The sequence below is a fragment of the Maritalea myrionectae DSM 19524 genome, from assembly GCF_000423365.1.
GTDB classification, from domain to species: domain Bacteria; phylum Pseudomonadota; class Alphaproteobacteria; order Rhizobiales; family Devosiaceae; genus Maritalea; species Maritalea myrionectae.
On record NZ_AUHV01000002.1, the window covers coordinates 1 to 57671 of the forward strand.

Sequence of the window (57671 nt, forward strand, 5' to 3'; positions counted from 1 at the left end):
CAAACACATCTTGAGCATCAGAACTGATGTCATCAGCATCCGAGACATAGGTGTAAGAACCGTCAGCATTAAGCGTCAGCTTGCCATACTCACCATCAATCTCAACGCCCACACCACCAGAGACATCGCTCGTGGTATCCCCACCTGAAGCGCGCACCCCTGCAATCGTAGCCCCATCGGCGCCTTCTGTGTCATTGGACAAAACGCCAGCACCCGCCGCAACATTCAGCGTACCGCCTTCAGTAACAGGACCACCCGTATCCGCAACCGCTGTGGGTACATCATCAACCACACACACGTTTAATGTCGCAGTGTCAGCCGATCCATCCTGATCGATAACTTCCACATCAAAAAGTTCAGTGATTGTATCGTTGCCGCTGAAATTATGGGTCTCTGTGTTGTCGTCCAGCGTATAACTATAGCTAATTGTCCCACCAATCACCTCTCCATTGCCGTTGGTCACAGGCGCGAATGATGTGATGGTGAGCGAGCCGATGCTTGTGGTGATTGTAGGTGTGCCGCCGACGAAAGCGCCATTTTCGAAAATGACAACGCCTTCAATGGTGATCGTTTCTGCGCCGTCCACTGAACTGAATTGGAAGTCACCGGCCTGGGTCAGCGCTGAGTTGTCTGGCGCGCTACCATTTGAGAGGTTGGCTTCATAAACCGTTTCGTCCGGCCCCTCTACAGACAATCCCGTGATGTAAACACCATCGTCGCTGCCAAAGACCGTAATCGTCAGCGTTGCGCTGCCGCTGCCGCCATTGCCATCGGAAATTGTGTATGGGAAACGTTCAGTGATCGTTTCACCATCGGAAAGCCCTTGGACATTGGGATCATTATTGTTCAGCGTGTAGGTGTAGCTGCCATCATCATTGAGCACCAATGTGCCATATTCGCCGATATATGTACCTGGATTAGTGACAGTCAGGGTGTCAGTGGGGTTCTCGTCCGTGTCAGCCTGATCACCAAATTGTCCTGAAGGTGCGCCAGGGTGGTCAATGTTTTCCAAAACATTACCAGTTGCCTCTGGAGACTGCAGCTGAATGCGAGAGGCAGTTCCTGCTGTTGCCGTGCTGCCACCGTCTTCTTGAACCCAGTTGGTGTCGTCCAACCCAATCGGGTCGACATTGACTTCAGGTCCTTCATAGATTTCTTCTTGTTCGGGTGTTGCGAACGCCAAGGCGGTTGGCGGCAATAGCGGGGAAATACCGAGGCCGTCACCAATCGACCCCTGCGAACTGTCTTGATAAGCGCCGTGAGAATCTTGAACGGGCTGTGGCGTGTCCGCCTCACCAGTTACCGATGGCCCTGCCGCGGGCTGAATACTGTTCGCATCGAAAAGAGCTTGCAGAGCCTCTGATGGAAATTCGACGTCCCCAACAAAAATGCTCATCCCTTGGACTGCGCCATCGGGCACAAAGAAAATGGTGCCATCAGGTTGCAAGAATTCCAACTCGCCATCAACTATTCTTGGCTGGGTGAGGTCAGCGTCGGCTGGCAATCGCGCGACATTATCTTCACCAAGCGGTGCCGCAATACGGACAACTTCACTTTGAGACGGGGCGTTACCGCCCTCTTCAGCGCTTTCTTCAGCGTTCTCTTGGGGCGCTTCATTGTTGTCAGCGTCATCCGCCTCCAGATTTGGCTCCACCTCATCGGCCTGCGCGACCAGGATAGTGTCTTCCAATACGTTCTGATTGCTATTTTGATCTTGTGCTAGATCTTTATTGACATCATTGGCCATTAGACCGCTCCACCCAACTTCATAAATTAACAATTTGTTAATAAATAAAGCGAAGCGTGGTTTTCGGCGCAATAGAATGTATTCCCAATTGCATAACAGGTTATGCAATTGGCTTTAATTGTTGATTAACCTTAATGGATTTGCATAACATAGTATGCAACTAGGACTATTTGCCGTCTACTGTCTTTTTACTACTATCCATTTACGAATACTTCGCCCCTCATCATCGAAGCGAAACCAACCCATTTGCCCCTTAAAGCCTTTATCGTTGGTCAATATCCGCGGGGTATATGCTTCTGCACCTGCGATCTGCGGCAATGCGCCAGTCAGAACCACGAGGTCGTAGATTGTTGCACTGCGGATAGATGCGTTTTGCCCAAAACTTGTTTTGAACAATTGGGCGAAACTTGAAAGCTTGTTTTCTGTTGGTGTTGGGATGTAGGCGCCGACCAAACTTGCATATGCATTGGTGTCCAGCGCCCAGTCGCCATTGCCGAAAATGGTGCGCACTTGAGGCTGGCCGGCACGGCCATCCAAAAATGAAGCTGCAAACTTTGGCGATGTGGCAAATATGATTGCTGATTGTGCCTCGATTGCGCGTTGCTGCAGGCTCGTCACATCAACAGAGCCAACATATATCGTCTCGGTTTGGATGCGTTTTTGAGCCAATTGTCCCTCTAGTTGACCAACAAGTTGACCGGACCGCGCAGACTCTGTGCGAATAATATATGCCTTTTTGACCTTCAAGGCCCGCGCTTGCTCTGCAATCGCGCCCGCCTCACCTGGCACATCAGTCGGCGCGGAATAAAGCATGCGATCAATATTGGCCGCTTGTGCCAGCGTGATCACAGGAATTAAACTGCCGGAAAGTTCGGCTGCGAGTTGTGCACTTTGCGCTGCATCGACGTCTGTGACGATAATATCGACATTTGCACTCCTCAAAGAAGCTGCATTGTTGCGCAAAGATGCGCCATCATTTCCAGCGCGACGCACCACCAGCGTAATCGGTGTTTTAGTCAGTTTTTGCGCCGCCAGTTTACCTGCAAGATAAGGCGCATTGACCGCGCCATCACTTAAGCCGTCATAGTCGTCATTTACCAAAAGCCCCACAGTAACCGTTCCAGCACCGATCCGTTCCGCTTCCGGCGTTTGATTTGCGCTTGAGGTTTTGCGGTCATTCACGCCGCCAACAGTACAGGCCGCCAAACTTAGAATGCAGAAAAAAACCACAACCAGGCGGCCAATATGGGCAAACTGGATGGAAACTGAATTAATCATGGCCGCAACCCCAATTTATGACTTAATAAAACCGATCAAACATGGTTCGGGAAAAACTGGCAAGCAAATAACTCGCGCTTGGCCGCGGCGTTGTTGCTGCCCAATACGCAACAAATAGCCACAATCTACTGAGCTTTCATCTGCCTCAAGCATGGCAAACAACTCTTCGATTGGCTTGTCGAGAACCAACTGGATGTGGTTTGCATCCACTTTCATGGTCATCTGCCCAGACAGAACCCGCACAACATGCAAAAATTCGTGATTGACTTGCTTAAGGCGCTTTTGACGGTCAATGGCAAATGAAGGTACGGGCACTTTTTGAATGCGCTTGATGGTTTCATTGCCGACGGCGCGCAATGTATCCAACTCGTTTCGCAACATACCGGCAACAACTGTGCGCACGACGCTTGCGGTGTTGCCATTAATACGCTGACTTTCAACCACGAGCTGACGCACAAACTCGTTCGGTTTTAGCCCTTTTTCTGCGGCCAACATATCGATCGCGCGCCAAAACACTTTCTCAAGCCGAATGCCCTTGCGGGTTTCGCCATTCGAAATCGCGTGGAATTCGTGCTCCAAATCCGCATGCAAGTGTTCAAGGTCACTGGGGGAAAGCGCTGAATCAATGTTTTCGTTTTCCATCAACGCTCCCTCAATGCTTCATCACGTGCTTTTGTGATGGGTTTTGAAAGATATTGAAGAATTGTCTTCTGGCCCGTCAGAATTTCGACATTCGTGACCATGCCCGGAAAAATCGGCAGTGACTGGTTGCCGAATTCAAGAACCGATGATGGCGTTGATAGCAAGACCACATAATATGTTTCGCGCGTATTTGGATCGACGATTGAATCTGCGGATACGTTTTGTACTGTCCCTTTAAGCCCGCCATAAATGGAAAAATCATATGCGGTCAGCTTAATATTAGCCTCCTGCCCTGGCAGGACAAAGGCCACATCTGAGGGTTTGAGCTTTGCTTCAACCAGCAACTGCTCGGTCAGCGGGACAATATCAAGAATACGGTCACCGGCGCGCACAACCGCCCCAATGGTGTTGATATCCAAATTGTTGACGATGCCATCGACAGGGGACCGAATTTCTGTGCGCGAAAGCTGATCCGTCGCTCCGCGCAATGCCTGGCTCGTTGATGCATACTCCGCCAACCGCGTGGTGAGTTCCCCAAGCGCCTCTTCCTTGAATTGCGCTTCGGTCAATCCCGCCTGCAATTCAGATTCCCGCAATGCTGCGGTTAAACGCGCTCTGGTTTCATTCAAGGCGTCAATTTGCCCGGTCAGTTCCGAAACATCACGTTGAGTTGCCAGCAGCTCTGTTTGGGACACGAGGTTCTTGGCCGCCAAAGGCTCAATCAAAGCGAGTTGTTTTTGGGCCAGGTTGAGACTGTTGGAAAGCCGTGTCAGGTTTTGCGTTGCCTCGTTCAGCTCTCGCTGTCTCTGCTCAACGCGCGAAATAAAAACACCCTTCGAATTTGCCAGATTCTCCGCACGCGCGTTCATGAGACGGTGTTCATTTTCGCAAATCTCAGGTTCAACCGCCAAAACCGTTTCTGGACAATTAAATGTTTGGTTTGGTTGCAAGCCGGCTTCGTGGCGCAAGCGCTCAATTTGCACTTCCAACGCACGAACCTTGGCTTCCACTTCGCCCGCGGAAGAAGCTGTGGTCGTATCATCCAGGCGTACAAGAATTTGCCCTTTTTTGACGTGCTGCCCGGTGCGCACAAATATCTCATCGACCACACCAGACACGCCACTTTGAACAATTTGCGTTTTGCCGGTTGGGATGATCCGCCCGTCCGCACGGGAGATTTCATCCACTTTGGCAAAAGATGCCCAGACGAGCGCGCAGGTGCTGAATATTGCCACCAACAAAATGACAAACGCGCCTCTATTCGGGGCGGTAAATGACATGCCCGTAAAGCCTCGACGAATTTGTGCTTCATCTAAACTCATGCCGAAGCTCCGTTCGATTTGAGTTGCGCTAACACTTCGTCTCGCGGCCCATCTGCAATAAGGCGACCATTGTCGATCACCAGCAACCGATCAACAAGGCTTAGGAGGCTTTGTCGATGGGTGGCTATAATGACTGTGTGATCTTCTTTCAGGCTCTCTCTCAAATGCTGAACAAGTTCACGTTCTGTCGCCATGTCCATTGAGCTTGACGGTTCATCAAGAAAAAGCACCTTGGGGTCCGCCAACAATGTGCGCGCCAATGCAATCGCTTGCCGTTGACCGCCCGAAACAAGGGCGCCGCGCTCACCCACGGGCATATCGAAGCCCATAGGATGCAACGCCACAAAGCGTTCAACACCCGCTTTACGCGCAGCTTCCAGTATTTCTTCATCACTCGCCTGCGGCGCGCCAAGAATAATATTTTCGCGTACAGTCCCCTCGAATAGCTCAGGATCTTGCAACACAAGGCCAATGCTTTTGCGCAGATGGGCAGGATGATATTGGCTGATCGATACACCATCGACCAGAACGCTGCCTTCGGTTGGCTCGTAAAATTTCAGCAGCAAACGACCCATCGTGGACTTTCCAGACCCAATCCGGCCGATAATGCCCACCTTCTCTCCTTCTTCGATCTTAAAGCTGACCTGATCGAGTACGAAGCGATTAGACTGGGGGTAAGCAAAGCGTACTTTGTCAAACTCAATTCGACCCTGCCCGATTGTTCGATGGATGAAACGATGATCCTGAAAGCGTTCATCTTTCAGCTTCATCAATTCGCTCAATGTTTTGAACGCCTCTCCGGCCCCGCGCGTTTTTAAAATCGCACTGGATATTTGCGAGACTGGCGCGATGATGCGGTTTGACAACATCATCGACGCAATGATGGCCCCCATGCTGATTTCAGCTGCTGCAAATCGATAGGTGCCAGCGATGATGATGCTTACCAACGCGACCTGCCCCATCAATGCGGTGAAATGGATCGCAGTCGATTGCAGGGCTCGCACCTTGTTTTGAGTTTGCGATGAAACCAAAACTGTGTTTTCCCATTTGCGCAGGAAGTGCCCTTCAGCGCGCGCCGCTTTCACCGTTTGCACGGCACCGAGCGTTTCGAACAACACAGAATTTTTGGTCGAGATTTCGGCCATTGCCGCCCTGACATGACGCCCCGCACGCAATCCAATAATGATGGTGACAATTACAGCCAGCGCCGATGCGATTAGCGGAAAGATGACGACCCACCCCACAAGGAGCGAAACAACAAAAGCAAAAAAGCCCAAAAACAGCACATCGATAAACATGACGATGGTGCTCGAGGCAAAGAATTCCCGCAACACTTCATACTGGCTAATTCTTGCCGCAAATGCGCCTGTGGATGTTGGTCGATCTGCAATCTGAGAATTCATGACCCGATCAAATAGGGCTGAAGACAGTCGAAAATCAATTGTGCGACTGGCATCATCAATCAAAGCGCCGCGGGCGATCTTCAGCAAAAGATCAAAAAGAAACACAATCCCGAGGCCGATGGCCAACACCCAAAGAGTTGAAATTGCTTTGTTGGGCAATACACGATCATAAACATTCAGGGTGAACAGTGACATGGCCACCGCGAATATGTTGATAAACACTGTGCCCACAATAATGTGAAATATGGCGCGCTTTTGGTTTGCAAGTGCGTGCGCCAGCCAATGCTTTCGCGGCTTCTTCTGGTCAGAAATGCTTTCGGGTCGCACGCTGAACCCGGTCTTTGTGTCCGTCCCTATCTCTTCGGGGGTGAGCAATTGTTTCGCGCCCACATTGGGATCAAAGGTCAAATATTTCCCATCTTCGCGTCGCTCAATCAGAATAAACAGCGTCTGGTCGGCGCGCTGCAGAATTGCAGGCATATCATAGTCTGCAATTTTACCGATTGGCGCGGATATCGGCGTGCAAATGAGATCAAGGCGCTGAAGTGCGCGTGGCAATATTGAAAGTTCAAGTGTGTTGTTTTTAAGCGGCAGGCCGGCAGTTAATTGATCAATAGTAGACGCACGATCAAAGTACCGCGAAATGAACAAAGCGACTTGTTCGACCTCGCGCGCATGGCGGTCAACGCGTATCTCCTGGATACTATCAGCGCTTACATCACCCAAGAATTTACCCTCGTACACTAACATCTTGTTTTTGCAAACACACCCATTTGTGCAAACAAACCCGCATGCGGCAGAGGCGAAAATTGCCTCTGTCGGTGCGCTAAAATAAACGCCAGCGGGCACACGTAATTACGTGCCCTGATTACAAATGGGAAATATTAACAAAAAAATTAATTAACAAATGAAGTTAGGTCGATAGGTTCCTCGAAGTTAACTGGCTCAAGCACACGTGGTTGGTAGCTATCAGCCGAAGGGGTATTCAATTTCTTGCGCGCATACGCATTCGATTGACTTGGTGCATCAAGGCCCAAATATTCGAGCAGCCGCCCTGTTGCCGCCAACAAACGATATTCGGCGAAGCGCTGGCTATATTGGGCAGTTTCGTAAAGAACTTGCACATTAAAACGCGTATTTTGGGCGTCAAGCACATCGAGCAATGAACGCTGGTTGACGCTAAATTGGCTGCGGTAGGATTCAACAAGATCACTTGACGCTTTCAACTGCGAACCATATTGCGCAGACAATGAGCCTTGCCGCCCCATCCGCGTCCATGAAATCCGCACAGCTTCTTCTACTTCACGCAAAACTTGTTGTTGGCCTAAAGCGACTTCTGTCTCGCGTCGCGCATTCTCTTGAATTTCAGCGCGCTTGATCCCACCGTCATATAGATTCCATTTGAGGCTTAACTTGACCTGCAGGTCATTAGTTGCTCCGTCGACGCCGTTTACATCATACCCTGCCGATGCCCGCCCCTGTAGATTAATCTTTGGGTTCAAGCCACTGCGAGATTGTTCAACGACCGCCGCCGCGGCATCAATGTCAGCACTGGCCATCAAAAGCCTTGGGTTATTTGCCCGTGCCTGGCTAATCGCCTGTGACAATGAGTTGGGCATAAAGCTACGCGAAATACGGGATGGCATTTGGCCTGCCTCGAAAGGCACATAAACCAGCTTATAAAACCCAATCTGCGCCAAATCCAACGCTTCGCGAGCTTCGGTCAGCCTTGCGCGTGCTTGGCTCAAACGTTCCTCAACTTGCTGAGATTCCGCGGCAGTCAGTTGGCCATTTTCTACGGCTGCGCGAACGTCGTTTCGCGTCTGCTCATGAAAGGCAACATTTTGACGCGCGATGTTCACAACGCGCTGCTGCAACAGAACTTGGAAATATTCGCGGGACACTTCCAAGCCGATGAATTCGCTACGCTCCAGAACGCGGAATGATGCGCCATCCACCCGAGCGGCTTGCCGATTGGCTTCAGCACGACGAAAACCGCCGTCCCAAATGTCATGGGACACAACCACATCTACTTGTGTCGGGTAAAGCGGATCATCTTGGATGCCAGAGAAACGACGGCTCGGATTATCCAGGCGCTGAATACCTGTGGATACTTCAAGATCAACACGCGGCATATACAAACCGAGCGCTTGTCTCAGTTCAAATTCCACAGCTTCTCTGTTGGCCATGGACTGCCCAATCTCCGGGTTTGAATCTACCGCAATTACGACAGCGTCTCGGAGTGACAAAGCATATGCTGAGGCGCTGAGGTTCAATGCAATAAAAGCGCTTGCCGCCAAACCCTTGATGATTTTAATGCCCTTGATCGGTTTCATCTGCCACTATCCAATGTCAAATTTGAGTACTAACGCGCGTTCACCATGCGGCGGTAAAAGCAGTCGCATTTTTGGGTCGACTGCGCATCAAGATGTCCGGATTTCATGTAGCCAATGGAGGTCTGGCAAGCGATTTTGGTCTCACCAGCCCACTCATATGCCGCACTTTTTGAATTTTTAATGATTGGGTCCTCAAGGGCAGTTTTTGCGGAAGCATAGTATTCTTCCACCAGAGACTGAATCTCCGAATCTGCTAAATCCATGATGGAAGATTGGCCTGAATAAAGGCAATTGCCTGCTCTTGCCTGACCCGCCAGCGGATCAGCTGCGTAAGCGCTTGTAAAAGAAAGCGAAATTAGCAATGCAGCACAAAGTGCAATTAGTTTTGGCACGCCCTTATCTCCCCCATAAGTAGCCCAAAGCACCCCAAAGGCTTAACAAAACCTTAAAAGGACACACTTTGTTTTATATAACGACCTACGAATTTGCAAGTCCTGTTAATTAAAATATTGCCCGTTGGTTAATGAAACTCATTGCTACATAAGAGAATTGTGTCGGTTACATGCCCGTACAAGCAAGATTTCAGACACATCATGCCAAACCCCTGCTTCTCTGTTGTAATCAGAAATTATAGTCTTCAATCAATTCGCGACTATATGAACCTTAGTATTCATTTTATCATTATCGTAACATTATCAGTAGGTTTCCGCATACGCCACGAACCTCATCTATAGAAACTATTTCATCTAAAACAAAACGTTCTACTCTACTGCCTTCAGCGCATTTTTGCCGAGTCCAGACTTCTTTCGGCACGATTAAATGAAATTCGAGAAGCAGCGCGATAAGAACCGGCCATTTTTTGGCATTCTTTCTCTAATGTCTTTTTCAGAGATAGCGCGCACTAATGTCTAGCGCCAAAACTTTCGACACATTGATTCTAGGAAGCCAATTTCACGATAAATTTTGCTTCGTAAGTGCCTGCGTTTTTCTCATCAAACTCGCACAGCGGCATCCGTTTTGCTTCTCGCCGGGCCAATTCTAATACCTGCATGGGCGCATTGTCGTCATAAACAACCATGTCCGCCGCTTGCAGCGCCCTAATCGCTTTTATGGTCAGCATTTCAGGATCCCGCTCATGATATTCGATGTGCGTGATCGTTGTTGAGCCATGATCCTTAGCTTGCTTATCAATTGCCAAATCTAGACATCGCTTTTTCAATTGTGTCTCGGTGTCCGCTTTGGGCGCTCCCGCAAATGCTTGATCGACAAAGTGCTCCCAGAAAGTGCGGCGTTTTTCGCCCATGGGCAAATAGGTCATGACCGTATGGCGCAAACGTTGCGCCATGGCTGCCCATTGTTCCAGTGCATTGGGCAAGATGGCCTCGATGCGGCGGCGCACCGCCTGCCCTAAAATGGGTGCGGCGCCGTGGGTGGAAATGCCAATCACCAGCGGTGAACGATTAACGATGGAGCCAAATTGAAAGTCACAATATTCCGGTTGATCGATGATATTCACCGGCAATCCATAGAGCGACGCGATTGAGCGGACGCGTTTGGCTTCCGTTGCATCTGCCGCGTCACATATGATCAGTTTGACATCGGCGAAATCGCTATCCCACTGGTTCGACGTCCTATGGCTGAAATGCTGAGGAGACTGTGCGATCAGCTTTTTAAACTCGACGCTCAGTTTTGGCGCGTGGATTAACACATGAGCGCCTGCCGCGGCCAGCAATTCGGCCTTCCAGGCGGCGGCGTCCGTGCCGCCAATCACCAGCACATTTTCGCCGTTCAAATCGAAAAAAACGGGTAGCACCGCCAATTTGCCTATGCGGGCGGTGGTGTGTTTGGCTCGGGATTTGGCCGCAATTCTATTGTGCGGCAGAAAGGGTAAATTCATCAATAAACTCGCTTAGTTCGGGTTTACAAGAGCCACAATTGGTGCCCGCGCCCAGCTTCTCCCCTATCGCGGCCACGCTGGTGCATCCCCCCTTCACCGCGTCGGCAATCTGGTTCGCGCCCACGGAAAAACAACTGCACACGATGGGGCCCGGATCGGGCATATCCTTGCCGGGTCGACCGGCCAAAAGACGATAGCGTTCTGCTGGCGTTTCAAAAATCTGTGCCAGTTGATCCACGGCCCAGGCGCGGGAGACTGCAACTGGCTCCGTCGCCAGAAACAGTGCGCACCGCAATTGCGATCCGGCAAACCAGGCCAACCGATGCTGGCCGGTTTTTGGATCGTGATAGTGCGCGTCCGCCGCCGCCATGTCCAAACCCGACATGGCACGTACGGTCTTTTCAATGGGGCGGGCGGCGTCTTTTTCCGCCAACTCAACACGCCAACCCTTTTTGGTGATCGCTTTGGCCCAATAAGTGTTGTTCAGTTCTGCGGGCGCGGACTGGGTCACCATAAAGCCATATAGGCCCATATTGGTTGCCCGCACGTCCACTTGCGCCGCTTTGAGCGCGGGCTGGCCCGAAAACGGATCAGTCTTACCCGACACCAGCGCATTGATGCGGCCGTTGGATGAAAAATTGCCATTCCAGTGCATGGGCACAAAAATCTGATCGTGCCCCAGCCTTGGATTAATGATGGCACGCGCCAGCACTTTTTGCCCTGCCGCTGAAATCTCTACCAATTCGGCGGTTCGCGCCCCAATTTTTGCCGCCTGGGCGGGTGATATTTCGCAATAAGGTTCAGCAATGTGGGCACTCAGCGCTGCACTTTTGCCGGTCCGCGTCATGGTATGCCAATGATCGCGCACCCGACCTGTGTTCAAGCGCAGCGTGGTGGGTTGCGCCTGCGCCGTTGCGGTGTCTGTCGGTGTCGCGACAAAATTGGCACGCCCGTCTGGTGTAAAAAAGTGGCCGCCGGCAAAGAAGCGTTGGGAGACGCCTTTCTGGCCTTTACGCCGGGGCCACAGAGTGGGTTGAAACTGATCATAATCTTTAGGTGAAAGGCTGGCATATTCACCCATATCAAAATCGCGGGTGCCGTTATTTTCAAAAGCCGACAGCGCCGCATGTTCGGCAAAAATGTCGCTTGCTGACCTATAGTCAAACGCGGAAGGGTGGCCCATCCGTTTACCCACTTCCGCCATCTGCCACCAGTCAGCGCGTGCCTCACCGGGTGCTGGCAAAAAGGCGCGTTGGCGCGAAATGCGGCGCTCAGAATTGGTGACGGTGCCGTCCTTTTCGCCCCAGCCCAAGGCCGGCAGTTTCACATGGGCAAAGCGCGCGGTTTCGGTGTCTGCCATTATGTCGGACACCACCACAAAGGGGCAATTCTCAAGGGCGTTGGCCACCTTATTTGCATCAGGCATGCTCACCACCGGATTGGTGCCCATCACCCAGATGGCTTTGATTTTCCCATCGGCCACGGCGTCAAACATATCAACCGCCTTCAGCCCCTGCTCACTGGCCATAGAGGGGGATTGCCAGAAGCGCTGCACCAGTTCGCGGTGGGCTTCGTTGCCAATTTCCATGTGCGCGGCCAGCATGGTGGCCAGCCCGCCCACTTCACGGCCACCCATGGCATTAGGCTGGCCCGTCAACGAAAATGGCCCAGCCCCCGGTTTGCCAATGCGCCCGGTGGCCAAATGGCAATTGATAATCGCGTTGACCTTGTTGGTGCCTTCGCTCGACTGGTTCACCCCCTGGCTGAAACAAGTCACCACCTTGTCGTTCTGCGCGAACAATTGATAAAAACTGCCCAGCTGTTCGGCGCTAAGGCCGGTTTTGGCGTGCAGCGCTTCAGGCGCCATTTCCGCTGCAGTCAGAGCTTCGTCAAAATGGTTCGTATGGCGATCAATATAGGATTGATCGAGCTGCCCGGCGTCCGCCAGATATTGCAACAGGCCGTTGAACAGCGCCACATCGCCATCCGGGGCAATTGGCAGGTGCAGGTCCGCCATTTCCGCTGTTTTGGTGCGGCGCGGATCAATCAGCACTATTTTCATATGTGGGCGCTCGGCCTTGGCGGCTTGCAGGCGTTGAAACAGCACTGGGTGGCACCAGGCCATGTTTGAGCCCACCAAAATCACCAGATCGGCCAACTCCAAATCTTCATAACAGCCCGGCACAATATCAGCGCCGAAGGCCCGCTTGTGTCCGACCACCGTTGAGGCCATGCATAGTCGGGAATTGGTGTCCACATTGGCCGTGCCAATAAAGCCTTTCATCAGCTTGTTGGCGACATAATAATCTTCTGTGAGCATTTGCCCGGACAGGTAAAAGCCTACTGAGTTTGGTCCATGTTCGGCGATGGTTTGGCTGAAGCGCTCGGCCACGAGCGACAGCGATTCGTCCCAACCGGCCCGCTTGCCCCCGATTTCAGGGTGTAGCAAGCGCCCATCCAGATCCAGCGTCTCCCCCAAAGCGGAACCTTTGGAGCAAAGCCGTCCGAAATTCGCGGGGTGCTGCGGATCACCCTTGATTGCCACGCCGTCCTTGCCCGGCGCGGCCAGCACGCCGCAGCCCACGCCGCAATAGGGACAGGTGGTACGGGTGGCGCATTCACTCATGTTGTCAGCTCTGCCATGTCCAGCAACAGCCGATCACCGCGCACCTGCACACTGAAGGTCCGTGTTGCGCCCTCATCGGCCCCCTGCGCCTCCCCGCTCCTGAGTGAAATCACCCAATTGTGCAGCGGACAAGTGACACAGCCATCATGCACAATGCCCTGGCTAAGCGGCCCGGCCTTGTGCGGACATTTGTCCTCAAGGGCAAAAAATTGATCATCGTGGGTGCGGAAAATCGCAATGCGCAAGTCCCCACTGGTCACGCAGCGGGCGCCGCGGCGCGGCACCTCGTCAATGCTGCCAATATCCACAAAGTCGTCTATTTGAATTGCGGGCGCTACACTCATTCTGCCGCCTCCAGTTCAAGGGCTGCCATGGGTTTAAACTCGTGCTTGTCCTTGCCTGAAACGCGCTCGGACCAGGGGTCCACTTGGGCAAATCTCTGGCTGAAGACGAAGCGGTCGAAATATTCCTGCCGGCGTTCCTCATCGTCCATAATCTGCTTACGGATTTCATCGAGACCGACGCGTTTGGCCCATTTATAGATGCGCTCCAGATAATGCCCTTGCTCACGATACATTTGCGCCAGCGCCACCACATGTTCCAGCGCTTCATTTTCGCTTGGCACCATGCCCAGCACTTCCGTGCCTTTGATGTCTAGGCCCGCCGCGCCAGCAAAGTGGATTTCAAAGCCGCTATCGACGCAGATGATGCCAATGTCCTTGCAGGTGGCTTCCGCACAATTGCGCGGGCAGCCGGAGACCGCCAATTTCAACTTGGCCGGGGTCCAAGACCCCCACATGAACTTTTCCAGCTTGATGCCAAGGCCGGTGGAATCCTGCGTACCAAAGCGGCACCAATCTGACCCGACGCAGGTTTTCACGGTGCGCAGACCCTTGGCATAGGCTTGTCCGGAAACAAATCCGGCCTTGCCCAAATCGGCCCAAACGTCCAACAAGTCTTCTTTCTTGATGCCCAGCATGTCGATGCGTTGGCCGCCGGTAACTTTGACGCTCGGGATATCAAATTTGTCCACCACATCGGCAATCGCCCGCAATTCTTTGGAGGACGTCATCCCGCCCCACATGCGGGGCACGACAGAATAGGTCCCGTCCTTTTGAATGTTGGCGTGCACCCGTTCATTGATGAAGCGAGATTGATAATCATCGGCATAAACATCAGGCCAGTCACACACCAAATAATAGTTGAGCGCCGGACGGCATTTGGCACAGCCGCAGGAGGTTTTCCATTCCAGTTCCTGCATCACAGCCGGGATGCTTTTCAGCCCCTTGGCTTTGATCAGGCGGCGCACATCGCCATGGCCCAGATCGGTGCACGGGCACATGGAACTGCCAGCATCCGCATCAAATTCTTCACCCAATGTCAGGGCCATCAATTGTTCCACAAGCCCGGTACAGGTGCCGCAAGAGGCGGATGCCTTGGTGTGGGCACGCACCTCGTCCAGCGTGGTCAGGCCCTTTTCCGTGATTGTGCCGACGATTTTTGATTTGCAAATGCCGTTACAGCCGCAGATTTCTGCATCATCGGGCAACGCTGCAACGGCCGCCATGGGGTCCATTGCGGCCCCTCCCTGGTAGGCCTGGCCAAAGATCAAACTTTCACGCATCTCGCTGATGTCGGTTTGTTTCTTTTTTAAATCATTGAACCAGGCACCATCGGACGTGTCGCCATAAAGCACGGTGCCGATAATCTTGTTATCCTGCAAAATCACGCGCTTATAGATGCCCGCATTGGCGTCGCGCAAAACGATCTCGTCGCGATCATCGCCCTCGGCAAAGTCGCCGACAGAGAACAAATCAATGCCAGTCACTTTCAGCTTGGTTGCCGTGTCCTGATGCTTAAAGGGCTTGGAAAAGTCGTCGGTTAGCGTGCGTGCGGCCACCTGTGCCATGTCGTAAAGCGGCGCCACCAGGCCATAAACCTGGCCATCCACTTGGGCACATTCGCCCAGCGCCAGAATATCGGGGTCGGAGGTGCGCATGGCGCTATCCACGACAATACCACGTTCGACCTCCAGTTCAGCGTCCTGCGCAAGCGCCACATTGGGCCGAATGCCCACGGCCATCACCACCAGCGAACAATCGATCACCTCGCCGCTTTCCAGCTCCAGCCCGGTGACTTTCTTGTCGCCGATAATGCGTTTGGTATTGGCTCCGGTCTTCACCGCAATATCCCGGCTTTCCAGCTCTTTTTGCAGCAGATAGCCAGCGGATGGGTCCAATTGGCGCTCCATCAGCGTGTTCATCAGGTGCACCACGGTCACATCCATGCCGCGTTCGCGCAGCCCGGCGGCCGCTTCCAGCCCCAACAGACCGCCCCCGATCACCACCGCCTTTTGGCGCGATTGCGCCGCAAGCATCATGGCGGTGACATCGTCCAGATCACGATAGGCGAGAACGCCCGCCAGATCATGGCCAGGCACCGGCACAATAAAGGGGTTGGACCCCGTTGCGATCACCAGCTTGTCGTAGGCTTCGGTTACGCCCTGATCAGAGGACACCGTTTTGTTTTCACGATCAATTTCGGTGACTTTGTGGCCCTTATAGAGAGTGATCCCGTGGTCAACATACCAACCATCCCCATGGATGATGATGTCTTCATATGCCTTTTCGCCCGATAGCACTGGGGACAGCATGATCCGATCATAGTTCACGCGCGGTTCGGCGTTGAAAATAGTAACTTCATAGGCATCCGGCTCTTGCTCGAACAAATGCTCCAGCATGCGCCCAGGCGCCATGCCATTGCCGATAATGACCAATTTTTGCTTTTGCATATCCGTCTCCTATTCTGCTGCTGCGCTGCGTTGACGGGCCAGCCGTGCGGCGCGCTTTTCCTTGATGGCTGCCAACTGGTCTTCGCTTGGGTTGGCCCCCCCTTCATAGGCTTCCAGAAATTCAAGCAATTCTTCGCGATAAGCGTAATAATCCGGGTGGTTGAGCAATGCCTTGCGCGAACGTGGTCGCGGCAGGTCCACCTCCATAATATTGCCAATCTTGGCATTGGGACCGTTGGACATCATCACCACGCGGTCGGCCAGAAGGATCGCCTCGTCCACATCATGGGTCACGCAGATGGCGGTCACCTGGGTGCGTTTCCACACATCCATCAGCAGATCCTGAAGCTCCCAACGGGTCAGGCTGTCCAGCATGCCGAAGGGTTCATCGAGCAACAGCAATTTGGGTGACAGGGCAAAAGCGCGGGCAATGCCCACCCGTTGCTTCATGCCGTTGGACAGATCATCTGCCTTGCGGTGCATGCTGTCTTTCAGTCCCAACTTGGTGAGATAATATTCCACCACATCGTGGCGTTCGCCTTTGCTGGCTTCGGGATAGACCTTGTCCACCCCCAGCGCCACATTGTCATAGGCGGTCAGCCACGGCATCAAATTGGGGGCCTGGAACACCACCGCTTTATCCGGGCTGGCACTGGTAATGTGGCGACCATCAAGGATGATCCCGCCTTCGGTAATCTCATTAAGCCCTGCCGCCATGGACAGAACCGTAGACTTGCCGCACCCGGAATGGCCGATCAGGGTGACAAATTCACCCTTATTGATCTTCATATCAAAGCCATCCACCACGGTGAGCGGCCCTTTGGGCGTGGGATAGACCTTTTTCAGGTCTGAGAAGTGCAAAAAGCCTTCCTGCTTGCTGCTTTTGCTGGCTTCTTCATAGGCTGTCGGCAGTTTTTCACCCTTGCTGAAATCCATGGGCACGATATTGGGCAATTCCACCACATCGTCGGAATCCTCTGTTCGCGCAGCGCCCACATCGATCAGATAATCGGTAACGGCGGCCCGCAATTTGATGAAATCCTCATCATCATTCAGGGCTGTCCGGTCGCGCGGCCGCGGAATATCCACTTTGAAGTCCGGCCCCAATGTGGCGTTGGGACCCGGTTTAAGCGGGATGATCCGGTCAGCCAGCAAAATCGCCTCATCCACATCATTGGTGATCAGGACGATGGTCTTTTTCTCCCTCTGACAAATATCGGAGAATTCATCCTGCAGCTTGGCGCGGTTCAGCGCATCAAGTGCGGAGAGAGGTTCATCCATCAACAGGATTTCAGGCTGCATGGCCAGCGCGCGCGCAACCGCCACCCGCTGCCGCATGCCACCGGAGAGTTCGGCGGGCTTGCGGTTCTTCGCATGGTCGAGGCCAACCATTTCGATATAGCGGGTGACAATTTCCTTGCGCTCAGTAACCGGTTTGTCGCTGAACACCTGATCCACCGCCAGCGCGACATTGCCCTCCACGGTCAGCCAAGGCATCAGCGAATAGGATTGAAACACCACGCCCCGCTCAGGTCCGGGGCCATCAATCTCACGACCACGATAGATCACGCCCCCTTTGGTGGGTTTGATCAACCCTGCCAGCGCTGAGATCAATGTGGTTTTGCCGCTGCCGGAAAAACCCACAATCGCCACAAATTCACCTTCCGCCACATCCAGTTCGATGTCGGTCAGCACTTCGTGGCAATTGGGTTCTTCACCAAAGTGCACCGAAAGTTTGGAGATTTCGAGGATGGTCATATCTCGCTCCTAACGGTTGGCACTGAAGGTGAAGGCACGTTGCAGGGCGAACATCAGCCGATCCAGCATAAAGCCGACAATGCCGATGGTGAGCACGGCCACCATGATCCGCGCCAGCGATTGGGAGGAGCCGTTTTGGAATTCGTCCCAGACAAATTTGCCCAGACCAGGATTTTGCGCCAGCATTTCGGCGGCGATCAGCACCATCCAGCCCACACCCAGTGACAAGCGCAAACCCGTAAAAATCAGCGGCAATGCGGAAGGCAGCACCAGTTTGGTGATGGTTTTATAGGTGGGCAGCTGCAATACGCGACCCACATTCATCAAGTCTTTGTCGACAGAGGCCACGCCCAGCGCGGTGTTGATCAATGATGGCCAGAGCGAACACAGGGTTACGGTCACAGCAGAGGTGATCATGGATTTGGGCAACCAGTCCATCGGGTTGGCATAGGTCGCTGAAATCACCATGGTCACAATCGGCAGCCAGGCCAAAGGTGAAACCGGTTTAAATATTTGGATCAATGGGTTAATGGCACCATTGAATGTTTTAGATAAACCGGATGCAATCCCTAGGGGCACGGCGATTAGTGTCGCGATGAAAAAGCCCAGCCCCACGGTAAACAGTGAGGTGAAGATCTGGTCGATATAGGTCGGTTGCCCGGTATATTCGCGATGCTTGACCCGGTCTGACTGGCCCTGCTCGATCAGTTTTGCGTTGCGCGCGTCGAGCCGTTCATAAAAGGCCGCCGCTTTCTCACGTTCGCGCACATGGTCCTGCCACAGATTGCCCGCCTGCTCGACCACCTGCACTGGTCCGGGGATGGTCCCCAAAGAGGTTTGCACCTGCGGGGCCAACGCGGCCCAGATCAACACAAAGGCAGCGATGCCTATCATTGGCACAAGTAACACCTGGCGCAAAATCTTGGCTTGTTCCTTGCGGCTTTCGCCCATGGCCCACTTGATCAACGGGGCCACCCAGGCAAAGCCAAGCGCCTCAAACCAGCCATTGGCCCGGTTAAGGCCATTCAAAAAGCGTTTGCGCCAAACGGGTTCGGCATTCATTTGTTCTGCGCTTGAAATCTCGGTCATCTGTTTGCCTCAATATTTCTTGGAATTGTCGCTGGTTGGCCAAACCGCGGGGCCCGGCCAACCAGCGCCCTCCTTGCCTAACTGCCGTTTGCTGCGACAGACTCATCGGTCTTCAGGCCGATTTCGAGACTGTCGATGTAGGCGTTAGGTGATTTCGCATCGAACGGAATGCCATCGATGATATCTTCAGCCGGGGTTGGGGCTTTGTAGCCATCTGTTCCCCATGGGAAGTCTTCGCGGTCCACATGGCCCTCTTCCACCAGCAGCTCTGCTGCTTCCAAATAGATGTCCGGGCGATAGACGGATTTGGCGACCTCGTCATACCATTCGTCGGGCTGATGCTCGTCGATCTGGCCCCAGCGACGCATCTGCGTCAGATACCAGACGGCGTCGGAATAGAAGGGATAGGTCGCGTAATAGCGATAGAACACATTAAAGTCCGGCACAGCGCGCTTGTCGCCTTTTTCATATTCAAATGTGCCGGTCATAGAATTGGCGATCACCTCGGCATCAGCGCCCACATATTCGGAGCGGGCCAGGATTTCCACGGCCTCTTCGCGGTTGGCGTTGTCGTTTTCATCCAACCATTTGGCGGCGCGGATCAAAGCCTTGGTCAGGGCCAATGTGGTGTTGGGATATTTCTCGGTAAATTCTTTGGTGAGCCCGAACACTTTTTCCGGATTGTTTTTCCAGATTTCATAGTCGGTGATCACCGGTACACCAATGCCTTTAAACACGGCGGCCTGGTTCCATGGCTCGCCCACGCAATAACCGTGGATGGTGCCGGCCTCTAAGGTGGGTGGCATCTGCGGCGGTGGCGTTACAGACAGCAAAGCATCTGCATCGATCTGCCCCGACGTGTCGTTTGAAGAATAAAGACCCGGGTGGATGCCCCCTGCGGCCAACCAGTAGCGCAGCTCATAATTGTGCGTGGAGACGGGAAACACCATGCCCATTTTAAAGCTCTCGCCTTTCGCCTTGAGCTCTTCAACCACTGGCTTAAGCGCACTGGCGCTGATCGGGTGTACGGGCTTGCCCTCCGCATCCATTTCGAGATGCGGTTTCATTTTTTCCCAAATTTCGTTGGAAACCGTAATGCCGTTGCCGTTCAAATCCATGGAAAAAGGCGTCACGATATGCGCCTCGGTGCCATAGCCGATGGTGGCGGCTAAGGGTTGACCCGCCAGCATATGGGCCCCATCCAACTCTCCGGTAATGGTGCGGTCCAGCAGCACTTTCCAGTTCGCCTGCGGCTCCAGCGTCACATAGAGCCCCTCATCCTCGAAATAGCCTTTTTCATAGGCGATCGCGAGTGGCGCCATATCTGTGAGTTTAATGAAGCCCAGTTTAAGCTCGTCTTTTTCAACATCCAGCCAATCGGCCAAGGCCGGGGCGCTCAAGCCAATCGCGGCGATCGACCCCAAGATAGTTGCCATAAAGCGGCGTCGGGAGAGAAGAGTTTCGAGCGGGTTTGAAAACATTTTCACCTTGTCCTTGTTTCGGTCTTTGTCGGGTTGCGCGCCATTTTCGCGTCACTATTGCTGACCTAATTTCACCTTGCCAAAGCAGTGCGTTGTTGTCTGCTGCTAAAAAATCCATTAAGCGTTGCAAAAAAGGACACACCCGCAAGGAGACCTCTATGCGACATATGCTGGCGCTTAAATATGTGGATGCGGTGGCCCGCGCGGGTTCCATTCGTGGGGCCGCGGAAGTACTGGCCATCACGCCGTCAGCGCTCAATCGCCGCATTCTGGCGATTGAGGAAGAGCTGGATATTGAAATCTTTGAACGGCATGCACAGGGGGTGCGGCTCAACAGTGCAGGCGAGTTGTTTATCCACCATGTGCGGGCCCAAATGGCGGATCTGGAACGGGTACGCTCGCAGATTGCCGACCTTTCAGGGGTGCGAATCGGGCATGTGCGCATTGCCACCACCAAGGAAATCGGAGGCCGCCTGCTGCCGCGCCTCATCCAGGCCTATCGTGCAGATTTCCCCGGGGTGACTTTTTCACTGCATGCCTATGATCGCGGACAAGTAGAACAGCAATTGCACAATCTTGAGGCTGATATCGTGGTGATGTTTCAACCGCTCCGATTGGCGGATATGCAAGTGATCTCCCACCAGCAACAGCATTTGTCCGTGGCCATGGCGGCCGATCATCCGCTTGCGGCACAACCGGAATTGCGGCTGGTGGACTTTTTGGAGCATAACCCGCTATTGCCGCCGCGCGGCGAAGGGATTCGCGAGATTGTTGAGGCCGCCTGTGTGAAAAAGGGACTGAACTGCAAGCCGACCATTGAAAGCGATGATTCCGCGCTGTTGCGCCATCTGGCACGCCAAGGCGCGGGGCTGGCATTGGATTTGCCGCTGACCATCAGCGCGTCGCCGCAGGAATCAGAGTTGGCTTATCGTCCCTTTAAAGCACATGAGATCGAGCCGGGATTTTTGTTTGTCGGCCAGTTACACAAGCGCAACCTGCCCGTGGCCGCCCGCAAATTTGCCGACCAATTGCGCGAGATGTTTGAGCGTGAAATGGAACGTCTGCCAAAGATTGAAACGCCATAAGCCAACAACCTGCCCTGATTGTCATTCGGAACAGGTTGCGCCCTCAAGCATTATACCATCAGGACAACTCCAGAAACGGAGGTGAACTTATGGCAGAATTCCTGTTTTATTTCTGGCTATTTCTACTGCTGCTTGTGGTTATTGGCTGGCCCAGCTGGCCCTATACGCGAGAGCGGTGGCCTTACAAGCATGGTGGCAATTACCGCTATGCAGTGAGTGGCATGGCCGCGGCGCTGGCAATCCTGTTTTGGATGCTGTTCTGGTTTGGCCTTGTGGCCATTGCATGGCCGTGGACCGCACCACCGCCTGCCACATAATAGAGAATGGGTTGGCCGCCAATTGCGGCCAACCGCCCGCCTTACTTGCCCCAACGCAGGGCAATCAGATCCAATTCTTTTGAAAGCTGGAGCAAGCGGTCTTTTGTGCGCTGGCTCATGGGTTTGAGCGGGTGGCGCACATAATCGCTTTTAATCACGCCACCTTCTTTAAACACGGTCTTGCAGGCTTTGAGGCCACATTGCCGATTTTCATGGTTGATTAGTGGCAGACACACTTTCCATTGCGCCAAGGCCGCATCGTGGTTCCCTGCATGAAAGTCCGTCACGATAGATCGGATTTTTTCCGGTTGCAGGCCAGAGGTCATCGTGCCGGTTGCCCCGGCATCGAGGTCGGCCAGAAGGGTCACGGCCTCTTCACCGTCAAAGGGCCCTACAATATGCTCGCCCCCTGCTTCAATGAGCGCGGCCAGTTTGTCCGCGGCAAAAGGCACTTCAATTTTGAAATAGCTGACATTTTCAATTTCGCGCGCCATCTTCACCAACAGATCAACTGGCAGACTGACGCCGGAAAGTGGCGCGTCCTGCACCATGATCGGAATAGAAATCGCATCGCTTACCGCTTGGAAGTGCTCATAAATACCATCTGGTCCCGGCACCAAGCCGACCCCGTGATAGGGCGGCATCATCATCACCATATCAGCCCCCAAAGCCTCCGCCGCTTTGGCGCGTTGCGTGGCAATGGCGGTGGAGAAATGGCTGATGGTCACAATGATGGGCTTGCGGCCTGCCACATGTTCCAGGCTAACGCGCATCAGGCGTGCGCGCTCGTCGTCAGACAGCACAAACTGCTCTGAATAGTTGGCCAGCAAGCAAATGGCATCCACGCCCTGATCAATCATGCAATCAAGCACATTTTTCATGCCATCTTCATCCACCTGGCCATCGTCAAAAAATGGCGTGGGCGCAACGGGCAAAATTCCGGTCAAAGGCTGTTTCATGGGTTGAATCCTATATGTCAGTTCTAAAGAACACTGATCCGGAAATGGGTGCGCTGACGGTAGGTCTCGCCCGGGCGGATCAGGGTTGAAGGAAAATCAGGCTGGTTCGGCGCATCGGGCCAATTTTGCGGCTCCAGTGCCAGACCTGCATGGTGGCCATAAGGCTGGCCAGTGTGACCATAGAAAGGTGTGGTATCCATGCCGGTGGCATCAAACACCTGCAGGCCCGGCTCTGTCGACAACACATCAAGCTGATATTGGCCAGCACGCACGCTGCACATAGGGTGCAGTTCATTGTCTGTGGAATCGATGCAGAAATTGTGGTCCAGCGCCATGTCGGGCGGCGATGTAATCGGCTCCATCTCGCGATAGTCGAAGGCCGTGTCCGCCACCGGTGCCAGTGCACCTGTTGGGATCAAATCCGCGTCCACTGGCAAATACTGGCTGGCATTAATGCACATGGTATGATTGGCCAGATCAGCATGACCATCCAAATTCCAATAGGAATGGTGGGCAAAATTCAAATGGGTTGTCCGGTCTGTCCGCGCCTGGATGTCGAGGGTCAATGTGCCCGTCTCGTCTAGGGCATAATGAGCCTGAACCGTCACATTTCCGGGAAAGCCCCCTTCCCCGTCCGGATGGGTCACAGTAAGGGTGCAGCTTGTCGCATCACATGCCAACAGCGTCCAGTTGCGCTGCCCGGTGCCTGCGGCGCCCCCATGCAGGGTGGTCTTGTCGTTTTCATTGCCCTCCAGATCAAAACGGGTGCCGTCCAGCACAAACTGACCGCCTGCAACCCGGTTTGCCACCGGACCGACAATCGCCCCGAAATAGGTCATCGGCCCGAGATAGGCCGCAAAATCCGCACTGCCCAATACCAATGCGTGATCAGATTCTGTGCGGCGCAAGTCCTGCAAAGTCGCGCCCCACGTCATAATGGCTGCTTTGGTTCCGCCATTGGCGATGCGGATCAAATCAATTTGCTCGCCAGCAGGGCCTCGGCCAAATGCAGACACCTGTTGAGCGTCGATTTGGCCCTTTTCGGCAAATGTATCCGGTGCGTCAGACATAGCCCTCACCACTCGAAAGCAGGTTTGGTGCGACGCTCGCCAATGGCAAACGCATCTGCCACCAAATACATGGGCCGCAGGTCCATTTCGCTTTCACCTTTGGCCACTAGGTCGTTCATCCGGGCGTAAAGCCGCGGATATTCGCCCTGCAAAGCCACGGCATCTTCCGCGCTTTTGATTTCCTCACCGTCAATCAGCATGCGCGCGCCGCCATTTTCCAATGTCAGTACGCCGGCATCGGTCTCCACAAAGATGGACCAGATCGGATCGCCCTGCTGCAGCCAGTCCAGTTCAGCGAAAGAACCACTCGCGCCGGGATAGTGGAAGGCCAATTGTGCAGCGATCGGGGTCTGCCGGTTTTCAGGAAAATCGAGCGTCGCACTGGTAATGTGCAAGGGTTTTGGCAGGATTTTTGTCAGAATCGACAGGCCGTTAATGCCGGGATCAAAGACTCCCATACCGCCGGGATCAAAAACCCAGTCCTGTCCCGGATGCCAATAGCGTACATCCTCTTTCCATTGCATCTCAACTCGGTGCACCTGTTTGTCGCTCAACCAGTCACGGGCGGTATCCACCATGGCTGCCTCGCGCGAATGCCAGGTGGCGTAAATGCTGCGCCCGGCCTTTTCGGCCATGCGCTCCAGCACATGACATTCCGAAAGCGTCGCACCGGGCGGCTTTTCCAGCATGACGTGGCGATTGGCGTTCAGTGCCGCTGCCGCATAAGCAAAGCGCGGTGCTGGCGGCACGCAAAGTGAAATCACGTCAATGTCCGGCCGCGCAGCCAACATGGTTTCAATATCTTCGAATGCTTCAATGCCATCCACTTGAGCATGGCGCGACACGGTAGCTACCAACTCCCAGTCTTTAGAAGCATTAAGCGAGGGTATATGCTGATCGCGGGCGATCTTGCCAATGCCCACCAAAGCCAGTTTACGTGGTTCCATCAGTGCGAGTCCTTTGGCACCGGATTGCCCCGGCAGCCTTTCAGAAAATCATAGTCTGCACCGCTGTCTGCGCCTTCAACATGCTGGTGATGCAATTGAGCAAAGCCACTTGGCGGTGCCTCAATGGAGGGCGCCCACGCCGCAAGGCGACGCGCCAGCTCCTCTTCAGAAATGTCCAGATGCAGGCGACGCCCCGGCACATCTACTTCGATCATGTCGCCCGTCTGCACCACTGCCAATGGCCCACCAATGGCAGCCTCGGGCGAAGTGTGCAGAATAATGGTGCCATAGGCCGTGCCGGACATGCGTGCATCTGAAATACGCACCATGTCCGTGATGCCCTTTTTCAAAATTTTGGGCGGCAGGCCCATATTGCCCACTTCCGCCATGCCCGGATAACCTTTCGGGCCACAGTTTTTGAGGACCATGATGCAGGTTTCATCAATATCCAGATCATCATCGTTGATCTTCGCCTTGTAGTCGTCAATATCTTCGAAAACGACCGCCCGGCCCCGGTGCACCATCAAATCAGGCGACGCGGCAGATGGTTTTAACACCGCCCCATTGGGCGCCAGATTGCCTCTCAGCACCGCAATACCGCCCTGGTCGGCCAGCGCCTTTTCCACGGGCAAAATCACGTCGTCATTATAATTGACCGCGTCCTTCACTTCATTCCAGATCACCTCACCAGACACTGTGAGCGCATCCTTGTGCAATTTGCCGGATTCCCCCAGATGTTTAATGACCACGGGCAACCCGCCGGCATAGAAGAACTCTTCCATCAAATATTTGCCCGACGGCATCAAATTCACAATGGTTGGAATATCGCGCCCCAGCTGATCCCAATCGTCAAGGGTCAAGTCGATCCCCACTCGCCCGGCGATCGCCAGCAGGTGAATCACAGCGTTGGTCGAGCCGCCAATGGCGCCATTGACGCGGATAGCATTTTCAAAAGCTTCACGCGTCATAATGTCAGAGGGCTTTAGATCATCTTTGACCATCTGTACAATCCGCCGACCGGACATTTGCGCCATTACACGACGACGGCTGTCCACCGCAGGAATGGCCGCATTGCCGGACATGGCCATACCGAGTGCTTCGGCAATTGAGGCCATGGTCGAGGCGGTGCCCATTGTATTGCATGTGCCGGTAGAGCGAGACATGGCAGCCTCTGCTTCTACAAAATCATCGCCGGTCATGTCTCCAGCTTTGATGGCCTCAGAAAACTTCCAAAGATGGGTGCCCGAGCCTATGCGTTCCCCCCGGAACCATCCATTCAACATGGGTCCCCCGGAGACAGCGATTGAAGGAATGTCAGTTGATGCTGCGCCCATCAGCAGGCTGGGGGTGGTCTTGTCACAGCCCACCAGCAACACCGCCCCATCCAATGGTTGGGCCCTAATCGTTTCTTCCACGGCCATAGCCGCAAGATTACGGAACATCATGGCTGTGGGCCGGAATGTGTTTTCCGACGCGGAGAATACAGGCACTTCCAGTGGGAAACCGCCCGCCTCCCAAACACCGGCCTTCACTTTTTCTGCCAGTTCACGCAAATGGCCGTTACATGGGGTCAGGTCCGACCAGGTGTTCAAAATGCCGATAACCGGTCGCCCGTCGAACTCGTCATGCGGATAGCCCTGGTTTTTCAACCAGCCGCGGTGATAAATCGCATCCCGCGAGGTGCCGCCATACCATTCTTGTGACCGTAATTTGCGTGGCCATTTTGCCGGTTGAAACTGATTACCCATAGATATACTTGCCTTATCGGCTTCCTTTCACGTGTTGGCCGAGTACCTCACTCGCGTCCTCGATTGAGTCATCCAGCAGCCGCTCCATGCGCAGCCGCGCCAGATCCGCATCCTGCGCCCGGATGGCCTCCAGCACATCACCGTGCTGCACCAGACGTTCCTGTTTGAATACGGAGACTTCCGCCCCGCGCCAGCTCACCTCAAAGGTGCTGATCATCGCGGCGTGAATTAGAGAACTGAACGCCCCGATAAAATGGTTATGGGTGGCGTTTAATATGGCAACATGAAACCGAAGGTCCGCTTCAACCAGCTCAGCTTCATAAGTCGAAGTGGCCTGCATTTGCTTATAGGCATCTTCGATTTTTTGCAGTTCCGCCTCGGTACGGGCGGTTGCCGCCATGGCGGCGGCCCCCGGCTCCAGCATGCGGCGCAAGGCATAAAGGTCCTTGGCGACACCTGCGAGGGGCCGGGTTTGCAAATGCCAGGTCAAAACGTCTGCATCGAGCATGTTCCAGTCGCTCGAAGGGCGTACGCTTGTGCCCACTTTCGGGCGGGCAATAATCATGCCCTTGGCGGTTAGCTTGCTATAGGCCTCGCGCAGCGCTGTGCGCGACACGCCATAGCGTTTCAGCATTGTCGCCTCGTCCGGCAAGCGATCGCCAGGCGCATGTCGACCATCGACAATCTCGCGTCCCAAACGGTGGACAATATTATCGCCCGCGGAAATGGAATGAGATATCGACATCATATAGTCGACGGCCGAACTGCGTGAAGACGTCATAGGTTTTACTCCTGCGACCAAACGTTGGTGGGTTTTATCATTTACTCTTTCGTGCCTCCTTTAAGGTCGAAAGAGCCGACCAGCACGCGATGCATCACAATAAACAGGAACAAGAGAGCCCCATTGCTTATCATGATCCAGGCGCTGTTGAGCGAACCGTTGAAAATAATCAAGGTAGAGATCAACCCTAGGATCATACCGCCAAAAAGCGTGCCCGCAACCATTCCAACGCCACCGCTGAGCAAGGTGCCCCCGAGGACCACCGCCGCGATGGCGGTCAATTCCAGGGTGCTGCCCGCAAGCGGGTAGCCAGAGGAGGTGTAAAGCGCGTAAACGACGCCCGCCAATGCACTGAAAAAACCAGCCAATGCATAGATTTTCACCGTGGTTGTGCGGATATTGACGCCCATCAGCCGCGCGGATTCGGCGTCGCCACCCATGGCATAGACGTGATTGCCGAATCTGGTGAAGTGGGCAATGAAAATGCCAAGCGCCAACGCCACCAACATCACAAGGGCTGAACTGCGCAATACACCGCGCCCGGGCAGATCCACTTTGATGGAAGAGTAGAATTGTACAAACTCATGCTGAATCGGCACAGAATCGAGCGTGACCATAAAACAAAGGCCGCGCAGTAAAAACAGGCCCGCCAGCGTGACGATGAAGGGCTGGATCTTACAAAAATCGATGATAAACCCTTGCGCGGCGCCAAAAGCGACACCAAAGAACAGCATGAAGATGGCGGTCGCCAGCGGATGCCAACCCATGCTGTCGAGCACGGCCATGCAGACGCCCACAAAGCCGATCATGGACCCAACGGACAAATCAATGCCGCCGGAAAGGATCACAAAGGTCGCCCCAATGGCCGCGATAATGATGAATGAATTGTCGGCCAGAATATTGCCCAGCACCATCGTCGACAAGAAGTTGCGATACATGGAGCCGCCAATCACGAACAGGGCGACAAAAACGACGATCGTAGCGATTAGCGGTAGATATTTCTTATTCAGTGTCATTTTACATCTCGCTTGAACATTAGGCCAAAGGTTGCACGGGCGTTCTCTGACTGCAGGAACAGCACGAACAGAACCACCAGAGCTTTAATGATCAAATTATATTCCGGTGGCAGACCGGAGATGAGGATTGAGGTGGTGAGCGCCTGGATCACCAGTGCTCCGATCACAGTCATCCCCAAATAGATCCGACCACCTGAGAGTGAAGCGCCGCCAATCACCACGGCAAGGATCGCGTCCAGCTCGCTGAACATGGCGATGCTGACCGGGTCTGACGTGTGGGTATCTGCTGTCATAATCACCCCGGCAAAGGCGGCCGTGAAGCCACAAACAACATAGGCTGCAAAGGTTATGAGGCGCGAGTTTACACCTGCCAGTGCTGACGCCGCAGCATTGCCCCCCACTGCCTCAATAAAGAGGCCAAGTGCGGTGCGGCGTATTAATAGCCAGAGACCGAAAAACACTGCTGCCGCCGCAAATAATCGGGTGGGAATATAAAGAACACTCCCGGTGCTCATGCCCTGCAACAACTCACTTTCAAAGCTTGGGTTGATGCCGCCATAAAGCGAATTGATCAGCAGACCGATGCCACGGCCGGCCACCATCAAAATCAAGGTGGCGATAATGGGCTGAATGCCAAGACCGGCCACCAGCATGCCATTCCACATACCGCAGATCACACCGGCCAAAAGCGCATAGAAGAATACCAGCAAATGCGGGTCACCGGCGTTGATGCGCCAAGCGATAACCGCGCCGCAAATGGCGACAATGGAGCCGACGGACAAATCGATGCCCCGGCTGCCGATAACAATCGCCATACCAAGGGCAATCAGCGCGGTGGGCACCGCCCGGTACAGAATATCGATCACATTGCCAAACAAACGACCTTCAACGATGCGGATTTCGAAAAATCCGGGCATAATGATCGCATCAATAATCAAAATGATGGCTAGCGCCATAAGTGGCCAGACGGCTCGGCTATGGCGTATTTTGGCGAACCAGTTGGTGGTGCCGCCCATATTTATATCAGGAATCTGCGACATCTTCCCCCGCAATCGTCTCGATGATGGCGTCACGCGTTACATCTTGCCCAACCAATTCGCCGACCTTGGAACGGTCCCGCAAAATGACTACGCGATCTGCAACAGCGACAATCTCGTTAATCTCAGATGAAGCAACCAAAAGCGCCAATCCCTCTTCGCAAAGCTTTCGGATCAACACGATAATTTCGGCGTGGGCCCCCACATCAATCCCGCGTGTGGGCTCATCAAGCAGCATCACATCCGGCTTGGACGCCAAAGCGCGGGCCAGCACCACTTTTTGCTGATTGCCACCGGAAAGTTGCCGCACCTGCTTTTCAGCATCCGGTGTGGCGATATCCATCGCCTTAATCATTTCAGCGGCCAGTTTTTGCTGCTCTTTAAACGGCACTTTCCTCAACCAGCCTTTTTTGGCCTGCATAGACAGGACAATATTCTCGCGGATGGTCAATTCGCCCACTAGCCCTTCGGTCTTACGATCCTCAGGACAAAGCGCAATGCCGGTATTGATGGATTTGCGCGGTGTGTTGGGCAATTGCTGCTTGCCATTTACGGTCATTGTGCCGCTATCGTTTTTGATCGCGCCGAAAATCAGCTTGGTCAGTTCGGTTCGGCCGGAGCCAAGCAAACCAGCCAAGCCCACCACTTCACCCTTATGCAGGGAAATATCGCACGGTTGCAGGGTGCGGCGGCGGCCCAATCCTTCGGCGCGCACAATTTCCGCGCCGGGTTCTTTGCCTTCGCGTCGGGAAAAGGCGCTTTCCACCTCCCCCAACTCTTTGCCGATCATCATTGAAATCAGCTCACCGCGGGAGATATCATCAATGGGCTTAGTCCCCACCAATTGCCCATTACGCAACACCGAAATACGGTCGCTGATTTCAAATACCTGTTCCAGAAAATGGGTGATAAACACCACTGCGATGCCGCGCGATTTCAATTCGCGCACAATATCAAACAGCGCGCGCGTTTCCTGCGCGTCAAGGCTTGCCGTCGGCTCGTCCAACACGAGCACTTTGGTGTTATCGTTTAGAGCGCTGGCAATTGCGATCAACTGCTGAATGGCCACCGAAAAAGTGCCCACCGGTTGCTCCAGATCAATATCGAGATCGAGCCTTTTCAGTTTTTCGCGCGCATCCTGCCGCGCCTTTTTCCACGAAATCACGCCGAAACGACCCGTTTGGCTGGCCAGCGCCAGATTTTTGGTTACCGACATGGCCGAGACCAGATTGACTTCCTGGAATACGGTGCTGATCCCCAAATTGGCTGCTTCAGCGGTGGTGGAAAATTCAACGGGGGTGCCGTCGAGAATTATGTCGCCCCGGTCGCGGGAAATCGCGCCGGTCAAAACTTTCACAAGAGTGGATTTTCCAGCGCCGTTCTCTCCCAACAGCGCGTGTACCTCTCCTGGTCGCAAGGTCAGGTCAACATCGTCGAGCGCGACAACGCCGGGGAAGCTCTTGCATATCCCCTTCATCTCGACAGGTTGCCTCAATTTGTTTTGTGTGGTCATGAGCTACTTCTTGGTCACCATTGCAGATCAGATTTCCCTTTGCTGGCGAGCACCCCGCCAGAAGGCGGGATGCTGCTAGTTAGGAAAAATGCACTGCTGTCGATTTACTGGGTGTGCAGATCGCTTGGAATAACGATCCACTTGTCGAGCTCTTTTGGCTCTTCAAGATAATCCAGAATGACAGGGTAGATGAATTTGCCAACTGCTGAGCGCAGTTCAACAGACGCATTGGCATCACCAGCTTCAAGCGCGTCTTCGATGGCAGGCACATAGTCCACAGACACCATCAACACGTCTTCACCTGGCTTCAGACCAGCTTCTTTCATCGCCTGAATGGCACCCAACTGCATGTTGTCATTATGCGCGAATGATGCACAAATGCCTTCAAGATTGTTGGTTGATTTGATGAATGCTTCCATCACCTTTTTGCCGCCTTCAGTGGTGAAGTCACCAGACTGTGTGGCCACAATTTCCATGGCTGGGAACTGATCAATCACAGCTTCAAAGCCGCCCTTACGCTCAATGGCTGGGGCAGAACCTGTTGTGCCTTGCAGCTCAACAATTTTACAGGTGCCAACAGATTCGGCTGCCAACCAAGCACCGGCAAGCTTACCTTCAAGGTTAAAGTCGGCAGAAATGCGGGTCACATAGAGTGACTTGTCACTCACTTCCACATCACGGTCGACCAAGAAGACTGGAATCTCGGCATCTTTAGCTTCTTGAAGCACAGATTCCCAACCAGTCACCACAACCGGTGCGACCACGATGGCATCAACGCCCTGCGCGATGAATGCCCGAACAGCACGAAGCTGCTCTTCTTGTTTGCCTTGCGCATTGGCAAACTTCAGGTCAACGCCGTAATCTTCAGCGGTTTCTCGCATATTTTGAGAAAATGCTGGACGCCAATCCCCTTCAGAGCCGACCTGTGAAAAGCCAATAGTTTGCGCCAGAGCTGAACCTGACATGAGCAATGAAGCAGCCATAGCTGTACTGGCAAGAGTAGTTTTGAAAATCATAATTTACCTCCCTATGAATTCATCGACCCATCTCTCCCTGGGCCGATTGAATAAAAAGTACTATAGTATTATTATTTAATTTGGCAAGACGATTCCTCAGATATTTTTGAGGATAAAATTAAAAACGACAGGCGAGATAATCCAAACTAAATCAAAGGCATAGACAATTTTGGAGAGAAAATGTCAGACAATGTTCGAAAACTTTTTGAACATTTGAAATGCTGCAAAAGTTACAAAATTCACAAAAACCAAGGATCAAGAGATGACATTTGAACCCCACGGGAAAAACCTAATCGCTGGCGAATGGACAAGCGGCGATGAGCGTTTTACCAACGCGCCGGCGAGTGGCCAGGCCCATAATTTTACCGCTGGCACACCTGAGATGGTGAATGATGCTGTTGAAGCGGCAGAAGAAGCCTTTTGGTCATACGGCTACACCAGCCGGCAGGTGCGCGCAGATTTTCTCAAGTGCATTGCGGACGAGATTGAGGCGCGTGGCGAACAGATTACCCAGATAGGGACGCATGAGACCGGATTGCCCGCTGGCCGCCTTGAAGGCGAGCGCGGCCGCACCACCGGCCAGTTGCGTTTATTTGCCGATCATATTCTAAAAGGCGACTATCTGGATCTGAGGCATGACGAGGCCCTGCCCGACCGACAACCGCTGCCGCGCCCCGATTTGCGCATGATACAGCGCCCGATCGGCCCGGTCGCCGTATTTGGCGCTTCAAACTTCCCGCTCGCTTTCTCCACCGCCGGGGGCGACACCGCCTCTGCGTTGGCCGCGGGCTGTCCGGTTGTGGTCAAAGGCCATCCGGCCCACCCCGGTACTGGCGAAATCGTGGCCGAGGCCATTCACGCAGCCATTAAAAAGTGCGATCTGCATCCGGGTGTTTTTTCCATTGTTCAGGGCGGCAGCCATAAAGTAGGTGAAACACTGGTGACCCACCCGCTGATCAAGGCGGTTGGGTTTACCGGTTCGCTGGCAGGTGGCCGTGCTCTTTATGATCTTTGCGCAGCCCGCCCCGAGCCGATTCCCTTCTTCGGGGAACTGGGGTCCATCAATCCCATGTTCATCCTTGATCATGCCGCCAAAGAAAGGGCAGAAGAAATTGCCAAGGGCTGGGCAGGTTCATTGACCATGGGCGCCGGGCAATTCTGCACCAATCCAGGAATCAGCATTGTGGTGGATGGCCCAGCGGCAGACCAGTTTGTCGCTGCAACTAAAGATGCGCTTGGTGATGCTGATGCTCAAACCATGCTGACCGACGGTATTGCCAATGCCTATCGCACAGGACGCGACCGCGTGGCCAGCACCCAGGGTGTGCGCGAATTGTTGACCACAAGTTGCGATCTGCGCAATGCCACCCCCTATCTTTACGAGACGGATGGCGCCACCTGGCTTGCCAATAAAGAATTGGGCGAAGAGGTATTCGGGCCGCTTGGCATTGTTATTCGTGCGGCTGACGATGCGGAAATGCTGGCCATTGCCAAAAATCTTGAAGGGCAACTGACCTGTACACTGCATCTTGACGATGCGGATCATGCGCAGGCCGCAAGCCTGATGCCCGTCCTCGAACGCAAGGCCGGTCGATTGCTGGCAAATGGTTTCCCAACAGGCGTTGAGGTGTGCGATTCCATGGTGCATGGCGGCCCCTACCCAGCCTCAACCAATTTTGGTGCCACGTCGGTCGGCACTTTGGCCATCCGGCGCTTCCTGCGCCCAGTTTGCTACCAGAACATGCCGGAGGCAGTTCTGCCTGAAGACCTAAAAGCGTAATGAGCTTTATCAAACCTGGTTTGCTGGCAGGAATTGCCAGCAAACCGCCACCAAACTATTTGCGAACCATTCGGCAAGGCGAGCTCGGCTTTGTCGGGCGGATGTTAATTAAGATCAAGCAGAGCTGGAATCGACTTCAGAAGAGCGCGGCGTATGCTGACCGACAGCGCGCCAAGACTACCTATTTGCCAAAGACACAAAACGCCGCTTCTTGCCCCCTGCGTGTTCCTGGAGCTGTTGACCAAGGCAGTGGAGACATCAGCACAGGAGGCCGCAAGCTAGGCGGTGATGTTCGTCAACCTAGATCGCCTCAAGCCCGTCAAGGAGTTGAACGGACATGCCACAGGTGCGCGTGCTATGCGAGGTCGCCACGCGCCTTGATGAGCTTGCAAACGAAGGGGACATTTTCGCCGGCTTGGACGGCGATATCATTTGGACTTGTTTATACCCGATTTTTTGATATAAAAGATTGGTCGAATTCAAGAGAAATTGAAATTATGTCCAACCAATATCTAATCATCGATCCGCAAGAACAACTTGATGTAATTAAGGGGCTCGCCAGTGAAGTACGCGTGCGGATTATTCGCCTGCTTGAGGCAGAGGGCTCACTTAATGTGAACCAGATTTCAGAACGGTTGGGTCTGCCGCAATCCACCATTTCGTCTAATTTGCAAATCCTTGAAGATGTCAATCTTGTCACCACCAAGTCGGTCAAAGCCCGCAAGGGCAGCCAAAAGATCTGTAAATCCAATTTTTCCGAAATTCTTATTGCTTTCAGTGATTTACAGCAGGAAAAAGATGATGATGTCCTTGAGGTTTCCATGCCAATCGGACTTTACACCGGCAGCGATGTGTCGGCCCCCTGCGGGCTTTGCGCGCCCGATGGGGTTATTGGCCTTTTGGATGTGCCGGACACATTTCTTGAGCCCGACCGGATGAAAACCGGTCTTTTGTGGTTCACACGTGGCTATGTGGAATATCAATTTCCAAACAATATGAAATTGTCGGGTAAGCAGCCAAGCTCGGTAGAGTTTTCCATGGAACTGAGCTCTGAAGTGCCGGGTACAAGCGCTCATTGGCCATCAGATATCTCGATATGGGTCAACGGCGTGCATGTCGCCACATGGACATCTCCGGGAGATTTTGGCGACAAGCAAGGTGTCTTCACCCCTGACTGGTGGAAACTTAAGGGCTCCCAATATGGCAAGCTCAAGCATTGGCGGATCAATGGCACCGGCACCTATGTGGATGGCGTAAAGGTCTCAGATATAAAGATAAATGATCTTGACATCGATGCGCACCGCTCCATTCGCATGCGGATCGGCGTGCGTGAAGATGCCGATCATCCGGGCGGCATCAACATCTTTGGCCGCGGCTTCGGCAACTATGACCAGGACATAATTATGCGCCTGCGCGCTTAATAGAATGTTGACAACTCGCCTCACTTGAGAGACAGTATCGGAAAATTTGGTACAAACCGGATATTTCGATATAAAAGGGAGGCGGCCACATGAAGGCCAATGTCACAGCGCATTCGCGGTACATAATCGCAGATATCGACAAGCGGCTTTATGGGTCGTTTCTCGAGCATATGGGTCGGGCAGTTTACACCGGCATTTATGAACCTGATCATCCGGAAGCTGATGAGAGCGGGATGCGTCGTGATGTGCTGGAACTGGTTCGTGAACTGGACACGCCGATTTGCCGCTACCCTGGGGGCAATTTTGTTTCAGCCTATAATTGGGAAGATGGCATCGGGCCGAAGGACGAACGCCCTACCCGTCTGGACCTCGCCTGGCGCACCAGCGAATCTAACCATGTGGGCATTCATGAGTTTGCTGACTGGGCTGAAAAAGCAAATACAGAAATGATGCTTGCCGTAAATCTGGGCTCACGCGGTCTGGATGAAGCACGTGCTTTTCTTGAATATGTGAACCATCCCGGCGGCACCTATTGGTCGGATCTGCGCCGCAAAAACGGTCAGTCAGACCCATGGAATGTTAAGACCTGGTGTCTGGGCAACGAGATGGATGGCCCCTGGCAGGTTGGTCACAAGACTGCTGATGAATATGGTCATTTGGCCAATGAAGTGGCGAAGGCCATGCGCGGCTACCAAAGCGATCTGGAGTTGGTGGCCTGCGGTTCATCCGGACCAGGCATGTCTACTTTTCCGCAGTGGGAAGCCACAGTGCTTGAGCACACATATGAGAATGTGGATTTGATCTCATTGCATATGTATTTTGAGAACTATGAGAAAAACACGGCAGAATTCCTCGCACTGCCGGAAAAACTCGACAGATATATCGGCACAGTTTCGGGCGTTATCGACTTCATCAAGTCAAAAAAGCGCGCCAAGCATGATGTGAAAATCTCATTTGATGAGTGGAATGTCTGGTATCATGAGCGCAAGTCCGACATGGAAAAGCTTGCCGAGTGGGACTGGCCCTTTGCGCCGCACCTGCTTGAAGATGTCTATAATTTTGAAGATGTGCTGCAAGTGGGCTGCGCCATCAACACCTTCATCCGTCGCTCGGATGTGGTGCGGGTTGCCTGCATCGCACAACTGGTGAATGTAATTGCCCCCATCATGACCGCGCCCAATGGCGATGCCTGGCGCCAAACAATCTTTTATCCGTTCAAATTTGCCTCAGCCCACGGGCGTGGCACAGCGTTGCGGCTCGACGTGGATTGCCCGGGGTACAAGGCTGATGTGGCAGATCACGTGTCCTATCTCGATATTGCCGGCGTGCATGATTCAGATGCAGGCACGCTGACCTTCTTTGCCATCAACAGGAATGGTGAAGAGGCTTTGGAGGTAGATTTGTCCATTGAAGGGTTTGGCGAAATCAAAGCGGTAGAGCACACCTTGATCCGCCATGAGGATCTTGAAGCAACAAACACGCAGAACGCACCAAATAACGTTGCTCCGCAAAAAGGCGACGGCGCACGCGTGGACGATGGCAAGCTCGAGCTGAACTTGCCGCCATATTCATATTCGATGTTCCGGGTTCAGCTATGAGTTGAATACCGGGAAATTGGGTACACATCCGAGATCCGTAGGAGGGGTTTCCCAGATGTGTGTCATTTCAGGAAGGGTCGAGAACCGACCAAAAGGGAGGATTAAATGAGAAAGATTTTAGCTATTGCTGCCAGTGCGTTATTGGCGACATCAGCAGCACAAGCCGCAGAAACAGTGGTTTGGTGGGACTTTCTGGGCGGCGGTGACGGCGTTCGCATGAAGCAAATGATCGCCGATTTCAATGAAGGCCATGAGGGCGAAATTGAGATTGATGGCACCACACTCGATTGGGGCGTGCCATTTTACACCAAAGTACAAACTTCGGTTGCCGTAGGCGAAGCGCCTGACATTATGACCTACCACGCCAGTCGTATTCCGCTGGCCATCAAGCAAGGCCTGTTGCAGGAGATTACCGACGAAGACTGGCAGACCATGGGGCTCGGCGAGGAAGATTTCGCTGACTCAATCTGGGATGGTGTTTCAGCAGATGGCAAACAGTATGGCGTGCCACTGGATACGCACCCGATCGTGCTTTATTACAACAAGGATGTCTTGGCGGAAGCGGGCCTTTTGGACGAAAATGGTCAGCCAAAAGGTCTAGATTCTCGCGAAGGCTTCAACGCCACCTTGCAGGCATTGAAAGACGCCGAGTCGGTCAAATTCCCGCTGGCTTCGGTCACAGCGGACGGTAACTTCATGTTCCGCACCATTTACTCGCTGATGGGTCAGCAAGATGGTGAATTGATGACCGATGGCGAGTTCCTTGTTGGCGACAACGCAGAGAAGCTGGAAAACGCACTGAGCGTGCTGCAACAGTGGACCAATGAGGGTCTGCAATCCACATATACCGATTATCCGGCCACAGTAGCGCTGTTCACCAGCGGCGAAGCGGCCATGATGATCAATGGTGTGTGGGAAGTGCCCACCATGGTGGACCTGCACAAGGAAGGCAAATTGTTCGAATGGGGCGCTGTGGAATTGCCCGTGATCTTCGATCATCCTGCCACCTATTCAGACAGCCACGTTTTTGCCATCCCGAAAGGCAACGACATGTCTGAAGAAAAGCGTGCAGCCGTGCTTGAAGTGATGTCCTGGATGTCCAAGAACTCCTTGTTCTGGGCCACTGCGGGTCACATTCCGGCCAACAGCAACATCACTGCGATGGATGAATATAAGGCGATGGAACCAAATTCCACTTATTCTTCACTCACCGCAAACATGATCTATGACCCAAAAACACCGCTGGCTGGTGTTGCAGGTCCGATCTTTGATGTGATGTCCACCTACTTTGTGCCAACGCTCAATGGTGAAATGGATCCCGAAGAAGCGGTATCCGAAATCCAGTATGAGCTAAACGATATGTAAGCTGGACCTGAAGCTTAAATCCGTACCGGGGCGTTGTCTCTCCATTTGCCCCGGTACCACTTGGTTCACAGAAAGGATTAGGTTGTGCTGCGCAACGCCAAAAGAGAAACGCTGATCGCCTATATCCTGATCGCGCCCTTTGTCGCGATCTATGGCCTGATCTTCGTTTATCCGACTATTGATTTGTTTTTCCTATCGTTTCAGGACGCGCCGCTTATCGGCCCAGGCGAGTTTGCGGGCACGGAAAACTATGAACGGCTGCCACGCGATCGCCGTTTTGGCACTGCCTTTTGGAACACCGCTTACTTTGTCGCGCTCACGGTTATTCCTGGCACGCTGGTGGCGCTGGCCATCTCCATGGGCGTGACACGCCTTTCCGGTCGTGTGCAGGCGCTGGTGCTATCGCTTTTCTTTCTGCCCTATATTTTGCCGGTCTCTGTGGTTTTTCGCCTGTGGGACTGGACGCTGAATTTCCAGTTCGGCATTGCCATGCATTTACTGGATATTTTCGGGCTTGATCGTATTCCAATTTTCAAAACCACAACCTGGTTTATGCCTGCGGTTGCCTTTGTCACCATATGGTGGACTTGCGGCTTTTCCATCCTGCTGTTTCTGGCCGGCCTACGCGCAATTCCCAAAGAGATTTACGAGGCTGCGGCACTCGACAACACCTCGCGCTGGCGCATGTTCCGGCATGTCACCTGGCCCCTTCTCTGGCCGGTAACCGGGCTGGTGCTGACCATCCAACTGATTTTGCAGTTAAAGATTTTTGATCAGGTCTATCTGTTTAGCCAGGGCGGACGGCCAAACGACAATCTGGTGATGGTTTATTACATTTTCCAACGCGCCTTTGTGAACAATCAGGGCGGGCGCGCGGCCGCCATCGCAGTGGTGCTGTTCATAATGGTGATCATTATCTCAGTGCTCAATTTTCAACTCATGCGGTTTTCGGAGCGGCGCAAATGACCCCCACAACCATCAAACGCATCAATTGGGTCGGCGGCATATTTACGGTCTTCACCGTAATCTGTGCCATCTTGTGGGCCTTCCCCATTTATTGGGGCATCATCAGTTCGATTAAGCCAGAGGATGAAGTCATTCGGCCCTATATTGAATTGTGGCCAGAAACACTAACCTTCGAGCATTACTGGTTTGCCCTCACCGAAACGCAGATTGGCACCTGGTACATAAATTCCATCGTCACCGCAGTGGGTGTGACTGTATTGACCGTCTCGACCTCACTGTTTGCTGGCTATGCGATTTCGCAACTTCGCTTTCCGGGTCGCACAGCTTTGTGGTGGCTGATTTTGGCCAGCTTTATGGTGCCGACGCAGGTGCTGATTGTGAACCATTTTGTGTTGATGGCAGATCTGAAAATGCTGAACAGCTGGGCGGGAATTATCCTGCCTCAGCTCATCCATCCGGTTATTATCATTGTCTATAAGCAATTTTTCGATCAGGTGCCCAAGGATTTCCGCGAAGCGGCAGCCATGGATAATGCCAGCGAGTGGGATATTTTGTTCAAAATCTATATCCCGATGAATTGGGGCGTCACCACTGCCCTTTCTATCGTGATCTTTATCTGGGCATGGAATGCCTTTTTGTGGCCCTTCCTGGCGGTCACCAAAACCGAAATGATGACCATCACGGTCGGCATCACCCAGGTATTTGATGCTTTCGGCGTTTATTATGCGCGGCAATTGTCGGCGGCCGTACTGGCTGGCTTCCCTGTGGCGCTGGCTTATCTGTTGTTCCAGCGACGGGTGACACAAGCCATCACGCTGAGCGCAGGGATCAAGGGATGATGTGCACTCAATCTAAAGGACAAAGGGCGGGACATGTCTGAAATATCATTAAATAATGTATGCAAAAGCTTCGGTGGCGTTCAGGTGATCGACGGGATATCCCTCGATATTGAATCTGGTGAGCTGGTTGTCTTTCTCGGGCCTTCCGGCTCGGGTAAATCCACCCTGCTGCGTATGATTGCCGGGCTTGAAACCATCGATGAGGGCGAGTTGACCATTGGCGGCAAGCGTTCGGAACATCTTGCACCGGGTCAGCGCGATGTGGCCATGGTGTTCCAAAATTATGCGCTTTATCCGCATATGAGCGTTCGCGAAAATATGGCGTTCGGCCTCAAAAATATCCGCATGCCCAAGGACGAGATTGAACGCCGCGTCAATGACGCCGCGCGCATTCTGGAAATGGATGCGTTGCTGGACCGCCGGCCTGCGCAGCTGTCTGGGGGCCAGCGCCAGCGCGTGGCCATCGGTCGGGCCATTGTTAAGGAACCGGCCGCCTTTTTGTTTGACGAGCCCTTGTCCAATCTGGACGCGGCGCTACGCGTGCGCACCCGGGTGGAACTGGCAGAGCTGCACCAACGCATGCAATCCACGATGATTTACGTGACGCACGACCAGACAGAAGCCATGACACTTGCGGATCGGATCATCATTTTGAACGATTGCCAGATCGAACAGATTGGCACCCCCATGGATGTTTATCTTTATCCCAATTCCCGCTTTGTTGCCGGATTTGTGGGTAGCCCGGGGATGAATTTTCTCCAGGCCGAATTGAGCGGCACGGCGGGCAAGCAACAGGCAAAACTGGGCGACGGGTCGCAAATCGAGCTTTCGGTTGATCTGGGTCCGGGCGCCTACGAATTGGGCATTCGTCCGGAAGCGGTGCGGGTCAGCGCGACACCGGCAGCCACAACCGGCACAGCCACCGTGGTAGAACGGCTGGGCGAGCGCACGCTTGTGCATTTGCGTCTTGAAGATGGCACCGAACTCATCGCTCAGGATGGCGGACACTCCGAGGTAAAACCGGGTGACTTGGTTCACCTCACGTTCGACACCAGCCAGCTGCACCTGTTCGATGACAAAGGGCGCGCCCACCACGCGAAATAGGCGGCGCGCCTCCCTATTCTATTGCTCTTCGGGGCATTTACGGCACATACGCCCCTGCCCGCTTGTTTTGCGGGCTGCGGCTCCTGGCTGCACTATTCGAGTCATGCACCCAACTGCCAGCTTATTGCTGAGGCAGCATGATTTTCGCAACCACGCACACCGGCGACCGCCCGACAAATTGTCATCAGTGCCGCTACACCCTATACGCGCCGTGCAAACGGCCACGATGAATCCAAGCCAAATACAGTGCGTTGCAAATCCAAACATTTCAGAAAAATGGCGGAGAACGGTCGTTCATGTATTGGCAGTTTGGTCTGGCGATGGCCGCTGGCTAAACCTGAAGGTTGGTTGCAGGTAGATCAAAAGCTGACCCGGTCAGCACCCTTGAGCCCAAGCATTTCGCGGGCTTCATCCGGGGTTGCCACCGTGCAACCCAACGACTCTATGATTTGCTTGATCTTTGCGACTTGCTGGGCGTTGTTCTCTGCGAGCTTTCCGCGGGAGATAAACAAACTGTCCTCAAGCCCTACTCGAATATTGCCTCCCATTTGGCTTGCACTAGTGGCTAGAGACATCTGCGCACCTCCAGCGCCGAGAACGGACCATTCATAATCGTCGCCAAACAGCCGATCAGCCGTTTGCTTCATGAACACCAGGTTTTCGAGGTCGGGTCCAATACCACCCAGAATTCCTAGTACGAACTGAATAAAAATTGGTGCCTTGAACAGACCGATATCGACGCAGAACTTCAAATTATACAAATGCCCGACATCGTAACATTCATGCTCGAACTTTATGTCGAGGGGTGAAAGCTGAGTGGCTGCATTTTTGATGTCGGCAAAGGTGTTTCTAAAAATATAGGATTCTGAGTTTTCGATATACTCTTTCTCCCAATCAAACTTGAACTCATCATAGCGCTTGGCGAGTGGGTGAAACGAGAAATTCATTGACCCCATATTCATCGAACACATTTCCGGCGAAAAGCGAAGGGCTGGAGCAATGCGTTCTTCAACACTATTGGTCAAGCTACCACCGGTAGAGATGTTGATCACGGCATCTGTTCTCTTTTTTATATCGGGCAGAAACTTTTGAAAGTCATCGGGGTTGATGGAAACGGAACCGTTTTGCGGATTTCTGGCATGTAGATGGAGAACCGAAGCGCCAGCCTCCGCTGCAGCTACGGCCTGATCCCTGATGTCAGCCGGATGAAAAGGCAAGGCATCAGACATCGTTGGCGTATGGATTGCCCCGGTGATAGCGCATGTGACAATAGTTTTTCGTTGGCGTGCCATTTATCTGTCCTGTTTTTGGTTTTCCACTCGATACAAAAGTGGGAAGAAGCTGATATCAAATCGATCACGGAGAATTCCCCAGATCCCATTTGGTGCTTTCAGCATGATGATGATCGCGACAACGCCGAGCGTTATCAGATAGCCCGTACCGAGGTCCGCGAGGGTTTCTCTGAGCGCAAAAAAGATAATGGCGCCGATAATGGGGCCTTCAATTGTGCCGATGCCGCCAATTACGACGATGAAAATCACAAATGCGGTCCAATCATTGACGCTAAACGCCGCATCGGGCGAAATGCGCAGCTTTTGAAGGAAAATCAACGCCCCGACCATGCTTGTGAGCGCAGCTGACACGACATATGTAAAAAACTTTGTTTTCCAAATATCGATGCCGAGCGAAGATGCAGCCAGTTCATTGTCCCGGATTGCAGTGAGAGCGAGACCTTTGGAAGAACGTAAATATAGATAGACGAACAGAATAATGAACGCAGCGAGCCCAAATGCGAGCCAATAGCTCAAGCTTTCTCTGGCAGCGCGTGTCTCCGCCATTGATTTAACAATACTTGCAGGAATCGATGTCCCAGATCCCCCGCCCAATGCGCTGATTTGTGCGAAACTGAGGCGAAATACTTCAGCAATAACCCAAGTGCCAATTGCGAAATACGCCCCGCGAAGCCTGAAAACCAGGAATGCGACCGGTATTGCAAGCAGAGCACCAATCACACCGGCAATGGGAATTGCGAGTATTGGGGGAACACCAATGAAAATGGTGAACGCGAAAAGCATATATCCACCCAGACCGACATATGCCTGCTGGCCGACGGACACGAGACCTGCATAGCCAGCCAAAAGGTTCCACAACGTAGCCAAAGAGATATACAGCATGATTTCGCCTGCCAACCGAAGGTCTGCCCGGCCCAGCCAGTAGGGTGCTGCCGCAAGAGCTGCGGTGACGATTGCCAGCAGAACGGCCGTAACGACATAATTCTTTGGTGTAAATCTTACAGTGTTATCGTTTTTCATGCTGACATCCTCGGGAACAAGCCGTTTGGACGTACAGCGAGCACGACCAAGAACGCGATGTGCCCAGCTAATATCTGCCAACCAGGGTCAATCTTCGCCCCGATGGTTTGCGCCACGCCCAGGATGACACCACCAGCCAGTGTTCCCCAAATATTACCAAGCCCGCCAATGATAACCGCTTCAAATCCGAAAATGAGTCGGCCACCGCCAACAGATGGATCAAAACTTGTCCGGATGCCGAGCAGTACACCGGCCACTGCGGTAACCGCCAAAGCAAGGGCCATGGCGATGCCAAAAATGTGGCGTTTGTCCAGCCCCATGAGTTGGGCGATTTCCTGATTGTCGGAAACTGCACGCAAAGCTCGGCCCAAGGCTGTCTTGTAAAACATGTACTGCAGTGACGCGATGACCGCGACTGCAATCGCAAAGGTAAGCAATGGCAGCATACCGACAGCAAGTGATCCGACTTTAATGCTGGCTATTTCAAGATCGCCTGCACTGAGTTTTTGCGGATCAGCGGTATAGACCTGCAAAAGCGTGTTCTGAATAATGACGCTTAGGCCAAATGTTATGAGAAGTGGCGGCAGAATATCTGTGCCCAATGTTTTATTTAGAAGACCTCGTTGCAGGCCATAACCTATCGCAGCCATAATGGGCACCACAAGTACAAGCGCAACTAGTGGGTGAATTCCCAAACTGGTGGTGATTGTCAGACATACATATGCAGAAAAAACGATCAAATCCCCATGCGCTATGTTCACCAGACGCATTACGCCGAAAATTAATGAAAGACCTGCCGCAAACAGCGCGTAGAGCCCGCCGAGTAATGTGCCTTGAATAATTGCGTTGACCCAATCCATCATCACACTCCAAAATATGCTTGCGAGATCGCTTCTCGCGTAATTGTGTCTGAATTCCCTTCAAGGGCCACGCGCCCTTCCTGTAAGCAATAAACTCGGGAAGAAATCGAAAGCGCCTTGGATATATCCTGCTCCACGATGATTGCGCTCACCCCCTGCCCGATCACATCGGGAATCGCACTGTAGATTTCACCAATGACAATCGGCGCGAGACCCAGGCTGATTTCGTCAAACATTATCAAGTCGGGGTTGGCCATAAGCGCACGCCCTATGGCCACCATTTGCTGTTGGCCGCCAGACAAAGCAGTAGAGGGAGAATTTCGCCGCTCAGCTAGAATAGGAAAAAGTGCATAAACTGATTCCAGATTCCATGGTCCGGGGCGTTGAAGTCGACCGCCTATGATCAGGTTTTCCTCAACCGACAGGGAAGGAAAAAGCTGGCGCCCCTCTGGAACTAGAGCCAAGCCAAGATGAGCAATCTCGTCAGCGCGCAGACCGCTGATATCGGCATCTTTGAACTTGATCTGACCTGACCCGTTTGGCATCAGCCCTGAGATCGAACGAAGTAAGGTAGATTTCCCCGCACCGTTGGCGCCAATCACGGCAACGACTTCTCCCCGATCTATATGCATATCTACGCCATACAGTGCTTGGAAGTCGCCATAGTGTGCGTCTAAATTTGTTATGGTCACGAATTCATCAGACATCAGCGTCAATCCCAAGGTAGATTTCGCGAACCTGATCGCTGTTCATTGTTTGCTGCGGATTCCCGTTTGCCACAATTCTCCCGAAGTCGATTACAATAAGCCTATCAACAACAGCCAAGAGTGCATGCACGACGTGTTCGATCCAGATGATTGTCACGCCCTCCGCGTGAATCGCCTTAATCGTATCAACCAGCGAAACACATTCGCTCTCGGTCAAACCGCCAGCAATCTCGTCCAAAAGCAATAACTTTGGTTTGGTACATAGTGCTCGGGTCAGTTCCAGCCGTTTGCGATCCAACAGGGTAAGTTGACCAGCTACGATGTTTGCCTTCGCCAATAATTCGGTCTGTTCCAAGACTTTAATGCAAAAGTCATAGGCTGCTTGTCCACGCAGATTTGCAGCCTGGGTCGCAGCAACCAGTGCGTTCTCAAAAACAGTCATGCCGGAGAACGGTTGAGGCACTTGAAAACTTCTCGCTATCCCCTTCTTGCAACGGAGTGCAGCAGATTGTTTTGTGATGCTTTCACCGCAATAGGTGATCGTGCCGCTTGTTGGTGCGAGCGTGCCGGTGATCAGATTAAAAAGCGAAGTTTTGCCGGCACCATTCGGTCCAATAATCCCAAGAGCTTCGCCTTGTGTGACACCAAAATTCTGCTCGTCCGCAACAGTTACCGCGCCAAATGATTTTGAGAGATCACTGACTGACAATATATAATTCATTGCAGCTTTCCGTTTTGACGGACAGGCGCAATGAGCGCCCGTCCCGCTTGTTAGCCAAGCAATTTGAGTTCAGATGTTGTTGCAATTTCTGGCGCGGGCCCATTCGCAACAATTTCCAATTCCATGCGATCATTGGCCTTTTGCCATTGCCCTCCAACCAGCGGTGTTTTGGTCACATTGTTGATCGGACCTCTTGCCCAGTTGATGGGACCAACAATTGTGTCTGTGTCAGTTGAAGCAATTGCGGCAATAATTGATTCCGGATCTTCAAGATCCTCCGCACGCGCCACCACGTCAGCAACCACTTCAAATAGAGCATGCTTAAACCCTATAGGTTGGGTCCACGGTCGGCCAGTTGCACTTGTATAGCCATCAGCCAACTCTTTGGATGACTGCCCGGTGATTGATGAGGAAAACGGATGGTTCGGTGACCACCAAACTTCAGATGTCAAACCGTTTCCGCGCTCACCTAAGCTCTCTATTACTGAAGGGAACAACAATGCCTTGCCGATTGTGACAATCTTTGGGTTAAAGTTCTGCTGTGCAGCTTGCGCCCAGAACGTCGCAAAGTCTGGCGGGATCATGTTGCCGGTAACGATCTCAACGCGGTTCTCTTTGAAGGCCGCAATTTGATTTGAAAAATCGTCGGAAAGCGGCTGATACCGGCCCGGGTCCGTTAGATAATACCCAGCTTCGGCCAGAGGTGTTGGCAAACCAACTTCTTTATCGCCCCACGCATTGCCATCCGCATCATTGGGAAACAATCCGCCTACAGATTTGAGAACGCCCGAACCATCCCACATGTCAAGAAATGAAGCGATGATGTCTTCCAGCCCCCAGAAAAAGTGATAGGTGGAATTGAAGCCTTTCCCCGGCACGCCGCCGCGCCCAAAGAAAAAGGGCTGCCATGGGCAATCAGTTGTGATGCATGGAACATCATTAATCTCGGCTTGGTCCGCCACAGGGTTCACGGTATCTGGTGTCGATGCCGCAACAATAATGTCAACTTCATCACCTAGCAGCAAATCCGACGCAACTTCTGCGGCTCGGTTCGGGTTCGACTGACTATCTTTCGAAATAATCTCGATATCCCAAATCTTTCCGTTGTTTTGAATTCCGGCTGAAAAGATTTGCTGAATGCCTTCAAGCACAAAATCATCTGCTTCTGCGAAACCAGCCAATTGGCCGGTTTTGGGGCTGACATGTCCAATCTTAATTGTTGGATTTGCAGCATATGCTCGCGTAATGTTCAGGATAGCGGGCGCGGCCAGGGTCGCTGCCGCGCCCTTTATAAATTTACGCCGTGATCTGTTTGTATTGCACATAGTTTTCTCCTCCTCATGTGCCTGGGGCACTGCTCTCAAATGTCTTCGATAGTGTTCTGAGCCTTCAAATGTTTCACCAAGTGTTCGAGTAGCTTTTCAGGTTCGCCGTGTTCCCATGTTCTAAAACCCTCGCCAGTTTTCATGCCTAGCTTGCCGGTCTCAACCAGAAATTGCAGATAGGGGGACGGATAGCCGCGTGCGTCTAGATCAGAAAGCACCGTCTTATGAATGTCCAGAGTAAGGTCGGTTCCAACAAGGTCAGCGTTTTCGAGCGGCCCCAACACGGCCAGCCGTCGGCCAAAACTTGCTTTCACCACAGTATCTACGGCTTCAGCACTGCAAACTTCATTTTCGACCAAACTAATGGCTTCGCGCCATAATGCATGTTGCAAGCGGTTACCAACAAAACCCGGAATGTCTTTGTCCACCCGAACAGGTTTTTTACCCATATCCTTGAGTAAGTCTGTGACCTGTGAGAGCGCAGTCTCATCGCTCCATTGTGTGCGAATGACCTCAACGAGCGGCATCAGATGTGGCGGGTTCCACCAATGCGTGCCGATTGCGCGTGATTTGATTGAAAGCTGCGACATGATCTTGGTGATGGGCAATACAGAAGTATTGGAAGCCAAGATGCAATCATCGCTAACAGCGGCCTCCACCTCAGCAAAAATTTGTCGTTTTATTTCCAGCTTTTCGGGGCCCGCTTCGATCACTAAGTCGGCTTCTTTTACAGCCGCACCAATGTCTTGGTTTACGGCTATTTGGGCGATCGCAGACCTGATGTCTTCTTGACCCGTACCCATTGAAACCATACTGCCTTCAATTCTTGCGTGCAGCGTATCAAGCGCATCTTGAGATGGGTCCATCACTGTCACGTTAAGATTTGCCCGGGCAAATGAGAGCGCAATCCCATGCCCCATCAGTCCAGCGCCAATAATCGCTATATTTTGAATATGCTTGGACATCATCAGCCTGCCGTGTATCCGCCGTCAGCATATAAAATGTGACCGGTATAAAATGCTGAAGCGTTCGAAGCCAAAAACAACAATGGCCCGGCAAGGTCTTCAGGTTCACCCAAGCGGCCAAGTGGAACGCGGGCCAGAAAGCCATCGCGCACTTTCTTGGCTTTAGAAGTATCTTCAAACATCCAAGACGTTAGGGGTGAGCGGAATACCGTGGGCGCAATCGCATTTACGGTTATTCCGGTTGGCCCGAGTTCACATCCGAGCGCCCTAACAAGTCCGTCGGTGGCAGACTTGGAGGCGCAATAGGCTGAATAACCTGCTGGATGCCCTAAGAGCCCGCGAGCAGAGGAGACCAGTACAATCTTACCGCTTCCCTGCGCCTTCATTGTTGGCACAACAGCGCGTGCCATCAACCATGACTGCCGCGCATTGGCATCCATTACCGCTTCGAATGTTTCAAGTTCCATTTCCTCTACCGGCGCGACTTTGTTCATGCCCGAGGCAACGACTAAGATGTCCAGTGTTTTGAAATTGTCTATCGCCGCCTCAACCATTTGGTTGCAGGCAGCTTCATCTGAAGGCCGCGCATTCACTTTAACAGTTGGCGCGCCAAGGTCTTCACACTCAGAAGCGATGGAGTCCAACGAGTCCTTGTTGCCTGCAGCAAGAACCAGATTGCATCCAGAAGCGGCCAAAATGCGGGCGGCAACCGCGCCAAACGCGCCCGATGCACCCGTGATGAGAGCCGTTTTTCCGGTGATATCAAACATTTGCAAGGGAGCCGACATAGAAGTCATGATTTTGTCTCCACAGCATAAGGCATCGTCACAAGCAGGGTGCATGTGAGTTTCGAATTGTTGATAATAGTCCGCACTTCATTGGGGGCGATGGTGCAGCTGTCATATTTGCGAAGAACGGTGGAAATGTCGTCAATCACGACCGTGATTTCCCCATCGAGCACGACATAGACCTTCTCAAAAGGTGTGGAATCCGGCCCCGCACCTCCTCCAGGGAGAAACTGGCTCAGTCCAATCCACTGGTTTTTCGGACCACCACTCTCAAAGCCTTGCAAACGAAGGCCAAAACAACCGTAGTGGTTAGGTGCCTCATATGGCGCGGCCTCATCAAATCGTTTTGCGTGCATCGTAATCCTCCCCGCTGAAACGCTCTGTTTTCTAGATGTTTTCGCCAGCTTCAATGCGATAGTTCTGCGACTTATCAATCATGGCAACGAGGCGGATAATGCACCCGTCCCCGCGGTCCCAGTTCCAGGGGAAAAAGGCAAAGGTGCATCTTTTGCCGGTAACTGCGTCGAGATCTCCACCGACATTTTCAATGCCCAAAATGCCATTGCTGAAAAGGATGTTGTGGCATGGCTCCCACTCAGGGAAATCGTCTTTCCAATCGCGGCCACCCGACCATTCTTTATATTCTTCAGCTAAATGCGGAAGTAGTGGACCATTGCGTTGTGGGCCAATGGCAGTTGCTAGGGGATGGTCATTTGCTTGCGTGTCATGCCCAACAACCTTCACGCCTTTTTCAACCATCCATTCGGCGGCGGAAGGCACAAAGCCCGGACAATAGGCAAAATAGTCTCCGTCCTCATAATCATGATGCCATCCTGTATTGATGATCAGAACATCGCCTTTGCGGATGGCGTGTCCGCACGCCTTTTCAAGGTCATCGCCTGTGATCGGCTCCCACTTTTTCTTTGGCAGCGAAACAACAATGCCCGTGCCAAAGAAATGTGGAAGCGGAACTTCATCAATAAACGGGGTGCCCTGCACCACATGGGCTGGTGCATCAATGTGGGTTGTGGCGTGCATCGTTGTTGTGATGCGTTGGCTCAAGACACCCGACTTCGCCATATAATGTATGCGTTCAATCTTAGTGTCCTGAAAATATGGCCAGTTGGGATTTTGAAACCCAAAGCGATGGCTCAGATTGTAAAATTCCAATCCCATATCGTTGTTTAAATCCGCTTGAAATTCGATTCCCCGAATTTTCACCATTTGCCTACCTCCTCAAATCAATGTCCCGCAATATGATGCATTTGTACCGCTATGCAGTCAAGAAAAAAATCACAATGTGATTGATATGTACCACCATGTGGTGCAATATAGGGTAATGTTGAACAATGGAATGAGCAATTAAATGATTGAGGAACCGGAAGTTTCAAGCAAAGGCGGCATCCAGGTGATCTCCCGTGCAGCCAAGATTATGCGGGTAATTGGGAATTCAAATGATGGGCTAAGTCTTGGGAAAATCGCAGATCAAGTGTCTTTGCCAAGGTCGACTGTTCAACGTATTACGAGCGCGCTTTTAAGCGAAGGCTTGCTCATAAATGACGCGCAAGGACGTGGGCTAAAGATCGGCCCGGGCATCACCGCGCTCGCTGGAGCTGCGCATTATGATGTTGTCGAGCATTGTCGTTTGCTTTTGACGGAACTCACACAAAAGACCGGTGAGACAACCGATCTCTCTGCTTTTCGTGGTGTGGGAATGACGTTCTTGGACCAAGTTCCTGGCACACACCGACTGATAACTGTCTCGAAGGTTGGTGAGGTTTTCCCATTGACGACGACGGCCAATGGGAAGTCGTGTTTAGCCAAGATGGAACGGGATAAAGCGATGGACTTGGCTGGACATGAGTGGGAACGAAACGGAATTTCTGGCGATGCGGACCAGTTCAATTCAATGCTGGATGCAATCGCCGAGAGCGGAATCGCATTCGACATTGACGAACACACACCGGGAATCAGCGCGGCTGGTTTTTCATTTCGCGATTGGTCAGGCGACCTCCATGCGATTTCTATGCCCGTTCCATCAAACAGGTTTGTGAAGCACAGGCGCGAAATCGAGAAAGCATTGAGGGAAACATCAAAAAGCGTTCAACAGATGTTTAAGTGAATTCTAGAAGCAAATTTTGATGGTTCAATCGATACCGAAATCTAGCCAAGTGCCGAACTCGGAAATTCTTTGGTACTGGGCTTTAGACGCTTCCCGCCTGAAGCGGACATCCAGAATTTACCTGTTGGGCAAAAGCGAGAATGCTACCACTGATTTAGCCACGTGCTGGAGGGGCTAATACCGAAGTAATGCGAATCTTGCACATATACCGGTATTGCCCATACTCCATCCGTTGTTAAGTCCCCCAATAGAGGGCTGGAACATTAAACTCGTCACCACTGTCTCTGGTGATTATGGCAAAATGCTCTGAATGTCGTTCTTCAAAATGAGGTAGTTGCGAGGATGAACGGGGCACTCGGCCCCTCACCCAGCGTAATAATTGACGCAAGCGGGTTCCTGCTACACCTGTGAATCAGCTCTTGGCTGGCACACAGGTTTGCTTTTGAACACCCAGCCCTTCAATGCCCAGCTCCATTTTGTCGCCGGTCTTCAGATAGGTTTGTGGCGACATGCCCATGCCAACGCCTGGGGGTGTGCCTGTGGAAATAATATCGCCCGGCTGTAGGCTCATAAATTGCGACACGTAGGACACCAGTACGGCCACACCATAGACCATTGTTTTGGTGTTGCCGGTTTGTCGACGCTCGCCATTCACATCCAGATACATATCCAGATTTTGCGGGTCTGAAACCTCATCGCGGGTCACAAGATAAGGGCCAATCGGGCCAAATGTATCAGCAGATTTGCCTTTTACCCATTGCCCTTGGCGTTCAATCTGAAACTCGCGCTCAGACAGATCATTGACCACGCAATAGCCTGCCACATAATTCATTGCGTCGGCCTCATCCACATATTTGGCACGTTTGCCGATCACGACGCCCAGCTCAACTTCCCAATCAGTTTTTTCTGATTTGTGGGGAATTTCTACCTCATCATTCGGGCCGCTAATGGCCGACGTGGCTTTAAAAAACATCACAGGTTCGGACGGCACGTCCATGCCAGATTCTGCAGCATGGTCAGCATAGTTGAGGCCGATGCAGATGAATTTGCCCACATTGCCCACGCACGCGCCTATGCGCTGGTTCGGGTCTAATTGCGGCAAATCCGCCAAGTCCAATTGAGAAAGCTCATTCAGCTTTTCATCAGAAAGTGCTTCGCCCGCCATATCATCAATATGGGCCGACACATCATAAAATTCACCGTTCGGCCCCAAGATTGCAGGTTTTTCCTGACCCGGTTCGCCAATGCGCAAAAGCTTCATTTTGTTATTCCTCTTAGATCGTCCAGCCGCCATCAATGATGTGAATTTGGCCTGTAGTATATGCACTGTCATCGCTGGCCAAATAGGCCACAAGTGCAGCAATTTCGTCCGGCTCGCCAATGCGTCCCATGGGTTGACGTGCGATAAATTGTGCCTTTGCAGTTTCGTAGTCCCCCTGCGCAGCCAGGCGCTGCTCAAGCGAAGGCGAGTGCACGGTGCCCGGGCAGATTGCATTGCAGCGAATCCTGTCTTTTACAAAGTCAGCCGCGACAGATTTGGTCAAGCCAATCACCGCCGCTTTCGATGCACCGTAAGCAAAACGGTTTGGTGCACCGGTCACACTTGAGGCTACTGAGGACATATTGATGATCGACCCGCCGCCCTTTTTGATCATGTTGGGCAAAATCGCTTTGATCATCTGATACATGGCGGTAACATTGAGGTTGAATGAGAATTCCCAATCCTTGTCGTCACACTCCAAAATAGTGCCATTGGCCACAAAGCCAGCACAGTTGAACAGCACATCAATGTCTGGATACTCATCTGCAATCGCCTTGATTGCATCCTTGTCCATCACGTTGAGCACCTTTATGGCGCAGCCAGTTTCTTCCGCCAAAGAGGCCAAGCCCTCCTCGTCAATATCGGTCGCCAAAACAGTGGCATCTTCTTCCACCAGACGTTTTACACTGGCGCGGCCAATGCCGTGGGCTGCTGCGGTGACCAAGCAAAACTTGTCTTTTACGCGTTGCATTTTAACTCCTATGCGGCCGGCAAACAGGCCGGTCCAATCGGTTCAAAACTCTTATAGGTGAGGATAAATTCAGTATGGCCCAGCGCCTCGGAACGGGTCATTTCGCCCTCGCCCACCTGCGCCACAAGATCTACGATCTCTTGGCCCACTTCATCGAGGCTGGCCTCATTGTCCAAAATCTTGCCCGCATTTACGTCCATATCGTCAGCCATGCGCTTATAAGTAAGCGGGTTGGCGCACACTTTCACCACAGGTGAAATGGCGGAGCCCACAACCGAACCACGCCCGGTGGCGAACAAAATGACGTGCGAGCCACATGCGATCAGCTCAACAATTTCGGCATTGTCGACGATGTTGGGGAAGCCAAAGCGCACTTCGCCATCTGGCACCACGTCCAGCAAATATAGGCCGCCAGACGGTGGAATATCGCCGGGCTTGATCAAGCCAGAAATGGTGGACGCGCCGGATTTGGCGTAAGCACCCATAGACTTTTCTTCAATGGTGGACAGCCCGCCGTCGGCATTGCCGGGGGCGAAACTTGGATAGCCAAGCACTTCATAATAGCGCGCTGCTTTTTCAATGCTTTGCACCAGCTCTTTGGCCAATTCTGGCGTTGCAGCGCGTTTCGCCATATGGGGCTCGCAGCCGATTAATTCGCCAGTCTCTTCAAAAATACAGGCCGCGCCTATTTCCACGAACTGGTCGAATGCCCGCCCGATTGCTGGGTTGGCTGTGAGGCCGCTGGTGCCGTCAGAACCGCCGCAAATCGTGCCGACAATCAATTCAGACCAGTCCATTTCAACCGTCGGCGCATCTTTCAGGCTTTGCAATTGCTGCTCGACCCACTCGATCCCTTTTTGCATGGTTTTGCCCGTGCCGCCCTCGCCTTGTATGGTCAACACTTCAACCGGGCGACCGGATTCGGCAACTACATCTTTCAGCTTCAACTTATTGAAGCCTTCGCAGCCGAGCGAAACCAGCAACACCGCCCCCACATTGGGGTGGGTGCAAAGCCGTTCCATCATAGATTGGGCATATTCATTCGGGTAACACCCGGGAAAACCGATCACCTGCACCTCTTGCGGGGCAAAGCGTTGGGCCACTTGCCGCGCCACATGGTGGGCGCATTCGACTAGGTAAACTACGGTGACGATATTACGGATGCCCTTACGGCCATCGGCGCGCAAATAGCCCTTCATGATGTCTCCTGTTTGTTGTTGCTAGCGGGCTTTGTATTCGGCATATACCCGCTGGTCATATTGTGTACGTGCACCAACTTTCCCTTGGCGATGTTTGCATTCGCTACGCCCACGACAGCACCATATTTGTAAATTTCTTCGCCTTTGGCGATAGCACGACGCGCAATTTTAAACCCGGTGCCAGCATGTTGATCAAGCGTCACCTTTTCCCCTTCCACTTGCAGCGTTTCACCAGCGCGGACGGGGCGTGCCACGCCCAATACATTGTCTGCAGAATCCAATAAAATCAGCCGCGCATCTGTGTTGCTGCTCTTTGCGCTCATAAAGGTACTTTCGTCTAACGCGTTGTTCGCAAGGAAACATCAGGCATGAAAAAAGACCTGTTCCATGGGCGCCCACCATTCCTCTTCTTTCTTGCTGTCGAGCGGCTTTTGGCACGGCATGCACAATTCCCACCATTTTTTGGTGATGGGCATGTCAGCCATTCTCTGCATATCCGCCTCAAAATCCGTGCCGACATATTCCCAATAGCCAAACAATAGGTTTTCCGGCTCCCGCAAGAAGATAGAGTAGTTTTTGATGTTGCAGTCGCTGATGCTTTGCAAAATCTCTGGCCACACCTCGGCGTGCAGCTCTTTATAGCGCGTGATAAATTCAGGCCGCACCCCAATTACCATTCCCATGCGTTGCATTGCCCGCTCCATTGCTCAGTTTCCCATAAACTAAACTTGACTATTTTATATGTCAAATCTATTTTTATTAATGAAACATCATATTTTTGAGTTTGTCCATTCTGTGCTACGGCCATTGGGCGGGAGGAGGAATTTATGGATTTAATGCAAAGTTGGCCAAAACCATCGCGTACCACACCGACGGTTGTGATCGGCGCAGGCGGCATTGTGGTGGATGCACATTTGCCGACCTACAAATCAGAACAAATTGAAGTTGCAGGCATTTTTGACATAAATCAGGCGCGCGCTCAGGAAGTGGCGACGCAGTGGGGCATCCAGCGCGTGTTTGCCACTCTAGCTGACGCCGTTGTCCACGGCACGGATGTGATCTACGACCTTGCCTTGCCCCCTACAGCCATTGCGCAGACTTTGCGCCAAATCCCCGAAGGCGCCACGGTGCTGATACAAAAGCCAATGGGGGCAAACTTTGAACAAGCCAAAGAGATCTTGCAGATCTGTCGTGACCGCAATCTGAAGGCCGGAATCAATTTTCAATTGCGCTTCAGCCCGCAAATGCTGGCCGTACGGGACGCCCTTAGTAAGGGTGTTCTGGGCGAGCTGCTTGAGATCGAAATGCATCTGAATGTAAAAACACCATGGGAATTGTGGCCGTTTTTGGAGGAGCTTGAACGGATCGAAATTGCGGTGCACTCCATCCATTATCTAGATCTGATCCGTTCTTTGGTCGGCGTACCCAAAGGTGTTTTTGCCCGCACAATCGGTGACCCGCGGTCCGCTAAAATGGCGCAAACACGTACGTCAGCTATTCTTGATTATGGCGACAGGCTGCGCTGCACGTTGTCCCTCAATCACAATCATGATTATGGCCGCAAATTTCAGGAATGTTCATTCCGGTTTGAAGGCGACAAGGGCGCGATTGTGACCCAGATTGGCGTCAATCTGAATTATCCAGAAGGTGAGCCTGATGAACTTTGGCTCGCCACGCATGAGCAGGAATGGCAAGAAGTTCCGCTTGAAGGCTCATGGTTTCTGGACGCGTTTTCCGGCATCTTCCGCAATGTGCAGCGTTTTCATATAGGTGAAGATGAAGCACTGGAAACCAATGTGGAAAACTGCCTTGAAACCATGGCGCTCGTAGAGGCCTGTTTTGAAGCCAATGAGGTGCCAGCCCACCCCTTGCCGAAAATCTAGGTTCGTCCCAGATCAGGGCCGCGTGCTGGTCCCCCCAGTTGCACAGATATGCTTTCGGCAGCATCGAGCAACATGTCGAGGCAATCTTCGATCGGCACGCCACCTTGTAACCGTTCCATATAGGGAATGGTCAGCGCAGCGGCGGCAAACCCGTCAAAGCCCAAAATTGGGGCACTGATGTTCTCAATGCCTTTCACCACAAGGCTGTGCAATTGCTCATAGCCTTGGGTCGCAATCTGGTCCAATTCGGTACGCAGCTGTTTAGCGGGAACTTCGTCGGGATGGGGTATGGCGGCGATCGCCTTTTCGCGTTGTTCAGGATCAGAGTGGGCCAAGATCACCCGCCCTGACGATGTGCGCCAAATCTCAATGCGCGCGCCCATGCGCACGCTCAAAACATTATTGCCTGGATTATCCACCTGCCCCACGATCACGATGCTGTCGGCAGACCGCACGGCCAAATGGTTTGATTGATTTGATTGCACCGCCAAGCGCTGCATCACAGGGGCAGCTGCCACCGTCAGGCGTTTTACAATCGGAATGCGGTGCGCAAGCTCAAACAGGCGGGTGGTCAGATAATAACGGTCGCTGGTTTCGTCCAGTGCGATCAGACCCCGGCGCCGCAACACCACCAACATACGAAATATCTCACTTACAGAGCGATTAAGCCGCTTGGCGATCTCGCCCTGTGTGAGACTTTCGCCGGCCTCAGCAAGCGTTTCAATGATGTCGAGCCCTTTATCCAATGCTGGCGCGTTATATTTTTCCAAATCGCTCACAAATGCACTCCCAAAAGCATGTGACGGCAAGTTAAGGCAGAATGTTGGGCAAGACAATCTGAACAGGTGCTTTTACACCTAAATCACCCCTTTCGGTGCGGCATATTTTTGCTCAAAGTCGGTAAATGCGTTTCGCATTATCCTGAAACAGCTTTTGCTGATTGGCTGCATCTTCGCTCTCAAAAATCTCCCGTGTGATTTTTAGCCAGCTTGGCAAACCATCGCCCATATTGACCACCGGCCAGTCGCTGCCCCAAACACAGCGGTCCCAGCCAAAAAGACTGATGCTCTCTTCGATATATGGCAAAACAGCGCTTTTCACATTCTGGTCCGGGCCACAATAGGCGGTAACACCGGAGATCTTGACGGCGACATGCTCCAGCTGCGCCAAACGTGCCATTTTCTCATACCAGTTCTTTCGGTCACCCGATGCAACATCCGGCACACCACAATGGTTGAGGATCAATTGGGTATTGTCGCACGCCTGCGCCAGATCAAACGCAACATCGAGCTGACTTTCGAGAAAGCACAAATCAAATGTCTTTCCTTTATCACCAATTTTGCGCACATTCTGACGGAACACTTCACCTTGAGAAACCGCATTATCCACCACGTGCAGCACTCGGCGATAGCCGACAAGATGCGGATTTTCAGAGGATTCTTCCAGCCATTCGTCAAATGTATCTTCATCTTCGGGAAAGGCCGCAGCGATCAACCCAAGAATGTTATTGTCTGGATCTTCGCACAATGATGATACAAATTTGGTTTCATCCTTGTAGTGCGGCTTGTCGACCGCGGTCTCCATAAAGATGCTGCCCGCAATTTGCCCCTTGTCGATCGCAGATTGATAGGCGGTGAGCGGAAAGTCTGCTTCTGCGAGTTGTGGCACCCCACCGGCCCATTCATAGGTGAAGCGGTCCTTATACATCAGGTGCTGATGCGTATCGATCAACGGTATCATATGCTTTCCCTTTCACAATCTCGAACAGTCCCGCCGTTTAGGGCAATGAACTATCCTTTTTATAGTCATGACTGGTGGTCACAGTGTTGGCCATGTAGGTGCTGC

52 protein-coding genes (1 of these 52 running past the window's edge) are annotated in these 57671 nt (G+C 52.8%); 11 read left to right on the forward strand and 41 right to left on the reverse strand.

The window, feature by feature from the left end; genetic code table 11:
- From G549_RS18280 to G549_RS0100085, 14 genes are all read right to left on the reverse strand, one after another.
- On the reverse strand, nucleotides 1–1747 hold a 1747-nt coding region (locus G549_RS18280), incomplete at its 3' end, for a VCBS domain-containing protein (protein ID WP_036220650.1).
- Between the two features lie 177 nt (nucleotides 1748–1924).
- Complete coding sequence (locus tag G549_RS0100020; RefSeq protein ID WP_027833300.1) at nucleotides 1925–3025, reverse strand: type 1 periplasmic-binding domain-containing protein; 1101 nt, start codon at nucleotides 3023–3025, stop codon at nucleotides 1925–1927.
- A gap of 15 nt (nucleotides 3026–3040) precedes the next feature.
- Nucleotides 3041–3667, reverse strand: coding sequence for a ribbon-helix-helix domain-containing protein (locus G549_RS0100025; protein WP_027833301.1), 627 nt, complete (start codon nucleotides 3665–3667; stop codon nucleotides 3041–3043).
- A complete protein-coding gene (locus G549_RS0100030) occupies nucleotides 3667–4989 on the reverse strand; it encodes an HlyD family type I secretion periplasmic adaptor subunit (RefSeq protein ID WP_156905437.1) in 1323 nt (440 codons plus the stop codon). The genes G549_RS0100025 and G549_RS0100030 overlap by 1 nt, the downstream gene beginning before the upstream one ends.
- Complete coding sequence (locus G549_RS0100035) at nucleotides 4986–7142, reverse strand: type I secretion system permease/ATPase (RefSeq protein ID WP_051213017.1); 2157 nt, start codon at nucleotides 7140–7142, stop codon at nucleotides 4986–4988. Before G549_RS0100035 ends, G549_RS0100030 begins: the two co-directional genes overlap by 4 nt.
- A 146-nt stretch (nucleotides 7143–7288) precedes the next feature.
- Nucleotides 7289–8728, reverse strand: coding sequence for a TolC family protein (locus tag G549_RS0100045; protein WP_027833304.1), 1440 nt, complete (start codon nucleotides 8726–8728; stop codon nucleotides 7289–7291).
- Between the two features lie 29 nt (nucleotides 8729–8757).
- Nucleotides 8758–9120 (reverse strand): hypothetical protein, encoded by a 363-nt coding sequence (locus G549_RS18285; RefSeq protein ID WP_036220653.1) that lies wholly within the window; start codon nucleotides 9118–9120, stop codon nucleotides 8758–8760.
- A gap of 545 nt (nucleotides 9121–9665) precedes the next feature.
- The gene (locus G549_RS18290; protein ID WP_051213020.1) at nucleotides 9666–10625 is read right to left on the reverse strand and encodes a precorrin-2 dehydrogenase/sirohydrochlorin ferrochelatase family protein; all 960 of its coding nucleotides are present in this window, start codon (nucleotides 10623–10625) and stop codon (nucleotides 9666–9668) included.
- Nucleotides 10597–13251: a nitrate reductase gene (locus G549_RS0100060; protein WP_027833306.1), complete on the reverse strand. Its 2655-nt coding sequence runs from the start codon at nucleotides 13249–13251 to the stop codon at nucleotides 10597–10599. Before G549_RS0100060 ends, G549_RS18290 begins: the two co-directional genes overlap by 29 nt.
- Nucleotides 13248–13595 carry a nitrite reductase small subunit NirD gene (nirD, locus tag G549_RS0100065; protein WP_036220655.1) on the reverse strand — a complete coding sequence of 116 codons (348 nt, stop codon included), beginning with the start codon at nucleotides 13593–13595 and terminating at the stop codon, nucleotides 13248–13250. The genes G549_RS0100060 and nirD overlap by 4 nt, the downstream gene beginning before the upstream one ends.
- A complete protein-coding gene (gene nirB / locus G549_RS0100070; RefSeq protein ID WP_027833308.1) occupies nucleotides 13592–16042 on the reverse strand; it encodes a nitrite reductase large subunit NirB in 2451 nt (816 codons plus the stop codon). The genes nirD and nirB overlap by 4 nt, the downstream gene beginning before the upstream one ends.
- A 9-nt stretch (nucleotides 16043–16051) precedes the next feature.
- Nucleotides 16052–17800, reverse strand: coding sequence for an ABC transporter ATP-binding protein (locus tag G549_RS0100075; protein ID WP_027833309.1), 1749 nt, complete (start codon nucleotides 17798–17800; stop codon nucleotides 16052–16054).
- Between the two features lie 9 nt (nucleotides 17801–17809).
- Complete coding sequence (locus G549_RS0100080) at nucleotides 17810–18862, reverse strand: ABC transporter permease (protein ID WP_246778339.1); 1053 nt, start codon at nucleotides 18860–18862, stop codon at nucleotides 17810–17812.
- Between the two features lie 104 nt (nucleotides 18863–18966).
- A complete protein-coding gene (locus G549_RS0100085) occupies nucleotides 18967–20325 on the reverse strand; it encodes a CmpA/NrtA family ABC transporter substrate-binding protein (protein WP_027833311.1) in 1359 nt (452 codons plus the stop codon).
- A gap of 203 nt (nucleotides 20326–20528) precedes the next feature.
- Between G549_RS0100085 and G549_RS18295 the strand changes: the two genes are divergently transcribed.
- Nucleotides 20529–21455, forward strand: a complete 927-nt coding sequence (locus tag G549_RS18295; protein ID WP_036220658.1) for a LysR family transcriptional regulator — start codon at nucleotides 20529–20531, stop codon at nucleotides 21453–21455.
- Between the two features lie 89 nt (nucleotides 21456–21544).
- Complete coding sequence (locus G549_RS0100095) at nucleotides 21545–21772, forward strand: hypothetical protein (protein ID WP_027833312.1); 228 nt, start codon at nucleotides 21545–21547, stop codon at nucleotides 21770–21772.
- Nucleotides 21773–21813: 41 nt separating this feature from the next.
- Here the strand turns inward: G549_RS0100095 and G549_RS0100100 are convergent, their stop codons facing one another.
- The 9 genes from G549_RS0100100 to G549_RS18300 all read right to left on the reverse strand — a co-directional run bounded on the left by G549_RS0100100 (nucleotide 21814) and on the right by G549_RS18300 (nucleotide 31859).
- Entirely contained in the window at nucleotides 21814–22731 is a 918-nt protein-coding gene (locus G549_RS0100100; protein ID WP_027833313.1) for a dihydrodipicolinate synthase family protein, read from the reverse strand.
- Nucleotides 22732–22754: 23 nt separating this feature from the next.
- The gene (locus tag G549_RS0100105; RefSeq protein WP_051213023.1) at nucleotides 22755–23801 is read right to left on the reverse strand and encodes an aldose epimerase family protein; all 1047 of its coding nucleotides are present in this window, start codon (nucleotides 23799–23801) and stop codon (nucleotides 22755–22757) included.
- 5 nt (nucleotides 23802–23806) lie between these two features.
- Entirely contained in the window at nucleotides 23807–24748 is a 942-nt protein-coding gene (locus G549_RS0100110; protein WP_036220660.1) for a Gfo/Idh/MocA family protein, read from the reverse strand.
- Entirely contained in the window at nucleotides 24748–26496 is a 1749-nt protein-coding gene (araD, locus tag G549_RS0100115; RefSeq protein ID WP_027833316.1) for an L-arabinonate dehydratase, read from the reverse strand. The genes G549_RS0100110 and araD overlap by 1 nt, the downstream gene beginning before the upstream one ends.
- 13 nt (nucleotides 26497–26509) lie before the next feature.
- The gene (locus G549_RS0100120) at nucleotides 26510–27277 is read right to left on the reverse strand and encodes a FadR/GntR family transcriptional regulator (protein ID WP_051213025.1); all 768 of its coding nucleotides are present in this window, start codon (nucleotides 27275–27277) and stop codon (nucleotides 26510–26512) included.
- Between the two features lie 41 nt (nucleotides 27278–27318).
- Complete coding sequence (yjfF, locus tag G549_RS0100125) at nucleotides 27319–28287, reverse strand: galactofuranose ABC transporter, permease protein YjfF (protein ID WP_027833318.1); 969 nt, start codon at nucleotides 28285–28287, stop codon at nucleotides 27319–27321.
- Between the two features lie 2 nt (nucleotides 28288–28289).
- On the reverse strand, nucleotides 28290–29333 hold the full coding sequence (locus G549_RS0100130; RefSeq protein ID WP_343251103.1) for an ABC transporter permease: 1044 nt from the start codon (nucleotides 29331–29333) through the stop codon (nucleotides 28290–28292).
- On the reverse strand, nucleotides 29317–30843 hold the full coding sequence (locus G549_RS0100135) for a sugar ABC transporter ATP-binding protein (RefSeq protein WP_084633777.1): 1527 nt from the start codon (nucleotides 30841–30843) through the stop codon (nucleotides 29317–29319). Before G549_RS0100135 ends, G549_RS0100130 begins: the two co-directional genes overlap by 17 nt.
- Nucleotides 30844–30947: 104 nt before the next feature.
- Nucleotides 30948–31859 (reverse strand): ABC transporter substrate-binding protein, encoded by a 912-nt coding sequence (locus G549_RS18300; RefSeq protein ID WP_036221053.1) that lies wholly within the window; start codon nucleotides 31857–31859, stop codon nucleotides 30948–30950.
- A 262-nt stretch (nucleotides 31860–32121) separates the two neighbouring features.
- Here G549_RS18300 and G549_RS0100145 point away from each other — a divergent pair, with 262 nt between their 5' ends.
- From G549_RS0100145 to G549_RS0100180, 7 genes are all read left to right on the forward strand, one after another.
- Nucleotides 32122–33639 (forward strand): aldehyde dehydrogenase (NADP(+)), encoded by a 1518-nt coding sequence (locus G549_RS0100145; protein WP_027833321.1) that lies wholly within the window; start codon nucleotides 32122–32124, stop codon nucleotides 33637–33639.
- 497 nt (nucleotides 33640–34136) lie between these two features.
- Nucleotides 34137–35060, forward strand: a complete 924-nt coding sequence (locus tag G549_RS0100155; RefSeq protein ID WP_027833322.1) for an ArsR/SmtB family transcription factor — start codon at nucleotides 34137–34139, stop codon at nucleotides 35058–35060.
- An 89-nt stretch (nucleotides 35061–35149) separates the two neighbouring features.
- Nucleotides 35150–36658 carry an arabinosylfuranosidase ArfA gene (gene arfA, locus G549_RS0100160; RefSeq protein ID WP_027833323.1) on the forward strand — a complete coding sequence of 503 codons (1509 nt, stop codon included), beginning with the start codon at nucleotides 35150–35152 and terminating at the stop codon, nucleotides 36656–36658.
- A 105-nt stretch (nucleotides 36659–36763) separates the two neighbouring features.
- Nucleotides 36764–38023, forward strand: coding sequence for an extracellular solute-binding protein (locus G549_RS0100165; protein ID WP_027833324.1), 1260 nt, complete (start codon nucleotides 36764–36766; stop codon nucleotides 38021–38023).
- A gap of 84 nt (nucleotides 38024–38107) precedes the next feature.
- A complete protein-coding gene (locus G549_RS0100170) occupies nucleotides 38108–38989 on the forward strand; it encodes a carbohydrate ABC transporter permease (protein WP_027833325.1) in 882 nt (293 codons plus the stop codon).
- Complete coding sequence (locus tag G549_RS0100175) at nucleotides 38986–39828, forward strand: carbohydrate ABC transporter permease (protein WP_027833326.1); 843 nt, start codon at nucleotides 38986–38988, stop codon at nucleotides 39826–39828. The genes G549_RS0100170 and G549_RS0100175 overlap by 4 nt, the downstream gene beginning before the upstream one ends.
- A gap of 33 nt (nucleotides 39829–39861) precedes the next feature.
- Nucleotides 39862–40932, forward strand: coding sequence for an ABC transporter ATP-binding protein (locus tag G549_RS0100180; RefSeq protein ID WP_027833327.1), 1071 nt, complete (start codon nucleotides 39862–39864; stop codon nucleotides 40930–40932).
- 359 nt (nucleotides 40933–41291) lie between these two features.
- Here G549_RS0100180 and kce read toward each other — a convergent pair whose 3' ends face one another.
- From kce to G549_RS0100230, 10 genes are read right to left on the reverse strand one after another with little or no spacing between them, the layout of a single operon-like run.
- Nucleotides 41292–42224: a 3,5-dioxohexanoate:acetyl-CoA acetone transferase gene (gene kce / locus G549_RS0100185; protein ID WP_027833328.1), complete on the reverse strand. Its 933-nt coding sequence runs from the start codon at nucleotides 42222–42224 to the stop codon at nucleotides 41292–41294.
- Nucleotides 42225–43244, reverse strand: coding sequence for a branched-chain amino acid ABC transporter permease (locus G549_RS18305; protein WP_036220662.1), 1020 nt, complete (start codon nucleotides 43242–43244; stop codon nucleotides 42225–42227).
- The gene (locus G549_RS0100195) at nucleotides 43241–44104 is read right to left on the reverse strand and encodes a branched-chain amino acid ABC transporter permease (protein ID WP_027833329.1); all 864 of its coding nucleotides are present in this window, start codon (nucleotides 44102–44104) and stop codon (nucleotides 43241–43243) included. The genes G549_RS18305 and G549_RS0100195 overlap by 4 nt, the downstream gene beginning before the upstream one ends.
- Nucleotides 44105–44106: 2 nt before the next feature.
- The gene (locus G549_RS0100200; protein WP_027833330.1) at nucleotides 44107–44811 is read right to left on the reverse strand and encodes an ABC transporter ATP-binding protein; all 705 of its coding nucleotides are present in this window, start codon (nucleotides 44809–44811) and stop codon (nucleotides 44107–44109) included.
- Nucleotides 44804–45532, reverse strand: a complete 729-nt coding sequence (locus G549_RS0100205) for an ABC transporter ATP-binding protein (protein ID WP_027833331.1) — start codon at nucleotides 45530–45532, stop codon at nucleotides 44804–44806. Before G549_RS0100205 ends, G549_RS0100200 begins: the two co-directional genes overlap by 8 nt.
- Before the next feature lie 50 nt (nucleotides 45533–45582).
- Complete coding sequence (locus G549_RS0100210) at nucleotides 45583–46857, reverse strand: ABC transporter substrate-binding protein (protein WP_027833332.1); 1275 nt, start codon at nucleotides 46855–46857, stop codon at nucleotides 45583–45585.
- Between the two features lie 35 nt (nucleotides 46858–46892).
- Nucleotides 46893–47825, reverse strand: coding sequence for a 3-hydroxyacyl-CoA dehydrogenase NAD-binding domain-containing protein (locus G549_RS0100215; protein ID WP_036220667.1), 933 nt, complete (start codon nucleotides 47823–47825; stop codon nucleotides 46893–46895).
- The gene (locus tag G549_RS0100220) at nucleotides 47825–48619 is read right to left on the reverse strand and encodes an SDR family NAD(P)-dependent oxidoreductase (protein ID WP_027833334.1); all 795 of its coding nucleotides are present in this window, start codon (nucleotides 48617–48619) and stop codon (nucleotides 47825–47827) included. Before G549_RS0100220 ends, G549_RS0100215 begins: the two co-directional genes overlap by 1 nt.
- On the reverse strand, nucleotides 48616–49020 hold the full coding sequence (locus G549_RS0100225; protein WP_246778320.1) for a cupin domain-containing protein: 405 nt from the start codon (nucleotides 49018–49020) through the stop codon (nucleotides 48616–48618). The genes G549_RS0100220 and G549_RS0100225 overlap by 4 nt, the downstream gene beginning before the upstream one ends.
- Entirely contained in the window at nucleotides 48998–49834 is an 837-nt protein-coding gene (locus tag G549_RS0100230; protein WP_027833336.1) for a cyclase family protein, read from the reverse strand. The genes G549_RS0100225 and G549_RS0100230 overlap by 23 nt, the downstream gene beginning before the upstream one ends.
- A gap of 142 nt (nucleotides 49835–49976) precedes the next feature.
- Between G549_RS0100230 and G549_RS18310 the strand changes: the two genes are divergently transcribed.
- Entirely contained in the window at nucleotides 49977–50732 is a 756-nt protein-coding gene (locus G549_RS18310; RefSeq protein WP_051213028.1) for an IclR family transcriptional regulator, read from the forward strand.
- A gap of 412 nt (nucleotides 50733–51144) precedes the next feature.
- Here the strand turns inward: G549_RS18310 and G549_RS0100240 are convergent, their stop codons facing one another.
- Genes G549_RS0100240 through G549_RS0100260 form a run of 5 tightly spaced genes read right to left on the reverse strand, consistent with a single transcriptional unit; the run spans nucleotide 51145 to nucleotide 54635 of the window.
- Nucleotides 51145–51993, reverse strand: a complete 849-nt coding sequence (locus G549_RS0100240) for a fumarylacetoacetate hydrolase family protein (RefSeq protein ID WP_027833337.1) — start codon at nucleotides 51991–51993, stop codon at nucleotides 51145–51147.
- 13 nt (nucleotides 51994–52006) lie between these two features.
- On the reverse strand, nucleotides 52007–52744 hold the full coding sequence (locus tag G549_RS0100245; RefSeq protein ID WP_027833338.1) for an SDR family oxidoreductase: 738 nt from the start codon (nucleotides 52742–52744) through the stop codon (nucleotides 52007–52009).
- Between the two features lie 8 nt (nucleotides 52745–52752).
- Nucleotides 52753–53943 carry a UxaA family hydrolase gene (locus tag G549_RS0100250; protein WP_027833339.1) on the reverse strand — a complete coding sequence of 397 codons (1191 nt, stop codon included), beginning with the start codon at nucleotides 53941–53943 and terminating at the stop codon, nucleotides 52753–52755.
- Nucleotides 53940–54266: a UxaA family hydrolase gene (locus G549_RS0100255; protein ID WP_027833340.1), complete on the reverse strand. Its 327-nt coding sequence runs from the start codon at nucleotides 54264–54266 to the stop codon at nucleotides 53940–53942. The genes G549_RS0100250 and G549_RS0100255 overlap by 4 nt, the downstream gene beginning before the upstream one ends.
- 39 nt (nucleotides 54267–54305) lie before the next feature.
- Nucleotides 54306–54635, reverse strand: a complete 330-nt coding sequence (locus G549_RS0100260) for an L-rhamnose mutarotase (protein ID WP_027833341.1) — start codon at nucleotides 54633–54635, stop codon at nucleotides 54306–54308.
- 135 nt (nucleotides 54636–54770) lie between these two features.
- Here G549_RS0100260 and G549_RS0100265 point away from each other — a divergent pair, with 135 nt between their 5' ends.
- A complete protein-coding gene (locus G549_RS0100265) occupies nucleotides 54771–55826 on the forward strand; it encodes a Gfo/Idh/MocA family protein (protein WP_027833342.1) in 1056 nt (351 codons plus the stop codon).
- Here G549_RS0100265 and G549_RS0100270 read toward each other — a convergent pair.
- The 3 genes from G549_RS0100270 to G549_RS0100280 form a co-directional block, all read right to left on the reverse strand.
- Nucleotides 55823–56605 carry an IclR family transcriptional regulator gene (locus G549_RS0100270; protein ID WP_027833343.1) on the reverse strand — a complete coding sequence of 261 codons (783 nt, stop codon included), beginning with the start codon at nucleotides 56603–56605 and terminating at the stop codon, nucleotides 55823–55825. The two genes, G549_RS0100265 and G549_RS0100270, sit on opposite strands and share 4 nt — an antisense overlap.
- 112 nt (nucleotides 56606–56717) lie before the next feature.
- The gene (locus G549_RS0100275; RefSeq protein WP_036220669.1) at nucleotides 56718–57566 is read right to left on the reverse strand and encodes an amidohydrolase family protein; all 849 of its coding nucleotides are present in this window, start codon (nucleotides 57564–57566) and stop codon (nucleotides 56718–56720) included.
- Between the two features lie 37 nt (nucleotides 57567–57603).
- On the reverse strand, nucleotides 57604–57671 hold the 3' end of the coding sequence (locus G549_RS0100280) for a UxaA family hydrolase (protein WP_051213031.1). It continues 283 nt past the right edge of the window; the window shows 68 of its 351 coding nt (coding positions 284–351); its start codon lies beyond the right edge, outside the window; it ends in the stop codon at nucleotides 57604–57606.

Coding starts and splice junctions, on each gene's coding strand:
- nirB (WP_027833308.1), bottom strand. CDS start 16,042: ATGCAAAAGCAAAAATTGGTCATTATCGGCAATGGCATGGCGCCTGGG.
- G549_RS0100215 (WP_036220667.1), bottom strand. CDS start 47,825: ATGATGTCCAAGCATATTCAAAATATAGCGATTATTGGCGCTGGACTG.
- G549_RS0100075 (WP_027833309.1), bottom strand. CDS start 17,800: ATGACCATCCTCGAAATCTCCAAACTTTCGGTGCACTTTGGTGAAGAA.
- G549_RS0100060 (WP_027833306.1), bottom strand. CDS start 13,251: ATGAGTGAATGCGCCACCCGTACCACCTGTCCCTATTGCGGCGTGGGC.
- G549_RS0100275 (WP_036220669.1), bottom strand. CDS start 57,566: ATGATACCGTTGATCGATACGCATCAGCACCTGATGTATAAGGACCGC.
- G549_RS0100155 (WP_027833322.1), top strand. CDS start 34,137: ATGTCCAACCAATATCTAATCATCGATCCGCAAGAACAACTTGATGTA.
- G549_RS0100265 (WP_027833342.1), top strand. CDS start 54,771: ATGGATTTAATGCAAAGTTGGCCAAAACCATCGCGTACCACACCGACG.
- G549_RS0100175 (WP_027833326.1), top strand. CDS start 38,986: ATGACCCCCACAACCATCAAACGCATCAATTGGGTCGGCGGCATATTT.
- G549_RS0100030 (WP_156905437.1), bottom strand. CDS start 4,989: ATGAGTTTAGATGAAGCACAAATTCGTCGAGGCTTTACGGGCATGTCA.
- G549_RS0100210 (WP_027833332.1), bottom strand. CDS start 46,857: ATGTGCAATACAAACAGATCACGGCGTAAATTTATAAAGGGCGCGGCA.
- G549_RS0100165 (WP_027833324.1), top strand. CDS start 36,764: ATGAGAAAGATTTTAGCTATTGCTGCCAGTGCGTTATTGGCGACATCA.
- G549_RS0100230 (WP_027833336.1), bottom strand. CDS start 49,834: ATGGTGAAAATTCGGGGAATCGAATTTCAAGCGGATTTAAACAACGAT.
- araD (WP_027833316.1), bottom strand. CDS start 26,496: ATGGGTAATCAGTTTCAACCGGCAAAATGGCCACGCAAATTACGGTCA.
- G549_RS0100240 (WP_027833337.1), bottom strand. CDS start 51,993: ATGAAGCTTTTGCGCATTGGCGAACCGGGTCAGGAAAAACCTGCAATC.
- G549_RS0100180 (WP_027833327.1), top strand. CDS start 39,862: ATGTCTGAAATATCATTAAATAATGTATGCAAAAGCTTCGGTGGCGTT.
- G549_RS0100035 (WP_051213017.1), bottom strand. CDS start 7,142: ATGTTAGTGTACGAGGGTAAATTCTTGGGTGATGTAAGCGCTGATAGT.
- G549_RS0100195 (WP_027833329.1), bottom strand. CDS start 44,104: ATGGATTGGGTCAACGCAATTATTCAAGGCACATTACTCGGCGGGCTC.
- arfA (WP_027833323.1), top strand. CDS start 35,150: ATGAAGGCCAATGTCACAGCGCATTCGCGGTACATAATCGCAGATATC.
- G549_RS0100260 (WP_027833341.1), bottom strand. CDS start 54,635: ATGCAACGCATGGGAATGGTAATTGGGGTGCGGCCTGAATTTATCACG.
- G549_RS18290 (WP_051213020.1), bottom strand. CDS start 10,625: ATGAATTTACCCTTTCTGCCGCACAATAGAATTGCGGCCAAATCCCGA.
- G549_RS0100255 (WP_027833340.1), bottom strand. CDS start 54,266: ATGAGCGCAAAGAGCAGCAACACAGATGCGCGGCTGATTTTATTGGAT.
- G549_RS0100205 (WP_027833331.1), bottom strand. CDS start 45,532: ATGAATTATATATTGTCAGTCAGTGATCTCTCAAAATCATTTGGCGCG.
- G549_RS0100245 (WP_027833338.1), bottom strand. CDS start 52,744: ATGCAACGCGTAAAAGACAAGTTTTGCTTGGTCACCGCAGCAGCCCAC.
- G549_RS0100135 (WP_084633777.1), bottom strand. CDS start 30,843: ATGACCACACAAAACAAATTGAGGCAACCTGTCGAGATGAAGGGGATA.
- G549_RS0100130 (WP_343251103.1), bottom strand. CDS start 29,333: ATGTCGCAGATTCCTGATATAAATATGGGCGGCACCACCAACTGGTTC.
- G549_RS0100095 (WP_027833312.1), top strand. CDS start 21,545: ATGGCAGAATTCCTGTTTTATTTCTGGCTATTTCTACTGCTGCTTGTG.
- G549_RS0100045 (WP_027833304.1), bottom strand. CDS start 8,728: ATGAAACCGATCAAGGGCATTAAAATCATCAAGGGTTTGGCGGCAAGC.
- G549_RS0100025 (WP_027833301.1), bottom strand. CDS start 3,667: ATGGAAAACGAAAACATTGATTCAGCGCTTTCCCCCAGTGACCTTGAA.
- G549_RS18310 (WP_051213028.1), top strand. CDS start 49,977: ATGATTGAGGAACCGGAAGTTTCAAGCAAAGGCGGCATCCAGGTGATC.
- G549_RS18295 (WP_036220658.1), top strand. CDS start 20,529: ATGCGACATATGCTGGCGCTTAAATATGTGGATGCGGTGGCCCGCGCG.
- G549_RS0100220 (WP_027833334.1), bottom strand. CDS start 48,619: ATGACTTCTATGTCGGCTCCCTTGCAAATGTTTGATATCACCGGAAAA.
- kce (WP_027833328.1), bottom strand. CDS start 42,224: ATGGCACGCCAACGAAAAACTATTGTCACATGCGCTATCACCGGGGCA.
- nirD (WP_036220655.1), bottom strand. CDS start 13,595: ATGAGTGTAGCGCCCGCAATTCAAATAGACGACTTTGTGGATATTGGC.
- G549_RS18305 (WP_036220662.1), bottom strand. CDS start 43,244: ATGAAAAACGATAACACTGTAAGATTTACACCAAAGAATTATGTCGTT.
- G549_RS0100020 (WP_027833300.1), bottom strand. CDS start 3,025: ATGATTAATTCAGTTTCCATCCAGTTTGCCCATATTGGCCGCCTGGTT.
- G549_RS0100105 (WP_051213023.1), bottom strand. CDS start 23,801: ATGTCTGACGCACCGGATACATTTGCCGAAAAGGGCCAAATCGACGCT.
- G549_RS0100085 (WP_027833311.1), bottom strand. CDS start 20,325: ATGGCAACTATCTTGGGGTCGATCGCCGCGATTGGCTTGAGCGCCCCG.
- G549_RS18300 (WP_036221053.1), bottom strand. CDS start 31,859: ATGATTTTCAAAACTACTCTTGCCAGTACAGCTATGGCTGCTTCATTG.
- G549_RS0100250 (WP_027833339.1), bottom strand. CDS start 53,943: ATGAAGGGCTATTTGCGCGCCGATGGCCGTAAGGGCATCCGTAATATC.
- G549_RS0100100 (WP_027833313.1), bottom strand. CDS start 22,731: ATGAAACAGCCTTTGACCGGAATTTTGCCCGTTGCGCCCACGCCATTT.
- G549_RS0100080 (WP_246778339.1), bottom strand. CDS start 18,862: ATGAATGCCGAACCCGTTTGGCGCAAACGCTTTTTGAATGGCCTTAAC.
- G549_RS0100110 (WP_036220660.1), bottom strand. CDS start 24,748: ATGGAACCACGTAAACTGGCTTTGGTGGGCATTGGCAAGATCGCCCGC.
- G549_RS0100120 (WP_051213025.1), bottom strand. CDS start 27,277: ATGACGTCTTCACGCAGTTCGGCCGTCGACTATATGATGTCGATATCT.
- G549_RS0100200 (WP_027833330.1), bottom strand. CDS start 44,811: ATGTCTGATGAATTCGTGACCATAACAAATTTAGACGCACACTATGGC.
- G549_RS0100145 (WP_027833321.1), top strand. CDS start 32,122: ATGACATTTGAACCCCACGGGAAAAACCTAATCGCTGGCGAATGGACA.